This window comes from Photobacterium obscurum (assembly GCF_026191635.1).
Lineage (GTDB): Bacteria > Pseudomonadota > Gammaproteobacteria > Enterobacterales > Vibrionaceae > Photobacterium > Photobacterium obscurum.
Genome location: NZ_JAKRRW010000021.1, coordinates 1 through 57,671, shown reverse-complemented (window position 1 = coordinate 57,671; position 57,671 = coordinate 1). Strand labels below are relative to the sequence as shown.

The following is a 57,671-nucleotide window of genomic DNA, read 5'->3' as shown; positions in this document are numbered from 1 at the left end:
TTGGCAGCAATTAACAGTAGGAACAGGCCGATACCAATACCGGTACCATGGGCAATCCCCGTTGGCAGGTTGGTTAAAATCCACTGACGAACCCCGGTGACGGTAATCGCCGTGAAAAGTACACCCATTAAAAATACAGCACCCAAGGCAACAGGAATACTAATCCCCTGCCCCAGTACTAAACTAAATGCGGTGAAGGCGGTTAGCGAGATGGCACACCCTATCGCCATCGGTAACTTAGCCCACAACCCCATCACTAACGAACCAAACGCCGCAACCAAACAGGTCGCGATAAAAACGGCGCCCTGATTAAAGCCCGCAGCACCCAGCATACTCGGTACCACGATAACCGAGTACACCATGGCGAGGAAGGTTGTTAAACCTGCAACCAATTCCTGCCGTACGGTACTGCCGCGCGCCGTGATGTGAAAATAACCGTCTAACCCACCTTGATGTTGTTCTGTCGCTATAGTGGCAGGATCACTTTGTATTGTACTATTTTCAGACATGATGGTAGTTCCTTGTTTGAATTGGGCGTGAAGCGGACGGAGGGTCTCTATCTTTGAGGCGCCCCTTCACTGCCCAGAAAATATGTTGAGCTTCCTCTCAACCTGTATACCCAGTCACTTGGGTAAATATATAAACCCCTGAAGAACGTCTTTGAATCTGTATTATCGTAATTAGTTAGATGATATTAACCGCGCTCATAAACCAGGCGGCCATCAACATACGTACGGTAGATACTGCGATCATCACCCAGCGTCATTAACATGAACAGCTTTTCTGCCAAGTCTTTCGAACTGTCAAAACGCAATTGCTGCAACGGTGTCGAACATGGGTCAATAACCACAAAGTCTGCTTCTTTTCCGGTTTCAAAGTTACCGATAAGATGATCCAGAGAGAGTGATTTAGCTCCGCCCAGTGTCGCCAGATAAAATGCCTCAAAAGCCGACAAACGATGCTGCTGAAGCTGCATTACCTTGTAAGCCTCATTCAGAGTTTGCATCATATTGAACGTGGTACCAGCACCAATATCTGTTCCCATTCCCACTTTCACGTTACGTTTCCACGCTTCTTGCAGCTTGAACAAACCACTGCCGAGGTAGAGGTTCGAGGTTGGGCAGAACGCAATAGACGAATCGGTTTCCTGCAGGCAATCCCATTCTTTGTCTTCTAAATGAATACAGTGAGCAAAGACACTTTTGTCACCGGTCAGGCCGTGGTGATGGTATACATCCAGGTAACCGTCTTGCTCAGGGTAAAGCTCCTTGACCCAAGCAATCTCATTTTTGTTTTCGCATAAATGGGTATGAACATAAGTATCAGGGTATTCCTCCTTCAACTTGCCAGCCATTGCTAGCTGTTCGGGCGTAGAAGTCGGTGCAAAGCGCGGGGTGATCGCATACAGCAAACGGCCGCGTTTATGCCATTTTTCAATCAACTCCTTGGTTTGGTTGTAGCCCACTTCCGGCGTATCAAGCAGATAATCAGGCGCGTTGCGGTCCATCATCACTTTGCCCGCAATCATCCGCATGTTGATCTTCTCGGCTTCTTCAAACAAGGCATCAACCGATTCCGGGTGCACGGTGCCAAATACCAATGCCGAGGTAGTACCGTTACGTAGCAATTGCTTGATAAAGAAGGCCGACATCTCGCGCGAGTAGTCTTTATCTTTGTAACGAGCTTCCGTTGGGAATGTGTAATTATTTAACCACTCTAGTAGCTGCTCACCGTAGGCACCGACCATCTCAGCCTGAGGGTAGTGAATATGGGTATCAACAAAACCCGGCATTACCATTTTGCCCGGATAGCTGCGGACACGAACCGAAGCTGGGACTCTATCTTTCCCTTCAGCCCATTCCCCGACCCACTCAATACGGCCGTTTTCAACCAACATCAAACCATCTTCGATATAGCGAATATTCTTTTCGATGTCTTCTGGTTTATCGACTACTTTAGCAATGTCCAGAATCGACGCTCGAATCGCCTTGATAGATTGGGAGTACTCCATACATACCTCTATTATTATGTCTTTGCGCGCTAACCCGCCGATGTCGATAACGACAGTTGTAGGGTGATATCACGACGAGTCCGCGCTGACCTTTTATTAAATCTGTTATGTAAAACGCGTTAAATCACGTCTTAACTAAATCTGTCTTACCTAAAGCCTAGCCTTCGCACCTGGGCAAAGGGAAGTTAGCTACGCTCGGCTTCTGCCTGCTGAGCCGTCAGTTTTTCTTCCTCTTCCAACGCACGGTTACAGGCTTCGCACTCTTTGATTTGCTCTTCCAGTGCTTCGCGTTTTTCCTGCGCACTTTCCGCCTCGTCAGCGCGGTTGATCCCCAAGAAAATATTCAGCGCCAATGCCACCAGCGATCCCGTTGTAATACCGGAGCCAAGGATCACGCGCATCGAATCTGGCAGATAAGTCAGCACTTCGGGACGCACTGTCACCGCCATGCCTGATGCCACACCGACAGCGATGATTAGCATATTACGTTTGGTAAAATTAATACGTGAAAGGATGCCAATACCGGCAGAAATGATCATTGCGAACATCACCAGCCCCGCACCACCAAGCACTGGAGATGGGATGGTGACAACAATACCGCCCAGTTTCGGGAACATGCCAGCAAGTAGCATAATGACACCAGTAACAGCCACCACATGACGACTGGCAACCCCAGTGATTGAAACAATACCGACGTTTTGGCTAAAAGATGAGAAGGGCGTTGCACCGAATACAGAGGCCAATGCACTACCGACACCGTCACAAAGGATCCCTTTGGAGAGTTTCTTTCCGGTTAGCTTGGTATGTGTCGCGTCACTCAGCGCCAGGAAGTCGCCGGTTGACTCCATGATTGTCACCAGGTACGCAATAGACATTCCGATAATGCCACTGACGGTAAAACTGAGACCAAACGGCACAATTTCTGGCAGGGCAAAAAGTTCGGCATCACGGACCGGCGAAAAGTCGACAATACCCATGAAAATAGCAACCAAGTACCCTACCGTCATACCAATCACAATTGCCGCGGCAGAGATAATACCTTTACCGACTTGTGACAGGACAATCACGACAACTAATACCAGCAGCCCCAACATCAGGTTGCTCACTTGACCGTAGCCTTCCTGCCCGACAAAACCACCGGCAAACCAGTCCACCGATACCGGCAGGATGGTTAAGCCAATGAGAACAACCACGGTACCCGATACCACTGGCGGGAATAGCTTTCGGATCTGCGGCATAAAGCGGCTGCCGATAATCATCACCAGTGAGCCCACTAGCGATGCACCAAAGATGCCCGAGACACCGGCATCCAGACCTATGGAGATGGAGATTGCGACAAAGGTAAAACTGGTACCCATCACCACAGGGAGGCGAATACCCACCGGGCCAACCCCCTTACACTGGATAATCGTCACCACACCCGAAACCATCAGGGCCGCATTCACCAGTATCACCATTTGATCGGTCGGTAAACCAATCGCACTGCCGACCACCAAAGGCACGGCAATAATCGCTCCCATCGCGGCAAGCATGTGTTGTAGCGCAAGTAAAATTGAAGCCCCGACGGGAGGCTTATCTTCGACGTTATAAAACAGTTTCATTTCAATACCATCCGTTCTTTGTTACTTCCCTGGACTTGCGCGTTGCTTGAAATGCTCCTTCTCAGCATGACTAAACCAGCATTTGTCCGTAGAAAGATTGGACGAGTATAGAATCGATAACCTAGCCAGAAATTCCCCAAGGGTCTCTCACTTAGCCCTTTAGCTAAGTGTTGCCTCACCCCATAACACCGCGACTGAAATCAGATCAGCCCATACCGGCCACGCTATGACAGCTCACTCGCAAGAAATACCAAACAAGCGTTTGATAAAGAAGCGGCCATTTTCCCATCCCCTGAAAAATGACCGCTTCATGTATTACTTAGAGCTTATTAAGACCGCGAAGTACCTTCTCTGGTGTGAAGTGCCAATCGCGAATCCAGACCCCGCAGGCATCATGGATTGCCGAGGCAATTGCCGGGGCGGCACCATTAACGCCAATTTCAGAAATCGACTTGGCACCATAAGGTCCGACAGGATCATCACTCGGAACCAGTACCGCTTTGAAGTCGCGAGGGATATCGCCAATCATCGGCGCACCGTAGCTCTTCAGGTCGCGGGTTAGCGGAATACCGTTTTCGTCATACATCAGCTCTTCAGTTAAGCTGTGACCGATAGCGCGCATGCTTGCACCGTAAATTTGCCCCAAAGCCAAATCCGGGTTCACTGGTGTACCACAGTCGAGCAAGGCATGGAACTTGTCCAGCTTGATTTCACCAGTACGGGTATTTACTGCAACTTCAGCGAAGTTTGCCCCATATGGGAATGCAAACTCAGGTGTTGTGAAGCATCCTGATGCCAACAGCTGCCCCCAACCGGTACCACTTTCAGCCTTGTGGGCAATATCAAAGTAGCTCACCTGGCCTTTCTTGCCTTTGACAAAGCCTGGTGCGACGATTTCGACATCTTCGACCGACTCTTCCAGCATCTCGGCACCGCACTTAAGGATTTTCTCACGCATGGCTTCTGCTGCACGCTTGGCTGCATTACCTGAGAAACATGTACCCGAGGAAGCATACGCCCCCTTATCAAATGGCGCATGATCCGTATCGCCGGAATGAACAGTGATTTCGTCCATTGGACAGCAAAGCACTTCCGCCGCTAGCTTGTTAATTACCGTATCTAAACCTGTACCGATATCAGCACCACCTGAGTGGATGATGAACGTACCGTCAGAAGCCATCTTGATGCTACAGTTGGCCTGGTCGATATCAGGGATACCTGATTTCTGCTGGATGATTGCCACACCGCGACCGACTTTCCAGTCTCCTTCAGCCGTCTTAGGCGAATCCCACTCAATCAACTTGCGTCCTTCGCGCAAGATAGGCTCCAAGGCACAACTATGTACTTTCGGTGCACAGGTTGGCATTTTACCTTCACCAATCGCCGCCAGAATCTTCAGCTCCTGACCTTCCACAACACGGTTCTTCTCAACCATATCAAGATGATCAATGCCTAACTCTTCTGCCAGCTCGGCCATTGCCATAGTGAGGGCGAAGTTACCTTTCGGCGCGCCGTATCCCTGATATGCCCCAGTAGGACAGATATTGGAATAGTATGTCGTTACTCGGAAATCAACGTTATCACATGGGTATAGCGGCAGAGATAGTGCAGGACCATTGCTCGGTACTGTCAGTGCGTGGTTACCGTAAGGGCCGGTATTGGCACGGAACTCCATGTCAATTGCCGTTAGCTTGCCGTCTTTAGTCGCGCCCAGCTTCACAGTAACTTTGGCAACGTGGCGAGTAGAGTTAGAAATGAACTCTTCTTCGCGGGTATGATGGAAATACACCGGACGACCGGTTGTCCATGTTGCCCAGGCACAGACATCTTCCAACAAGATATCCTGTTTAGAACCATAGCCACCGCCCACACGCTCTTTGACGATATGAACCTTGTTCTGTTTCACACCCAAGATTTTCGCCACCTGACGACGGACGTGCCATGGCACCTGAGTAGAATCGTGCATGACCAGACGCTCGCCATCCATATAGCTGTAACAGATATGGGTTTCGACCGGCAGCTGCTGAACCTGTTTAGATTCGTAAGTACGCTCGATGATCACATCGGCTTCTTCGAAGCCTTTGTTCAAGTCACCGATATGGCCACGAACGCTAGCGGCAATATTCTTGCGAGGGAAACAACCAATCGGGAAGTTAACTATCAGTTTACCTTCGCGAGGGTCAGCATCGCGGTTTTGCTCTTCCAGATCCTCTGGCGCGCCCACACCGTACTCAATTGGCTCGTTGTGAATGATTGGGGCTTCAGGGGCCATTGCCTCATCGATAGTCATCACCGGCTTGAGCACATCGAATTCAACCTCGATGAGCTTCAGTGCCTGCTCAGCAATTTCTGGACTTTCAGCAACAACCGCAGCAACACGATCGCCCACATGACGCATCTTCTGTCCGAACATACGACGATCTAGCGGTGAAGGCTCTGGCGCACTCTGACCACCAGGGGTATAAGGAACATCTGGGCAGTTTAGGTGCGTGATCACCGATACCACGCCCGGTAGTGCTTCAGCCTTGCTGACATCCAGATGCTTGATCCAAGCATGCGGATGCGGGCTACGCAGCATCTTGATCACGCAGGCATTGGCCGGAATTCTATCTTCAACATAGCAAGGTTTAGCCTGCACCATTTTTGCCGAATCGATCTTCGGGCAGTTTTTACCAACAATGGTCAGATCGTCGCGGAACTCGGGCGCAAACTGCTGCTGATATTCGGGATCGCCCAGACGCTTTGCCGCCAACTCAACCACTTCATAAAACTGCTGATAGCCGGCATCACGACTAAATAGCCCCGATAGCGCATCATCAATTTCTTCGCGGTTTGGCTGAGGATTCGTTTCAAGCAATTGAGTTAGGATCAAAGCCAACGCCGGATCGTTATAGCCTGACTGAACCACACCGACATCAATCATCGCCTGCTGTACCAAGCTTAACTGGTTCCACTCGCCGAGTGATTCAGCCGTTTTAACTTCAGCGCCTTCTAGCTGAGCAGCGACCAGCAACGAAGCATTCTTTAACGTACCATTGACTAAAATGACATCAGAGCCGGCAAAGCCGAAACCATCATCACTATTGCGCACCGAGTGCAAACCCAATCCGTGCAACAATGTTTGTACGTTTTCACCAAGACGGCATTCCAGCGCTTGAGGACGACCATTAAGAGTAAAGTTGATAGTCATGATTACGCCTCCTCAACCAAGTGCTGGCATTCTGCCAGTAGATCGGTAACGACTACTCCAGCGATATAGCGTTTGTATTCAACGCTACCGATGATATTGGCCACAGGATGTACTGCATCAGCAACCGCTTGTTCTAACAATTCACCTTTTAAGTCTTGCTTCTCGACATCTCGCAAGCGGATAGGTCTGGCCGCGCCATTATGAAGCGGTGATACTCCGTCGAGGGCAATAATTTTATTTCCAGCTTTGTCGATTGATACTGCAGCCGTCACAACTGCCAGACCTGCAGCAGAACGAGCAATGTTGTATCCAATACAGGTAAGGTTCACATCCGGAATAATCACTTTGGCAATCAGGTCACGGTCATCGTTACTGATATAGGCTTCGACGTCTACCTCACGGCCATCAGCCAGCACCACATAGGCATTCAATGCCATCAGGCTAGGCACCAACAGAGCCTCTGATTGTAAGGCCGCAATCTCGCCACCCAGCGTGGCCTGGTTACGAATATGACGTGAATAGATAAAAGCCGCTGCCTGTTTTAGTGCCACAGGTACCAACTCGCTATCGATCAAAGTTTGGATGTGGCACATCGCGCCAATATGCAGGGCCTCGCCTTGTTGCTCGATTTTATCGAAAGCAAGGTTATCAAGAGAGATTGCTACCGTTTTTTCCGTCTTGGTTGGTGCAGCATTTAATTTCGAACCGCCAGCAAACCAAGTAGCAGCGCCAGCATGTTGCTGCATCAATTCGAGCGCTTGGGCAGTGGAGTCGGGTCTCAAGTAGTGTTCAATCATTTTTCTTACCTTTTTAGAATTCTACTTATATTTCGGTTCATGCATCTCTTTAAGAAAACAGAGGTAATGAAGTTTTTTGAATTTCTTAAGCACTAAAAAGGCAACTATTAAGCCAAACTTCTTAATCCCTCGGATAAGAAATGAGTTTCGTGAGCGCGGTCAGAAATCAGACCAGAAATGAGAACTAAATCAATGTGATCACTTTGATTCAAGAAAGGAATATAACGAGAGCCCAATGCCTAAATAAGATCGCTTCTCACTCCGCGCCTGTTATCTATCAAATTAATACGTCCACTATCAAATTGATATTGATAGCGATGAGAGACAAGCGAACTTAAAGTACACACTACAGACTGCTAGACTTCTAACAAGCAATCGGTATCGCAACCGAACTTCTGATGGATATCGGGATGGTTAAACAAGCAGAACAGTTACAGCAGCATCTCCTTTCATCGGGAATACCATCCGATTTCTCGACCATTCCTATGCACCAGACCATACCCGGTGACGTTTTGCATGAGATAGACCAGTTTATTGAAATATTTGAGCAGGTAACAAGCCGCACGGCATGGCTTAGCACTGCACTTAGGGAAACACCGGAGGTTGCCCAGATACATCATTGCGAAACCTGTTTTTTTAGTGCCTGGGATATACATCTGCCGCCAGAACATCCCCACCAGTGGCAACTGATCGAATTCAATGACAACGGCTCAGGTTTCCTCTTCGCGGGTCTTATCAACCAGGTGTATTACGACCTATTTTTGTCTAAAACAACGGAAGCATCAGCAACAGAGGCAAATGATAGCGTCAAGCCTCCCCTTTGTTACGCGCAACTCTGCAGCCAGATACAAACAATGATAGCCGCCGAAAGCCATGCCTTTTTCGGCCAACAGCCCGATGGCTTGCTATTGATCCTCGATGATAGTGAGTCCTTGCAAACAGGGAGATTCCGTCACGAACACCAGCTATTAGCTAAGATAGCCCAAGGGCAAGGATGGCATACTGCCATTGATTCCCCTGAGTCACTCTACTGGGACGGCAGGCAACTGCTGTTGCTTGAAGGTTCAGGAGAACAGACGGCAGGAAAACCAGTGGCATTCATCATCAACCGCTCTACCGACTTTCTGTGGCAGGATGCCATTTTTACACCATTAAACCAGGCTTATAAAAGTGGCAGTGTGTATGTCGCCCCCAACCCTTTCAGCTACGCAACAAAAAGCGACAAGCGACTACTGGAATATCTGTCACGGCCAGATTGGGATAATGAACTCGGAATTAAGAAAAACGAACGGGCAATGCTAAGCAGCCATGTTCCTGCAACCTACCTGCTGACTGAAGCAAACCTGAGCCAACTCGCAGAACAAAAAGCCGATTTTGTTTTTAAGCCCACCCATGGTCATGCCAGCCTTGGGGTACTCAACAGCCATGAAATCGGAAAACATCGATTGCAACGACTACTGGCAAAAGGACATCCGTATATTGCTCAACAGATTGCCGAGAAATCGCAGCTATTGCCGGAGACTAACCACCCTCTGTGGAGCGATTTACGGGTTTGGGCCTATAAAGGGAGACGCTTCCTGATCTCCGGGCGCGCCTCTAGCCGCAAAGAACGCCTCGATTTGCACCCTCCGGGTGGATGGGTGCCGACTTTTGAAAGTTTATAAACAAGCTTCCTGAATGACTACAATCAAAAACAAAAAAAAGGGGCCATCGCCCCCTGAAACATGAAAGAAAATAAAAAAGAGGATGGAATATACCCAAGTAACTTCAAGCTACTTGGGTATAACACTATTGAACGCTGAGTTGAGACAACCAACGTTGTAATAGATTGAGGGATGCCTGATGACGATATTCGGCAGTTGATCGCTGGTCATCAATAGGACGAATGATCTCGCTGTACATACCCACTACTTCATTAACAAACCGTGGCTTTGCTAATTTTTCGGTCGGTTGCCCAATCAGAAGCGATTCCAGCTCACGACTACGGACAACCGTCGGTCCTACAGCCCCAAACGCAACCCGCCAATCTACTAGCTTACCTTTGCCGGTTCGGCCTTTTTTGACCTTTGCCAAACCAGCTACCGACAACTTTGTTAGTGCATTGGCTGCGCGGGTACCAACCTTATGATAAAAGGTGATCGGCAAATCCGACTGTGGTATCACAACATGAGTCAGCATCTCACCTTGTCTGAGCTGGGTTAGCCCCGGAGCCAGAACGAAATCTTCCAAGGCCATTTCGCGTTGCCCTTGCACTGATGACAACACCACACGGGCATCAAGCAGATACAACGCGGGCAATGAATCGGCAGCAGGAGAGGCATTACAGATATTGCCAGCCATTGTTGCTCGGTTTCGCAATGCCGGCGCAGCAATTTTCGCCACACTTTGACGCAAAACATCGGGGATTAACGGATGGCACTCAATCTCACTCAATGTGACTCCGGCACCTATGAATATCCCTGAATCAACGCCACCATCTCGATCTGGCTCAAGGCTGGCCTGGGTTATATGTTTCAGCTCATCAATCGCATCGACAAACACCACGTCACGGCAAAAGCTCGGGCTCATCCCCGGGCGAACACTGTGCCTGACCATCAGATCTGTGCCGCCGGAAAACAGGGTATGATCACCAACCGCCAGTTTATCGAGTGCTTGCTCCAAGGTCTCAGGACGATAGACAGTTACCATAACCCTTCTCCTTTGGTGGCAGCAATCTTGGCCGCATCGATGATCATGCCATAGCCGGTACAACGACACAGGTTGCCTGAAATAGCAGTACGAATTTCCTGTTCGCTCGGATTGGCATTTGCCTCAAGCAAGGCATAAAGCGCCAACACCATACCGGGAGTACAGAAACCGCACTGAACCCCTTTTGCCTCAAGCAAGGCATCAATCACACACTGACCCTTTTCGGTCTGACGCAAGCCTTCCAGAGTCATGAGCTCGGCGCCCTGAGCCTGAGCAATCGGCATCATACAGGCGTTGACCAGCTTGCCGTTGAACAAGATCGAGCAGGCTCCGCACTCTCCTTCGCCACATCCCTCTTTGGTAGCTGTCTGTTTTAGATTGCCGCGCAATGTATTCAATAATGACTGCATTGGGTCGACATCTACCGTGATAAGCTGGTTATTTAGATAGAACTCGATATTCATTGCGCCTTACCTCTAGCTACTTTTCCTGCCGACTGATCAGACGCATACAGTGCCTGACAGACTTTCTCCGGCGTAACCGGGATCGAGGACAATGGCTTGCCAATCGCCGCTTCTACTGCAGCGGCAAACGCGGCAGCCCCTCCATTGTGAGTCAGTTCACCGCCCCCCTTGGCACCGTTTGGCCCAAACGGGTATGGATTATCAACCAGCCCACTTTCAATGGTCGGAACATCAAGTGCCGTCGGGATCACGTAATCGGCCATGGTTTTCTGAGCAAATACCCCATCTTGGTTCAGCTCCATTTTCTCGCAACTCCCGTAGCCAAGAGCCTGCACCAAACCACCGTCGATCTGCCCCCTGAAGACTTTTTCATCAATCGCCCGGCCAATATCATACATCGCCCATGCACCGATGATATCTGTTTCACCGGTCGCCATATCGACTTCGACTTCCACCACGTTCATGCCGTAGCTAGTCGCCTGATAGGCGTTGCCCTGATAGGTATTCTGGTCCCAGACGTGATAATCAGGCTTGCGATACACTTCCTCGATTTCCTGCTTCTCACCTTCCAGCCAGTTCAGCTGCAGTTTTTGTGCTGCTTTCTCCAGCAAGTAGCCGACAATCAGGATAGAACGCGAGGCTACAGTCGGACCGGAATCCGGCACAATACCGGTATCCGGCACTGCCAAGTGGATCGTCTCTAATGGTTTATTGAGCGTTTCGGCGACAATTTTGCGGAATGTCAGGCTAAGCCCCTGGCCAATATCGGTGTTCGAGGCCAAGATTTGTACGTCATCATTTTCTAGTTTAATGAGTCGCACCTTCGCGCGTACCAGAGTATCTTCCAGATCGCCGGCAAAACCGCAGCCATGCTGGAAGACTGCTAGGCCAATGCCTTTTCGCTTGCCACTGCCGAGACAATTCTCGTGCTGTTCGGGCTGAAAGGCATAGAGCGCAGTTTTGGTGTGATAATCCGACATCTCCAGAATGCGTTCATACATCTGATCAAGCACCAGATCACCAAAGATCTTGGCACCGGTCATGGTAGTGGAATCCGCCTTCAGGAAGTGACGTTGTTTGAAAGCGGCTGGGTCTTGTCCTAACTGTTTTGCCACATGGTTGATGTGAGTTTCCATGCAGAAACAGGTTTGCGGGGAACCAAAGCCACGGAACGCGCCAGTCGGTACCGTATTGGTGGTCCAGGCATGACCTTCAACACGAACGTTTGGAATATCGTAGACGTTGGTGACCGTAGTGATCGACCGCTGCAATACTATGCCTGACAGACTCAGGTAGGCACCGGAATTTACGTCGAACTTCACGTCCATCGCGACAATATTGCCATCAGCATCGATCCCGGTTTTATAGTGGAACTCGACCGGATGGCGTTTCGAGGTAAAGGCAATATCTTCGCTGCGTTCCAGCACAATCCGAATAGGCTGCTGAAGTTTATTGACCGCAACCGCCAATGGGCCTGCCAGTACATCCGGATAGTCTTCCTTACCACCAAAACCACCACCGGTCGGGCATTGAATCGCGCGAACATGGTCATGACCGAGGACTACGGCCATACAGTGATGAACATAGAAAGGACATTGCATCGATCCTTCAATGACAACTTTGCCATCTTTGGGGTAGCCAACGCACCCCTGAGTTTCGAGATAGATATGCTCCTGATAACCCGTACTGCACGTTTCTTCAATAATCGTAACAGCTTGTGCAAAACCCTCGTCGATATCACCTTTAGTCAACGCATGGGTATCAAGTACATTGTCTGTTGAATGAATGGCGCCATCGATGAGTGCTTTCGATTGCTCAATCGTATAAGCGGGCGTCAGTGGTGAGTAGTCCACCTTAATTTGTTGCAGTAATTGTTCAATAACATCGGGATTGGGGCCGACCAGTAAATAGATCACCTGGCCTACGTAACGGACTTCTTTGTCAGCGAATGCTGGCCAATCAATCTCAACAATTGGCAGTACATTTTGTCCCGGAACATCATCGGCACCAAACAAATGGTAGCCTTCAGGCAATTCCGGGATCTCAACCGATTTTATTACGCCTCTGGGGCAAGAAGAGCGGTAGAACCGCCCTTCTAATAGTCCCTCGTAATGGCGGTCGGCAATATACTTAGCTTCACCAGTGGCTTCGGACCACTTGAATTTAGTATTAACCGTATCCATACAGGGTTCTCACATTAGTCTAATTGATCCATGGTTTTCCAAAGACGCTGGGCCACTTTGCTTGCTTCAGCATAAATAGGCGCAACATCAAATGGGAACGCACGATCCTCGTACACAAAACGCCCTTCAACGATCACGCTGTTGACGTTGCCCGCGTTAATACCAAACGCAATGTGACCCGGCAGGTTGTCTGCCACAAATGGCGTCGGGCTGGTGTAATCAAGAATGGTCAAGTCCGCCTTATTGCCAGCATCTAGACGACCGAACTTGGCGCCGAAGTTGCGGGCAAGGATTTCATTACCGTTCCAAAGGCTGCGGGTAAAGCTATCCGGCCACAGCGGACCACCAGCATCACGGTGCTTGAAGAAGGCAAACTTGAGCTCTTCGAACATGTCGGCACCAATGCCGTCGGTTCCCAATGCCAGGTTTTTGAAGCGGGTCAGCTTGTGGTTATAGCCAACATTGTTGTTCATGTTAGAGCGCGCGTTATGAACCAGGAAGCCATCTTTGGCATTCAGGATGTCGATATCACGATCGGATAGGAACAGACCATGTGCCAGCAGGGTCTTTTCATTGATCAGACCGAAACTGTCCAGGCGCTCAACAATATCCTGGCTGTAGTGATGATGACTGTGGGTCACATCGTAACGATCTTCCGCGACATGAACGTGAATACCACGCCCGGTCACCTGTACCGCCTCGGCCATCATTGACAGCCCTTCGTTGGTCACCGTAAATGGTGCGTGGGCACCGATATGAGCTTCCACCAGATATGGCTCGATACCTTCGGCTTTAGCCCGGTCAATCTGCTGGGCAAAGGCAATGTTTTCTTCAACACCCGCCATCATTTCTTTCATGCCACCATTACGATCAGTGGTTTCGTAGCAGGTCATACCGCGTAGGCCTGCTTTCAAAAAGCCTTTTCGCAGGGTATTAAGTGAGCCGGCAATGTAATTTGGCGAAGCATGATGGTCGATCACCGCCGAACAGCCGTTCTTAATCGCCTCCAGCGAGCAGATCAGGCCACTGTAGTAAAGCGCTTCTTCGTCAAGGGCGCGGTCCATCCGCCACCAAAGGTTCTTCAGAATCGAGATGAAATCCGGGCTCGGTTTGATATCGGCCATAATGCCGCGCGCCAAACCTGAGTAGAAGTGGTTGTGCGAGCAGACAATACCCGGCATGACCAACTTACCCTTCATCTCCTTGATGGTGGCATCAGGATATTTAGCCGCCAAATCTGAGCCAACTTCCTTGATCACACCGCCATCAATAACGATATCAACGCTTTCTTTGATCAGTGCAGGTTCAAACTGCACTGCCGTTGCATTTTTAAGTAATAACATTCCTGACTCCTCACCTATACATCCACTTTGCCAAGAAGATAACGATGATTTGCATGCACATAGCTGATCATGGTTGCTTCATCTGCCATCGACTCAGGCATATCCAGTTCGCTTTGCTCATTAATGCTGAAGGTATATGTTTCGCCCTGAGTGCGGACAAGTACTTCTTCGCCTTCGATGTAGAAACCAGAATTGGTGCTGTCGGCAAAGTCACCACGCAGGTTGAAGATGGTGAACTTGTCTTTGTACGGTTTGCTGTCCCATGGACAGAACTGGGCACAGTTGCCACATTCGTTACAGTAGGCGTCAATATGCAATGTCTGGTACTGATCTTTAAAACCAGGAATTGGCAATGAAATATTGGCGCGGTTCGGACACACATCCACACACTTGCTACAGATATACGAACATTCCAAACAACGTTTTGCTTCTTGCTCGATAAAGTCTTCTCGATCGGCTTCTTCAAGCTTGTTCGCGCTGATCATCTTGACCTGAATATCACCTTTACGGGCGTAAACGGCCTCAGCCTTCACGTCTGAAGAAACTTCTTGCGGCTGATCCAATTGAGCTTCGCGCTCCAGAATTGCAGTAGCCGCTTTACGGCCACCAGAAATGGCAGAAACAATCGAAGAAGGGCCAGTTTGGGCATCACCCATCAGGAAGACATTCTCAACTGCGGTCTCGCAAGTCTTCGCATCGACAGCCGGCCAGCCATCTTCACCCATCGGAATACCGATACGGCTCAGTACGTCACGGTTAGACTGTTCACCAACAGCGGTTACCAGTGCATCTACCTGAAGCTCAACGGTCTTGTCGGTAGCCACCGGACGGCGACGGCCTTTCTCGTCTGGCTCGCCCAGCTCCATCACACGGGCTGTCAGCTTGCCATCAGCATCGAACTGCTCAGGGTTGGTCAGGAACATGAACTGAACGCCATCTTCCACAGCTTCTTCGTACTCTTCCTTGTACGCAGGCATTTCAGCAATCGTACGGCGGTACAGGATTGTAACTTTCTCGACACCGTCAACCTTAAGGGCGGCACGGGCACTATCCATCGCTGTGTTACCGGCACCGACAACAGCTACATGCTTGCCAAGTTCCAGCTTCTCACCATCGTTAAAGCTGCGGAGGAATTCGAGCGACTTGAACACCTTGGTATTATCACCTGACAGTGAAATCGGATTGCCTTTATCAGCACCTATACCCAGACAGATATACTTAAAGCCGCTAGACTTCAGTGTTTCCACAGTCATATTCGGATTACAGCCGTACTCAATATGAACGCCGTGATCTTTAACGAAATCAATATCGTGCTGGATCACCTCGGCTGGAATACGGAACTGAGGGATGATGTTCTTCACTACACCACCGGCATTGTGCTCTTTCTCAAACACGGTGACAGGGTGACCGGCACGTGCCATAAAGTAAGCTGCAGACAAGCCTGCAGGACCGGCACCAATTACCGCAACAGGGTGCTTGGCTTTGTCCATATCCGGCTCATGCCACTTAGCCTTGTAGCCATCCCAGCCTTTCGCCAGTGCAATTTTCTTCATTTCACGGATGTTCAGCGCACCTTCGTAGTCACGACGGGTACAGTTGTACTGACACTGGTGATCACAGATGTGGCCGGTAATTGCAGGCAGAGCATTACGCGAGTAAATCACTTCCAGTGCTTCGGTGTATTTATGTTCACCCATCAGACGAATATACTCAGGAATATCCTGGCTGATAGGACAGGCTGTCACACATGGCGCAACATAGCAGTCGGTAAGCGGCACGGCTTTCTTAACACTGATCTCTTCCGGACCACGCCACTCTTTCTGGACGTAGTCCGCCACCAACGATTTCGCCGCCAATGCTTCTAGTTTAACCAGGTCAACTTTCTGCATGCCCCACTCTTCACTGGTTTCCAGCTCTTGAGCACAATCGGCCAAACGTAGGTAACCACCCGGCTTGAGCAGATCCGTTGCCATGGTAATTGGACGAATACCGGTTTCGAATATCTCTTTGATGTTGAACTTGCTCGCACCACCTGAATATGAGATCGGTAATGTGCCATCAAATTCACGAGACAGTTCTAGCGCAACATTAATTGATAACGGGAACAGGGCACGGCCAGACATGTACATTTCTTTATCAGGCAAGCGGCCCTTGCGGTTTAGCGTGCCAAGGGTATTGGTTAGCTTAACCCCGAAACCAATGCCTTTTTCTTTGCCGAGATCCACCAGGCGGTGCAACATCGCCTTGGCGTCATCAATCTGAAGGTCGTGGCTAAATGACTCTTCGCTCAACGCAACGTAGTCAAAACCAGCGTTATCGAGAATGCCGCGAACACGCTCAAAGCCCAATAACGTTGGGTTTAGTTTAACAAAGGTATTGATACCCTTCTCTTCGATCATGTAGCGGCAAATAGCTTCGATTTCGTTCGGTGGGCAACCATGCATGGTAGAAAGCGTCACACCACGGGTTAGCTGAGTAGGGATGGTTTCAGACAATTTATTGAGGCGCTCGATGCGATGCTCAAAACCGAACTCTTTTACAAACTCAGGATCGGCGATAAAAGCGTTAAGTTCGGCGATATAGGCATGGAAGTTTTCATGCTTGCTGGAATCGACCATGTCATCGATGTATTTCTGCATCGGTGCGGTCTGAATACCTGATAAGTCATAGCCAACACTCATATTGAAGATAAAGGACTTCTCTTCCCCCTCACCTCGCGGATCAAACACCTCTTCCAATAAGTGCAGAGCAATCCACGCTTTCAGGTATTCATCATAAGCTTTGATCAGTGTAAATTCCGTCGACCATTCAGTATTGAAACATTCATCTTCTGCATCGATACAAGGCTTAGCGATTTCCAACTGATCCAGTTTCTGAACCGTCTTCAGCTCCATGAAGCGACCACCAGCCAACCAGGAACTGATGATATTTTGTGCCAACTGAGTATGAGGGCCGGCAGCAGGTCCTACTGGTGTTTCGCAGTGCTCACCCCAAACAGATAGGTCTTTTGCATTATCCTTGCGATAGAACTGCTTCGATGGAATCCCAAAAATTGACTTGCTCTCTTTATACTCGCTAAAAATGCGATTGAGTAGCTCGCCAAACGGAACGGGACGCATGATGTCTCCCATGATAAATCTCCTTGATGCTGTTTTTTTCTTGTATTTTCACAGCCAGCACATTTCGTTGTGCAATGCGTAGGGCTCAGACTGTTAGGCCAAAGTAATTAGCCGGGTTACGTCTTGTTGAGCAACTACTGCGCCAAACTTTAAGATCAAGATTACAAAGGGGAAATTCTTGGGTAATTTCGTGACCGATGTCGAAACTAGACACATTTGTGTGAACACACGCAATAGTTTAAATAAGAATAAATAAAATCAGTAACAGTTCCCAAATGCGGATAATTCTTAATACAATGATATTTTCTATCAATTTAATAAATTGCTATCACTTTGATAATGAGAAATATGATAGCTATGATAAATATCACAATTTGAAAATCAAAAAGAAAAATCATGTAAAAAGAAAATGGCCAAAAAATTTAAAGGTCAATTTAAGAACAGTCATGCAGCAATTTTTATTATCGTAATAAAACAAATATCAAATTGATAAAATATAAGTATCAACTCTCACTTTGATACCCCGCATGTGCGCTATCGCACAATTTCCGATAAGCTTGCGGTGTATCTACATCTAGATATATTTCAGGCATGGTCAAACCAACATATTTAACCTCATGATTAAAAATAATCCGCTTCATCTTTCCGGATATACCTGATTGCTGTATTTCCGCAATCAATGTGGACGGTAACAACACCGGATGACCTGGCTTGTCAGGTATACCGGGGAAAACAGTCTGACTTCCTCTTTGCGCCCAGACCTGACGATAAATATCTGAAGTGATACAAGGCATATCACCATGACAAATAAAAAAATGATCCGTTTCTACCGCACTAACACCTTGCTGAATAGAGCTGAACATCCCGCTCTCGAAGTGAGCATTCACCACCATCTTAACACCTTGTTTTAGCTTATATCTCTCGACAAGCTCATTACTTCTGTAACCTGCAACCAAAATCACCCTTGAGCAAAACCGAAGTGCATTTTCGATACTCGCATCAAGGATTGTTTGGTGCCGGTAAGGTAGCATCATTTTCCAGTCCCCCATCCGGGATGACAGGCCTGCAGCTGGCATAACACAGTCAACATATTCGGGTTGATTCATTCTTTCACTCACTTCGTTAATCGGATTAAGCCGTACTCTCGTAATGACGATGAAATGACAACGACAGACAATAAATAGAGGTAATATGAAGCTAAATAGAGCTCACCATCCATTCTGTCAGGCTCAGTTCGAGCTCTCGATGGCCATGCCATTTGTCATTTCACTTGTTGGTGGAGGTGGTAAAACATCTACCGCTTTCTGGCTCGCCGAGCAGTTCAAACAGCAAGGTCATTGCGTATTAGTCACGACGACGACAAAAATGTACTTGCCTGAAGAAAATCAGGCTGATCATTTTATTTATGACAACCAACATAACACATCACTAATAGCACAACTTAAAAATAAGTTATCAGATCAAAGCATCACTTTTTGCTATAAAAACATTATCAACAGCAACAACAAAAACACAAAAAATAAAGTGTCTGGAGTCACAAGTGAGCTTATTGACGAATTAAAAAGTGATTGTCCTTTCACAGTTTTAATTATTGAAGCAGATGGCGCTAAATGTTTGCCAATAAAGGCCCCCAACGGGCATGAGCCTTGCATTCCAATTAGTTCGGATATGGTTATCGGTGTGACCGGTGCAGAAGTTATTCATACTCAGGCAGAGCCCGAGAGAATTCATCGATGGAACACTTTCTCTGCACTTACCCAATGCGTTGCTGGTGACAGCATTGATCACCGCGTACTGGGAAATTTGATTGAACATCCACAAGGAATGTTTAAGCAAGCACAAAAGCAGGCCATCAAGATTTGGTTAATAAATAAAATCGACCTTGCGCCCAACTACTCATCGTTACAACAGTTGGCCAAACAGGTGATGACTCAAACCAACCAACTTGATGCCATCTGGCTTGCCGCGATGAACAGTCAGACACCGATTAAAGAAGTACTGATAAGGCATGAGGAACCAATGGAGTCCTAGCCTTGTTGTGAGACATTGAGGTCACGATTAATGAACATTTTTGCCAAGGCAGCACAACTCGAAGAAGAAAACATCCCTTTTGCCCTCGCCAACATTATTGAAACCCGAGGCTCTGCGCCGCGTCACTCGGGACAGATGATCGTCAAGGGAGATGGCTCAATCATCGGTACCGTCGGGGGCGGGATGATTGAACGCTATGTCATCGAGCAATCGCTTGAAGCCCTGCAAGAAAGAAAGGCGCGGGTGGTAAAAGGTCGCATGACCCGTTCGGGCCCCGAAGCGATGGGGATGGACTGTGGCGGTGCCATGAGCGTTTTTATTGATGTCTACGGCCTGCGCCCTAGCCTGATTCTGATCGGTGCTGGCCATGTTAACCGCGCCGTTGCCCATGCCGCCCATGTTTTGGGGTTTGATATTACCGTTGCCGACGCCTACGCCGACAGTCTGGCAGAAGAGCATTTCCCGACCGGCACCAAACGGGTGCTAGGCAAGAATATGGAAGATGCCATTGATAAGCTGGATATCACCAAAGAAAGCTTTGTTGTTATTGCCACCAATCACCAAGATCAGGATGCTATTACCAAAGTCGTCGATTGCGATACCAAATACATTGGCCTGATGGCAAGTCGTCGCAAGGTACAAACCCTGTTTAACCACCTGCGTAAATGCAATGTCAGCGAGGCCCACATTCAGGCCATCCATTCGCCTATCGGTTTTAACATCGGTGCCGAAACACCGGACGAAATCGCTATCAGCATCATGGCCGAAGTACTTAAGGTCAAACATCAGACTGCAGGCGGGCTGATGAAAGATGATACCCGACTGAATCGCAACAAGTTGGTACTGATCCGCGGCGCTGGTGATATCGCAACCGGTGTTGCGGTCCGCCTGCACAATGCCGGATTTAAAGTGGTAATGACCGATATTGCTCAGCCAACCGTCATTCGCTGCAGCGTATCATTCGCACAGTGTCTCTACGGAGAGCCATCCGTCGTTGAAGGTATTACGGCCCAGAAAGCCAAGAGCTGCGAGGAAGTCTTCAAGCTGCTCGATAACAAGCAGATCCCGGTAATGGTGGATGAAGACTGCTGCTCGCTGGAACAACTCAAACCGACCTTCCTGGTCGATGCCATCCTAGCCAAACGTAACCTGGGCACAACTCGAGATATGGCGCCGATCACCATCGCCTTGGGTCCTGGCTTTACTGCCGGTGAAGATTGCGATGCCGTAATCGAAACCAACCGAGGCCATCACCTAGGCCGTGTGATCTACAATGGAGCGACACAGCCCAATACAGGTATTCCCGGCAATATTGCAGGTTATACCCATCAGCGAGTATTACGGGCATCATGCAGCGGTGTCATGCACAACCACGTCAAGCTCGGAGATATCGTAGAGGAAGGCGACGTGATCGCCCATGTCGGAGATACCCCGGTCGTCGCCCCGCTAGGCGGTATGGTGCGTGGCCTGCTCAATAACGGCTTATCCGTCACGGAAGGTTTTAAAATTGGCGATATCGATCCACGCGGTATCGAAGCCGATTTCACCACGGTCTCCGACAAGGCGAGAGCCATCGGCGGCAGTGTACTCGAAGCGATGCTTCATCTGGAGCATACCACCTTGAATTAATTCATTATCAACAGGCCAGTAGGCATCCCTGTCAGCCTGTGGCAACACAGCAGGTATGTCAGGACATCGATATCATGGCTGTAAGTCGATACTTTTTCGGTAAACAGCCATCAAAGGAAGTGAGTAGCGCTATGAAAACACGAGGATATGTTCATCATTTCATTACCAGTTTCGTGCTTATGTCAGCAGCAGCTGTCGCCTTGAAGGGCTTTTTCCTTCCCGAGCAAACTGGTCTGTTATTGCTTGATACCGGATTGGTTCCGGCCATGTACACCGATGTAATCGCCTTCGCCCTCCCCCTTGCCATCGCAGTTTGTGCCCTGCTGGCTTTTGTCGAATTAACCTCCATCGTGCCTGTTGTTGTTTGCTTCAGCCTATATACCCTGCTCTCAGGCATTGCTCTTTTTCAAGGACTGCACTTCGACTGCGGATGCTATCTTCCGGGATCACTGGAATCAGAAGTGTATAGTGAGCTGGAGCCGCAATTTATTGTACTGCTGTGCGTAACCCTCATCACTGCCGGGCTGCATTTCTTTAACACCCGCCACCCGCTTCATACCACCACGCACCTTGCATAGCTACCTCTTCACCTTTAATTCTTTTCGCCACTGTTTAGTGGCGAATAACCACATATAAGGATCATTTCATGCTGTTCAATAAATATCGCCTTCATCATCCGCGCCGCAGCTTCTGGCTAAATGCATTCATTCTTTGCGCAGGGCTGCTAATTTTACCGCTAACTGCCAACGCCGGCCTGTTTAGTAATAAGTTCAAGACCGAGGTGCAAACCGAGCAGGTTGCTATCAAATTGCATAACGATACATTGGCCGGAGGCTATCAGCTAATTGATACTCAAGGTGTGAAAGCGTTACTTGATAACAAAAGCGATGTCGTTATCGTTGATGCGATGCCCTACAGAGACAGCTATCAAAAAGAGCATATTCCGAGCGCGTTGCAATTCGAGTTTCCTATCGCTGACATGCCAGAGTGGGCTACCAGCCAAACGAGTGACAAGACCAAATTCAGTTTTACCCAGCTTCTGGGCCCAGACAAAGACAAAACGCTGGTATTTTACTGTGGTTTTGTAAAATGTGGTCGTAGCCACAATGCGGCGGCTTGGGCAGTTAAGCTAGGTTATAACAATGTTTTTCGCTACCCAGGCGGTATCTATGCTTGGAAAGGGGCTGGCTTCGAAACAGAAAGTGAATAACACCGTATCTCTAAACCGGACTGAAGTCCGGTTTTCTTTTTCAAACACTCATTGATACGACTGAATGGTATATCTATTCAACAAGTAGATTAAAATGAAATTTGTGAATCCAGTGTGATAACCATATTGTAGTTTTTTGTATCGACTAAACCGACAGGTACGATACCAACATTCAGGCTAAAACGGTTCATTGGCACCAATCTGAAGTAAGGCTGCACTAACGGCACAATATCCATACCAGTTTCTTCCTTGTACCCCGATGCACCACCAAGGCGTATGCCTAGACCCAAATATGAGGTAACGCCATACTCGAACGCCTTATATGCCGCGAAACTCTGCCGACTGTGACTGTTCTCGAAGCTAATCACGCCATAGCCATCATACTCGCCACCAACACCCAAATTCGTCTCATTTAATTGAATACACTGGTTATTTCCGCAAAAATAGTGCTTACTTACCAAAGGTAATGTCACGCGAAAGTCACTGCCGATAGCCGAAAGGGAAGCAAAAGCGAATAATATCGCGAATGCAAACTTCATTGTCATTTCCTGTTATTTTGTAAATATACGTTTTATACACATCCACTCGCCTTAATGGATAAACCATTAAGGAACAATTAATTAGGTATATACTTAGGTTTATATATTATTTTATATGTAGCTCTGCATACATTTAAGCCTAATAATATAGGCATTACATTCTACTGAGTTCGTATTTACATTCCTTTGTTCAGATGAGTTGTATTTCAATTTAGGCACAAACATTGGAACAACAATAACAGCCAGTCGTTAGATTAATGTTTTACAAGGAGTTATTGTCATTCCTTAACCATCCCCTTATATCAATTAGATGATAGTAAATAATTAGAACCATTTCCCCGAGTCGACATATAATGACAAAAAAACACCTGCAGTCAAATTACTCCTGATAAAAATGAGCAGTTTATTCTATCAAAAACATGAAGCTCTAATAAAAGCAGCTATAAGCATCTGAATAAAATACCTTTTATTTAAAGGTGTTTTCTTATTATTTTTCTTCATAATTTCAGCATCCAATCAATTATAAAACACGGAGCATAGCGTTGAACATTATGAACGTAATCGTAATATGAGTCGTCATAAAATAAAGGGGGAAACACCAGCAAGGCTGAAGCAGTAGGGGCTAACCGTTCAGCCCCTGGTAAGCCATTCTCAGCCATTTACAACGGGGAGAAATCTCAGCCGCCAAAAATCAATCTAAATATTGAGTGTTAAACAGCTTTCAAAAAACTTATCTTATGATTTAACAAGGAAACCTTCCTTAACCAGGAGAGAGGTTAAATGCTCGATTGCTTGATCAATTACACTCAATATCTCGTCACTTTCTTGTCCAACCTGAAAAATTAGATCCTTCATATTTTTCTCAAATAACACAGGTAATTTAATGCAATTTGAATTAGCCTGATCTATTAATTTCTTTTCTCCAGGATGAGGGCATTCATTAATTGCAAACAAGATATCAAAATAACTTGCCAAAAACTCAGCAACTCGGTGGTTAACGCTAATGAAATCATTTCGTTTAATCGCCTTACTAATTTGATTCCGATAAGCAGGCATATTTTTGCTAAGTAGTGGATAGTTCTTATTAACAATATTGCGTATTAACTCACTCGGGTATTTAATGGAATATTTTTCTTGTAATGTTCTTGCACTCCCTTTCGGATCATAAATAATTTTTGAATTTATCAAGTTAGACCAAAAACAAGTGCTATAACCAGTACTTGCCTGATGTTGGTAAAGCACACGCTCCAGTTGTTCATCCAACCAATTGAGGTCACGATATATTAGTTCAATCTCGGTTCCGTCATTCAAGATGCCATCATCCTCGGTTTCCCAAAATTGATTATTAATTTCCATGTAGGAACAATACTTCGCAGTGATTTCTTCACGTATTGATAATGGAATTTCGGCGTTCGCATAGATATAGACATCATAGTCAGACAAAGCATCATCGGTATTTACCGCCCGTGAGCCAGCCAGTAATATAGCCTCGACTTCAGGCTGTACTGACAAACTACGCATCAACTCATCAAAGCAAGAGCTGCCCATTTAATTCTCCTTTTCCTATTTATTGCTTATTACGGACACCAGTCACTATTTCAATAAGTTATGTATTGTTATCAAATTGATATAGGTTCATCCGTGCTCCAACGACGCACAGAATAACGGGAACAATATGCACAATATGTGCGCTCACTAACGTTAGTTACCATTTTGCGAACATCTGCGATCCATCGCATTACGATTTACAACTCTCCACTCAAAACAATTACATACCGTAAAAGACCAAAAACTTATCGAAAATCGATAAGTTTTTATTGAAAAGCTTAAGTTACCATGTCAAGCTAAGCACATATTTTCACAAAGGAAACTAACCATGCCTGTCCAACACAACATTCAAAAACTTAGCCGACGACTACTGGTCGTTCTTTGGGTAATCCTGATATCGACACCAGTTTCGATCTCTTTTCTTTGGTTCTATGGCACTCTCGCCGAGTCTGCCTCTTGGGTAACCATGGAGTTTTCATATGAGATGGACCTGCCTTTCTCTGTAACTCAGACATTAATTGGCTATCCGTTTGTTTTAATTCCGTCTTTGGTTTACACAGCAATCATTTGGCAACTTATTCGCCTGTTTGGCCTATACCGGGCAGGTGACATCTTCACCTTTAGTAATGTTTCCTGCTTCAGAAAAATGGCGAACTTGATGATTGCATCTCCTTTTGTCAGTGCGATATCTGACATCTTGCTAGGGCTTGCACTGTCGATTGGTCAGGAAGACTTTACGACTGGAATTACTATTGATGACAGTGATATGACTCTTTTGGTTGTAGGGCTTATCGTGCGGGCAATCTCGCATGTTATGATGCTGGCAAAAGACATCAAAGAAGAAAATGAGCTAACTGTATAAAGGTAATATCGTGCCAATTATCATTAATTTAGATGTGATGCTTGCGAAGAGGAAAATGCGCTCTAATGAACTTGCTGCCAAAATCGGCATTACAGAGCAAAACCTTTCAGTGTTCAAGAACGGCAGGGCCAAAGCACTGCGTATTACAACCCTTGAAGCCATATGCAAGCATCTTGATTGCCAACCTGGCGACATCCTCGAGTATGTCGAAAGCAGTAGTGGCGAGCAATAACCTATTATTCGGACAATCACGATTTTCTGTAACGCTTACTAGGCTACTAGCCTAGGGTGTGTCCCTTAATTATTTGCACCATCGTTATTGGTTCAAAATTCGTGGTAGCAATCGAAATGGCGATGAACATAGTGGGCCTATCTTCAAGCCATTTTGGGCAGCTAGCGCGGATTTTGACCAACCACAGCACGTAACTATCAAAAAGAGTTGATGAATATCATTTTGATACACACCGATATTAAACCGCTTTCATTTTAATACTGCCCATACTTTCGCTTTGTCGCACGATCACAAATCACTTTATTTGCTCGGGCTCTGATCGTATTTCATCCTGCGATTAGCCGTGAACAATCACTCAATATCTCACCAAGATCACGTTTAACGATATAACCCTCTGATTTTCAGACAAGATGGTCTAAATCCTGCCTAGTGCTCTCTATCGAAGTCGCCACTGGCCTCGAAAAAACACAGCACCGAAGTTTAGCTATTGCTGGTTTACTGAGAGACCAGTGTTTAATCCTCCTCGATGCAGCAATTCAAACCATCAAGTTGTTTGTCATTGGCGTGAGTGAGCAGCCAATGTAAGAGGGAGCAATAAATGACGCGTTTCAACCAAGTAGGTAAGGACCTACCCCGTGTAGACGGCCAGGCCAAGGTTACCGGTCAGGCAATATATGGAGATGATATTAAACTACCCGGTATGCTGTATGGTGTGTGTCGCTATACGGATATTCCCGCGGGTAAAATTTTAAGCATTGACACATCTGAAGCTGACGCCATCGAGGGCGTAGTACGGATTGCAACTTTCAACGACATTCCCGGTGACCCTACCGCCGGGGTAATCATTCGCGACTATCAACCGATCTGCCATGATCTGGTGCGCTATAGCGGTGATGTCATTGCCGTGGTCGCAGCTGAAACCTATGAGGCTGCCTGTCTGGCGGCCGATAAAATAAAGATTGAGTACGAGCCCTTCACGCCGATTAATAATGTGCACGAAGCACTGGAGAGTGACGCAAGGCTGATCCACCCGGCTTCAGGCTCCAACATAGTCGCCGAGCACCACACCAACAAAGGTGATGCCGAGCAGGCTATCGAACAGGCCGATATCGTGATTGAGCGTAACTATCAGGTTGGCTTCCAGGAGCATGGTTACATCGAACCCGAGTCGGTGACTGCCTATCTGGATCCAACAACTCACGATCTTATCGTTACCGGCTCGATACAGAACCCCCACCGCGTTCGCGGCTTCGTCTCCAGCTTCATGGGCATGAATCAAGCCAACGTCAACGTCTGTCGTGCTGTCATGGGCGGCTCATTCGGCGGCAAAGATGATGGTATCGACCACCTAGCCTGCCGGACTGCATTAATGGCAACTCTTACCGGGCGCCCGGTGAAAATCACCTATACCCGTGAGCAGTCAATCATCGAAAGTACGAAGCGCCACCCTTACCACATGCATTACAAAGTTGGCTTTAACCATGACGGCCGTATTCTGGGTATCAAAATCAATATTCTTGCCGATGCTGGTGCTTATGCCGCCTGTACACCCTTTGTCACCTGGCGCTCTGTGGTGCAAGCTGCAGGCCCCTACGATATAGATCATGTCCACGTTGATATTAAAGGGGTTTACACCAACAACAGTATGTCGGGTGCTATGCGGGGATTTGGCTCGCCGCAGATCATTTTTGCCAATGAATCTCTGATGGATGAGATTGCTGATGCCTGTCAGCTTGATCCCATCGCTGTACGGGCTATCAATGCCTTAAAACAAGGCAGCCAGAGTATTACTGGCCAGCACTTCGATAACCACACAGTATCTGCCATTGAAGTACTCAACAAGGCAGCTGTGCAGGCAGAGTTCCAAACCAAGCAAGAACATTACAACCGCTTAAATGCAGGTGCTGAACCGGTTAAGTATGGTGTTGGACTGGCATTGAGCTACCGAGGCTGTTCGATGGGTGCCGAGGGCGTCGATACCTCAAGCGCACTGATCACCGTCAATGCCGACGGCAGTGTTAACGTGTCGACCGGTGTATGCGAAAACGGACAAGGGCTACAGACTACCATGTCGACGATCGCAGCCGAGGTACTGGGGCTGGATTTGGCATCGATCAATTTTGTCGAGCCGCCGACATCACTCATTGCCGATGGTGGCCCAACCGTTGCCTCGCGGGCAACCATGACCGGAGGCAATGCCGTCAAAGATGGCGCAGAAAAAATTAAATCCCGGATCTTTGAGGTAATCAAAACCGATCTGGGGGTGAGCACAATAGAAGAAACATTGTGGGCCAACAACGCAATCCACAACAAACAAGATCCGGCACGCAAGATAAGCTTTGCCGATGCCGCCAACAAAACTAAGTGGGCGGGTGTCAATCTGGCTGCCTATGGCTGGTTCGATCAGCCGGAAATCCATTGGGACGAGGAAAAAGGCTTCGGTTCACCCTACTTTACCTGGGTCTATGGCTGCCAAATCGTCGATCTAAAGGTTGATACCAGCACTGGCAAAGTCGAGCTACTCGACATTACTGCCGTGCATGATGTCGGTCAGGTGATCAACCAGATCGGCTTCGAGGGCCAAGTAGCGGGAGGTATTGCCCAGGGCATCGGCCTCGGTGTACTGGAAGACTACAATATAGAGTACGGCAAGGTGAAGTCTGAGAACCTCGATAGCTACCTGCTGCCGACTATCAAAGATATTCCACCACTAACCATACAAGCCGTAGAAAATGCCGATGCCGGCGGGCCATTTGGTGCCAAGAGCATTGGTGAACCCGCAGCCGAGCTCGCGGCAGCAGCGATCACTAATGCCGTTGCATTTGCCACCGGGACTCGCCATCGCCAGCTACCGCTCACGCTTGAGCAGATATATCTGGGCTACAACCTGAAAAAACCGGCCCGGCAGAGTGAACTAGTTCATGCTTCTGAAGAAAAGAAACAAACCCTGCGACTCAATGGCTTCAGTGTAGTCAACCCTACGTCACTGGATGAGGCTCTTGCTATACTAGCCGATGGCACTGCCACCGCATTGGCGGGCGGTACAGATATTCTGGTACAAGGGCGCCTGCAAAGCACACCTCGCCAACTTATCAATATTGCCGGGCTGGAAGAGCTGTGCCAAATTGAAGAGTCCGAGCACTGTGTCACTATCGGTGGCGGCGTCAACTTCAACCGCCTGACCGAACACCCTGCTGTGAAAGACAACTTCCCGCTCTTGGCCAAGGCATGCCATACCATTGGCTCCAACCAGATCCGCAACCGCGCAACCGTCGGCGGCAATATCGTCAATGCCGCACCGTGTGCCGACTCGGTACCTCCACTGGTGGTTTACGAGGCAGAAGTGGAACTCCGCACCAGCAATACCATCCGCCGGCTGCCTTTGTCGCAGTTTATTACTGGCGGCTACCGGACCGAGCTGCAGCAAGGTGAACTCCTTACCCGTGTGTTCATTCCGAAGCTAGCCCATCCGACCTTCATTCAGAAGTACAGCCAGCTTGGCCGTCGCAATGCCTTGAATATTACCCGCCTGAGCCTGACCTGCCTGATGGATATCAGCGACGATGGCATCGTCCAGCAGTGCCGCTTGGTCGACGGAGCACTATTTAGTAAACCTCAGCGCCTTACTGCGGTAGAAGAGTTGCTTGTCGGCAGCCCTCTGTCGGAACAAAACATCAAACAAGCCAGCCATGTGTTAATGGACATGATTGACAGTGCAATTGGCGGGCGTTGGTCGGCTGTTTATAAGCAACCTGTCTATCTCAATATGTTCCGTGATTTGATGAACGATATTCGAGCTCAAGGAGAAGCACTATGAGTCTGTTGGCAACCAACCTAACCCCGCTGGCGTTAACCGTTAACGGCAAGACTTACCAGCTTCAGGTAGACGGCAATACCCGCCTGTTGGATCTACTGCGCAATGATCTCGGGCTAACCGGAACCAAAGAAGGCTGCGCCGTTGGCGAATGCGGCGCGTGTACCGTAGTGATGAACGGCGATGCCGTCTGCTCCTGTATGGTACTGGCAGCTCAGTGCCAAGAAGCAGAAGTGATCACAATTGAAGGGCTGAAGGAGGATCCCCTTGCCCAGCAACTGCAGCAGTCGTTTATCGAAAAAGGTGGCGTTCAGTGTGGGTTCTGTACCCCAGGGGTACTGATGAGTACCTGGGCTCTGATGAAGAAACACCCCAAACCCGACAATGACGCAATCCTTGATGCCCTCGAGGGAAATCTGTGTCGCTGCACCGGCTACCAGCCCATCCTCAATGCCATCAACGCCGTCATTGAAGATATTGCTCTGTAATTGTCGTTCCCCTGCCTCGGCAGGGGAGCTTGCTAAGTTCCAAATCAAATGCGCATTAGCGTAAGGACAGGATAATGCAATTACTCTATACCCTTAATCAAAAGCCCCCCCAAGGGGTAACGTTCTTTCTCGCACTCCAGCATATGCTGGCCTCCATCGGCGGTATTGTTGCCGTCCCGTTAATCGTCGGTGGTGCAATCGGCCTGCCCGAAGGTGAAGTCGTCACTCTCATCAGTGCCTCGTTGTTTGTTTCCGGTATCGCCACCATCGTTCAGTGTATCGGGGCTGGCCCAGTCGGGATCCGGCTCCCCGTAGTCATGGGATCCAGCTTTGCTTTTCTCGGCACCCTAATAGCCATAGGCCAAACCTCCGGTATGTCGACCATCCTTGGCGCAGCCTTTGTCGGATCCTTCATGGTGATCATTGCCAGCTTCTACATGGAACAGATCCGCAAGCTGTTCCCAAACCTAGTAAGCGGTGTAGTGGTAACCCTCATCGGTCTGACAATTTTGCCTGTCGCTATGAACTGGATTGGTGATGCCCCGGCAGGCGACCCGGATTTTGCCTCATTACCGAAAATCTTTCTTGCCGCCGCATCCTTAGCAGTCGTTATTGGGGTGTCGGTCTTTTGTAAAGGCGCTGTCGCAGCCTCGGCGATTGTGATCGGCCTGGCGGCGGGTTACTTACTCGCTATTCCTATGGGGATGGTAGATTTAACCCAGCTCTATGAAGCACAGTGGGTCGCCTCGCCGGAGCCTTTCAAATACGGCATGACTTTCTCATTACCAGCGATCATCAGTATGACCTTGGTCTATCTGGTGGTGGTAGCAGAAGCAACCGGTGACTTCATGGCACTCGGCAGCAACTGTCATGTCGAGGTATCCGGCAAGGATCTAAAACGTGGTCTGCTCGGTGATGGACTGGGCAGCACCTTCGGAGCCATGCTCTCGGCAATGCCGGTAGCCAGTTTCAGCCAAAATGTCGGGATCGTCGGGATCAGTGGTGTAGCCAGCCGCTTCGTCGTTGCCGTTACCGGCGGATTACTGGTACTTGGCGGCCTGTTCCCGAAACTTGCGGCTCTTGCCGTTACGGTGCCCAAACCAGTACTAGGTGGCGTAGGCTTTGTTATGTTTGGCATGATTGCCTATGCCGGGATCAGGATGCTGCTCAAGGCTGCTGATTCAAGACGTAACGCTCTGGTTGTCTGTGTTGGCCTCGCCTCAGGCTTGGCCGTCACCCTTGAGCCAAGGTTACTACAACATTTCCCTGAAGATTTAAAAATGGTTTTCCACTCAGGGATCACAACCGGTACCCTCGCGACCGTGGTACTGAACCAGTTGTTGCCAAAATCGAAGAAAAAAGAGACATCTGATGAGAACATGACGGCAAAAGGGATTCTTATCAAACCCGACAAACGTGCTGCCCGCCTGCTGCAAGCCAAAGCAAGACGCGCCGAGCAGTTGGCGGCAGGGAAATAACCTGAATATAGGAACTCGCTTAGTAAAAACCGGGCTTTGCCCGGTTTTTTATCATCACCGCAATAGACGGGATATCAGAAGCGGTATCTAGGCCAGTTCGCAACCGGGAAATAGAAGTTGAGCGGCATATGTTTAAGCGGCATTAATCAATCAACATTATTTCAAAATAAAAAAAGCTGGATACCTGATTTTTTTGATAACGACGAACAACCGAACCACTACGATAAACGTCATCGAAATAATTGAAGCAATATAGTCCAGCACCCCCAAGTTACTTATTACGATATATAAACTACTGCCCAAAATAACGGGAGTCGCATAGAGTTCGGTATTGTTAAACATATTTGAACGATGAGCGAGAATATCACGTAGCACACCACCAAATACGGCTGTCACCATACCCATCACAATAGCGACATAGGCGGCATAGCCCTCGGAATATAGTTTTGCTGTCACCAGTACAGAAAACAACGAGACACCGATCGTATCGAACAGGATCACCATCTTTTCAATTTTTGACTTGCGGATTTCAGTGATCAGAAAGAAGCCAACGCAGGCACTTATCAGGGCAACCCAGAAATAAGTAGGATCCCGAATCCAAAATACTTGTTCGGTATTGATAATAATATCGCGTAGTGTTCCGCCGCCTAAGGCTGTCACCCAACCCAGCAGCAAAATACTGACAATATCTTTACCTCTGTTCGACTCAACCAGTACCCCACTGAACGCAAAGGCGACTATACACACCATCTCTAAGACATACGTAAACACAACCACTTCCCTGTTAGTCTCTATTTCCCCAATTTACGCCTCAGCCATAGGCTTGGCAAACCGTCGTTGTGATCACTGGCCAGATTTGAGAATACATAATCCGTTGACGCAAGTCAGAATAGCTAGCCACGCAGATTTACCAATAAAAAAAGACTCCCTACGGAGCCTCAGTCAAATGACTAACTAGGTTAATAAGCAACAAGGTGATAAAGACAAGTTCTAACCATACTTCAGGGTATGTTGAATTAATTTAGCCGCCAGGCGCGCTGTTTGTTTTTGATAATCGTACTCGGTATTGAGTTCGGCAATATCCATAATCCTGACTTTGCCACTTGAAAGAATCTGCTTTAATACCATTTCGACAACAGGAACACTTACCCCAAAAATCCGTGACATATTCACGCCTTCCGCAACAGCAGAGGGAAATACTGCCAGGTCCAAGCTTAAATGAACATGATCCACGCCAGCCAGGAACTCTTCAATTGTCTCTTGTATATGCTTACGGTTTTTAATTTTCATTTGGCTGTCAAGCAACCACTTTGCTTTCAGCTCACACGCATAAGCAAACGTCGCCTGACTATTAATATGATCACAAATTCCCAACCCTAAATATCGGAATTCACGGTTATATTCTTGGCAAAAAGTCGCTATCGAATGAAAAGCAGAACCCGGTTTCACAGACAAGCTACGTTTTAACTCGAAGCTCGCATCAAAGTTAATGATCCCTACCCTGTCCGCACTCGCATTGGGGAGCTGCGCCAAGCCCTCTTTCGTTCTGTCATTTGTCGCCTGATGAACCGTGTCGGACAGAGCCTTATAGCTTCCGATCGCAACTTCATGACCGCCTCCCAACATAATTGGAAAATGCCCAAGCTGAAGGATGGCGCGCAATTTCTGATACTGTGTCGAAAGCATAGTCGTAAAGCTCTCGCCAACAACCTCTTCAACAATACCTGCATCATAGAGAGGTAGATTCGATGAAAACGGCATTGATGCCAGCATATCCAGGATACTATGTGGCCCCTCTTTTGCACCTGTCAGACCACCACTATTTTTCACATTGAGATCACAGGCCAAACCAAGCAACACCGCTCCCCGCTTACGCTGGTTGGCATAAGGCTCAATCACGGCCGCTGGCTTTGAGGTCATCATTCGCTGTGAAGAGAATGAAAACCAACGTCTAATATCCACCATGTTTAAGCCTCCTGCCTGGTCTTACTGTCTGTCTTTATTGTTCGGGTGGCAACACCCTAGCCGCTTGTAATACGGCAAAAATTATTGTGTTTTTTCTTTTAATTACACGGTCTTCCGGCGCCATAATACTGACTGCACCAGCAAGCTTATTGCCGGAAAAAACGGGCGCGCTAACTCCCGACACTCCACGATCAAATTCCGACGTACTGATGGCATAGCCATCGCGTTTAATCTGAGCTAATTCTGCCTGCCAGCTTTCCAATCTCTCGCCTGCTGTTATCCCGAAATGATGCAGCGTCGCCATCACTCTCTGTTCCGGCAAATGCGCCAAGATCACTTTTGACGACGCGCCGCAGATCAATGGCTGACTCTGCCCTTCCTCATAGGCACAGCGTAAAGCATGCGGGCTATCTACTCTCGCTGTACACAGAGCCCTGAAACCAACAGGAACCAGATACGCAGCCATCTCACCAGTTTGTTGCTGCAGTCGCTTCAGTACATGGTGAACTCCACTCGACAATGGCGAAAACATCTGGAAATTTCTAAGAAGCTGCAGTGCCGCCGGTCCAATACTGTAACAACTGTGCCTTGGGCTCTCTTCTATCAAATTCCAGTTTTTCAAAATCACCAAATACCGATACACACTGCTTGTCGGCATACCCGTCTGTTCACTAAGCAACTGAGCAGCCATCGGCTCGGGTGACGAGGCGATGTGCATCAGTACTTGCAACATCTTTTCATTAGAATTTAATTTGTATTTGCATGTCATTGATATCTTCTCCGGACAACGCTATTAACGCCCAGCGACTCTTCACCTTCAATAGTAATTTTCACAATGTAATAATTTATGCATTTAAACTTATATTGATTCTTACATTATAAGAATCAATATCACTATCAATGCCGAGAGTTAATGCATAGCTCAAATCGAGACAAAACATTAGTCCCAAAAAAAGAGCACCGAAGTGCTCTCTTTGTGTGTTCCCAGCCTTGGCTAACATCGCTATGTACAACAGTGCGACAGAATCACAATCAATGAAGACAACGCAGTCAGCTCGTCTGTGCTTCGATTACCAGTACTCGACTTCGATAATATCCGCTTCGATAAAATACCCCTTGGCTTTAGGCAGGGACACCTTTACAGGTTTGCCTCTCTGCTGAGTATTGGGGCGGAAATAGGTTTCAGGCATTCGTTTGACAGAGGTCCAGATTTTATCTTCCTGTCTGGCTAATTCTCGGCCCTGCTCGTTACGGATCGTCACTTGCAAGCTAACTAAAACTACAGATTCTAAGCTCTGGTTAGTGAGTGATGTCGGGATCACCAGCTCGCCATTACTATAACTGGCAGAATGTAAAACAACATCTATACCAGAACGGTTTAGCTGTTGGATGTCTTGGCTTGCTCCCGGGATGAAATGCACTCCCTCGACCTTGGCAGGAACAGCCACTTTAACGGCAGGTGAAACCGCAGCCGCCGTTGCTGCAGCAGCGGCAGGGGTGCTTGCATCAATGGGGGCCTGAACCGCTGTTTGATGCTTACGTTGTTCAACAGGGACAACATACTGCCAGGTAAAGTCATCATGTAATATCACCTGACGGCCATCTTCTAATTGAGCCACCTGAGGCGCAGCCCAAGCATTCGTTGCGATGGCGAATGCCATCAAAGTACCACCTAAACAGGCCAATGGTTTCATCGTTATACCTTTCACTGTCCATATGTAACTAAGATTAAGCATATCAGTATAGTGTTAATGCGCTGGAACATGAATACCTGTTAACTGCTATGCTACAAACGAAAAAGGGCCTTTCAGCCCTTTTAATTTCTCAATCATCTTGATCAGTTTTAACGAAGCTCAAAGAAACGAACCTGCTCCTGAACTTGCTGACTGACTTGATTCATTTCGTTACTGCTGGCGACTGTGTCAGAGGAAATTTGCGCAGCCTTGGTGGATAGTTCCTGAACCACATGCATATTCGTACTGATTTCAGCCGCAACGGAACTTTGCTCTTCTGCTGCGGTGGCTATTTGCTGAGTCTGAACATTAACCTGCTGGATCATTGCCAAAATCTCTTCGATCATCTGATTGCTGGCCACTACACGGTCCTCCGCAGAAGTCGCAATTTCGGTACTAGCCGCCATCATTTGCACCGCGTGCTCACATGCTGAACTCAATTGCGTCAACATTGTTTCAATTTCATTCACCGACGACTGCGAGCGTTGCGCCAAACTTCTTACCTCGTCAGCGACAACCGCAAATCCACGTCCTTGCTCGCCGGCCCTTGCAGCTTCAATGGCTGCATTGAGTGCCAATAAATTCGTCTGTTCAGAAATACCGCGAATAACATCGAGAATACTTTCAATCTTGGTCGACTCATCACGTAACTGCCCAACCACACCCGAGGTTTGATCCAGGTTCTGCACTAATTCGATAACAGCATCTTTAGTTTCAGTCGATGACTCTATACCCTTGTGGGCAAGCGCAGTCATGGTATCTGAAGTATGAGCGGTATCAGATATATTATTGGCAATATCTTTACTGGTAATGGTTAGTTCTTCAATTGCCGTTACAGCCTGAACCGTATTATCAGAAACCTCTACCGACGCATTTTGAATATTACTATTGGCTTCAAGCAGAGATTGGCTATTGTGAGTAACAACCCTTGTTGACTGGCTAATTGCCATCAAGGTGTTGTTCAAATTCTGAATGGTTGTATTCAACGCATCACTAAGCAAGGCAATTTCATCGCCACCCTCAACATCGCAGTGCGTTGTTAATTTTCCCTTCGACAGGTCAACCGCTGCATCTTTTACTCGGTTGATATTGTGGATCATTTTGTTTGAAAACAGCACCGCAATCAACGCGGCAACCAGCAATGCAACCACGATGGAAACATAGAACATTAAATCTGCGTTGCTGATCGATTCGCTAGCTTCTAGATAAGAATCATCAGCATTTTTATTATTCAGCTGTGTAAGTAGTTCAAATTGTTTTTCAAGTTCTACATAAGAATCCCGAAAAGCGGCAAATACCGGGTAAGGGGCTTTGTTATTTTCACTAATCTGCATAGCCTTAATAAAAGCTTGCGACTTTTCTTGAAACGTATTGATTTGGCTCTCAAGTTTATGAATCTGCGCTATCTCACCGGTAAATTCATTCTTTAGATTTTCCATCAATGCTGGCGTTGTTCTGATTGATGAATTGACTTCCTCAATGTAGCCATCGATCTGCTGAGTTAGACCAAGGAGATAGGAGATTTGTAACCCTCTGATATTTAACATTATATCAGTTTGAGTGCTTTTAATATTTTCAAACGATATTGTTACAGAGAAAGTATGGTTATAAAACTGGTTAAAATTATTCGCAACTTTGTTGTTAGCTGATTTTATATAAAACGATGAGAAAATAAAAATTGTTGAAATCAAAAAAATCAAAAACAACAACTTCGCTTTTATAGACAGTTTATTTACATTCATATATTCACACATATTTTTATAATTATGTATTCACTGGCATATGCGCAACAAATATCATTAATGGACACAAATCATAAACATTCAAACAATTACCTGCTGATATACCTATGTCGGTTAATATTGATATCAATAATACTCCCGAGGAAACTATATCGCAATTGCACATTGTGCCCAGTCACTCACAAGTTAAAGAGCCTGATCTAAAAAAGGGCCTTTCGGCCCTTTGAGTTTTTCTCACTTGATATTCCACTATTCGTGAGTATCAAGCTCTACATGCGGTGCCACTGAGCCTTGCTTGCGGCTTGCCAACTCCTCATACAACTGCCATTTACGCTGGGCGACCTGCTGGGCATGAGCAGTAATTTCTGCCGCCGCCTCAGGGTCACTGCGACGCAATATCTGATAGCGCGCTTCGTTATAGCGATATTCCTCAAGCGGTATCGTTGGTCGCAAAGTATCAAGCGAGAACGGATTCTCACCAACATCACGCAACATCGGGTTGTAGCGGAACAGCGGCCAGTGACCGGATTTCACTGCCAATTGCTGCTGATGCAGGCCATCTTCCATATTAATGCCGTGAGCAATACAGTGGCTGTAGGCAATAATAATTGATGGCCCTTTATAAGCTTCCGCCTCTCGCATTGCCAACAATACCTGCTGGGGATCAGCCCCCAAGGCAACCCGGGCAACGTAAACATTGTTGTAAGAGATAGCCTGCATGGCGACGTCTTTCTTGGTAGCCTGTTTACCGGCAGCGGCAAACTTGGCAACCGCGCCCAGCGGAGTAGATTTCGACATCTGGCCGCCAGTGTTGGAGTACACCTCGGTATCCATCACCAGTACATTAACGTCGGCACCGCTTGCCAAAACATGGTCAAGACCGCTTGAACCAATATCATAAGCCCAGCCATCACCCCCGACGATCCAGATTGAACGGCGGATCAGCTGATCGGCTACCGACATCAGATTCAACGCCGACTCGGAACCAATCATTGCCAACTGTGCCTTTAGGGTATCTACGCGCTTAATCTGCGCCTGAATATCCGTTTCGGTTAGCTGTTCGGCATGAAGCAGCTGATCAACCAGCAATGGATCGAGCTGTTCACGGTTTTCCACCAGCAACTGCTCAGCCATCTCGTGTTGCTTCACAGCAGCCAGACGGAATCCAAAACCAAACTCGGCGTTATCTTCAAACAACGAGTTAGCCCATGCAGGACCACGACCTTCGGCATTTTTCGCCCAAGGCGTTGTCGGCAGGTTACCACCGTAAATAGAAGAACAACCTGTCGCGTTCGCGATCATCAGGCGATCACCAAACAACTGTGACATCAACTTGAGGTACGGGGTTTCACCACAGCCGGAACAGGCCCCGGAGAACTCAAACAATGGCTGTAGGAACTGGGCACCGCGTACGTTGGAGAAATCGACGCGAGCCCGCTCGTTGTATGGAATAGTTTCAAAGAAGTCTAGATTGCGCTTCTCTTGCTCCATATACGGCGCTTTCAGCTCCATATTAATCGCTTTGCGCTCTGGCTGATCATCACTAGCTTCTTGGGTTACCATCGGACAGGTATCAACACACAAGCCACATCCGGTGCAATCTTCGGCGTACACCTGCAAGGTATAGCGGGTATCAGGGAAACCACGGGCGGTAATTCCCGCTGACTTGAAGCCTTCCGGTGCCTCTTCCAGCTTCGATTTATCATAGAACTTGGCACGGATCGCTGCATGAGGGCACACAATGCTACAGTTACCACACTGAATACACTCTTCCTGCTCCCAGACCGGAATTTTCTGGGCGATATTTCGCTTCTCCCACTGGGTAGTTCCAGACGGATATGTACCATCGACCGGCAGCATCGAAACCGGAATCAAATCACCCTTGCCGGCCATCATCTGTGCCGTCACTTTCTGGACAAACTCAGGCGCTTTCTTCGACACAACAGGCTTAGTTTGCTCACTGGCCGTGACCGTATCTGGCACCGTAACTTCGTATAAGTGAGCCAGGGTGTGGTCAACCGCAGCGAAGTTTTTCGCCACAATTTCCGGCCCTTTTCGAGCGTAGGTCTTCTCGATCGCCTTTTTGATTTTGGCAATCGCAATATCTTTTTCCAATACCCCAGACAACGCGAAGAAACAGGTCTGCATTATGGTATTGATCCGATTACCCATGCCGGTATCACGCCCTACCTTATAGGCATCAATGACGTGAAGCCGCATGTTTCGGTCAATTAGCTGCTGCTGCATGCGGGCTGGCAAGCTATCCCACACAGTGTCTACCGTTTCCGTAGTATTGAGCAGGAAGGTCGCATTATCCGCCGCTTTCGCCAGCATATCGGTACTTTCGACAAACGTAGACTGGTGACAGGCTACAAAATTAGCCGACTGGATCAGATACGGGCTATTAATCGGATGATGACCAAAACGCAGGTGGGATTCGGTTTGCGAGCCGGACTTCTTCGAATCATAGACAAAGTAGCCCTGAGCAAAGTAATCCGGATCGTCACCAATGATCTTGATAGTGTTCTTATTCGCACCCACCGTACCATCGGCACCCAGGCCATAGAACATTGCCCGCACAACATCGTTGGACTCAATATCAAAACTGGTATCAACCTCAAGGTGCGAATGGCTGACATCATCGATGATCCCGACGGTGAAATGATGCTTCGGCTTGTCTTGATCGAGATTATCGAACACCGCCTTAACCATTGCCGGTGTAAACTCTTTGCTCGACAGACCATAGCGTCCGGCAATCAAGCGTGGCATCTGAGCGAAGTGTTCCTGCCCGCCATCACTATAGGAGTCCATCAGTGCAGTCATTACATCTTGATACAAAGGATCAGCATTGGCGCCCGGCTCTTTGGTTCGGTCGAGAATAGTGATTTTCTTGGTAGTACGTGGCAATGCCTCTAGCAAGTGCTTGGTAGACAGCGGACGATACAGACGAACTTGTAGTACACCGACTTTCTTGCCCTGGGCAACCAGATAATCAACCGTTTCTTTGACCGTCTCGACACCTGAGCCCATGGCGATCACTACATGCTCAGCATCCGGCGCCCCAAAGAACTCCATCAATTTATAATGGCGGCCTGTCAGTTCACCCAGCTTGTCCATACAGCCCTGAACAATCTCAGGCGTTTTGGCATAGTAAGGATTAACCGTTTCTCGCCCCTGGAAATATACATCAGGATTCTGTGCCGTACCGCGGATGAACGGCGAATCAGGGCTCAGGCCACGCTCGCGGTGGGCGCGTACCAGCTCATCAGAAATCATCGCCCGAATGTCAGCATCCGGGATCAAACTCACTTTGTTGACTTCGTGCGAGGTTCTGAAACCATCAAAAAAGTGAATAAACGGAATACGGGCATCCAATGTGGCAGCATGAGCCACCAGCGCCATATCATGGGCCTCCTGTACCGATGACGAAGCCAGCAAGGCAAAACCAGTACCGCGCGCTGCCATAATATCTTGATGATCGCCAAAGATAGACAGGCCCTGTGCAGCCAGTGAACGTGCGGCAACATGGAACACCGCCGAGGTCAGCTCGCCGGCAATTTTGTACATGTTCGGCAACATCAGCATCAGGCCCTGCGAGGCCGTAAAGGTAGTGGTCAGGGCGCCGCTTTGCAGTGAACCATGAACCGTACCGGCAGCCCCGCCCTCACTCTGCATTTCTGCTATAAGCGGGATGTTGCCCCAGATGTTACGCTTGTCTTCTGCAGCCCACTGATCAGCAAATTCCGCCATGGTCGAAGAAGGGGTTATTGGGTAAATCGCACATACTTCACTGACGCGATAGGCAATGTGTGCCGCGGCTTCGTTACCGTCACAAGTATGCATGACTTGCTCGGACGAAAGAATCGTTTTCTCAGTCATGATCAGCTCCTAATCCATTTCCGCCGCGACCATTTCGATCGCATGACAAGGACATTGCGAATAACAAGCTTCGCACCCGGTACACTTGTCGTAATCCACTTTATATCCCTTGCCTTTTCCAAGGCGAGTGATCGCTCCCTGAGGACAAGCACCGAAACAACCATTACATTCGAAACAGTTACCACAGGAGTAACAACGCTGGGCTTCGAACAAAGCCTCTTCTTCGGTGAGGCCACCGACCACTTCATCGAATGAAGTCGCACGCTTGATCACCGGGATCGCTGGCTGTTCACTCTGATCCGCATCAGTCTTATACCAAAGGTGCAGCTTATCGAATCGGATCAGCGGTTGTTTTGACACTTTGCTGAAAATACGCTGATTGAGGAAGGCATCGATATGGGCAGCCGCTTTCTTACCGTGGCCTACCGCAATGGTCACAGTACGATCACATGGCACCATGTCACCACCAGCAAATAAACCGCGATAACCGGTCATCATCTGCTCGTTGACCGTGACGGTACCATCCCACTTGTACTCGACGCCTGGAATGTCTTGAGTCAGCTTGGTATCGATGTTCTGGCCGAGAGCCAGGATAAGCGAATCCGCTTCAACCGTTTCAAACTCACCAGTCGGCTGCGGACGGCCGTCAGCATCAATGGCCATTTTCTCAAGAGTAAACGTTGAACCATCAATTTGATTAATCGTGCGCTGCCAGTGGAAAGTAACACCCTCTTCCATCGCTTCGACGCACTCAAAATCATGGGCGGGCATATGGGCTCGGTCACGACGGTAAATCACCATCACATCCGCCCCCATCCGGCGGGCAGTGCGCGCCGCATCCATCGCGGTATTACCACCACCGTAAACGGCAACTCGCTGTCCCAGCTTCGGCGCGGCGTTCATTTCGATGGCCCGCAAGTAGGAAACAGCATCAATGACTTTACCGGGATCATCATTAGGGATGTCGACACCACGGCCGACGTGGGCACCGATTGCAAGGAAGACCGCATCAAACTGGCCTTTCACTTTTTCAGCCAACAGATCTTCAACCTTATGGTTAAGGACAATCTTGATACCCATCGCTTCGATACGGGCGATTTCACTTTCCAAAATATCACGAGGTAAACGGTAAGCCGGAATGCCAAAGTGCATCATACCGCCAGCCATCGGAGCCGCATCACGAATTTCGACATCGTGGCCTTTGCGTTTTAGATGATACGCCGTCGCCAGGCCACTTGGACCCGCACCAACAATCAATACCCGCTTGCCCGTCGGTTCTGCCTCAAAACGAACCGGCCACTTTTTCTCTAGTGCCTGATCCCCAAGAAAGCGTTCTACGGCATGAATACTTACCGCCTGATCAACATTGGCACGGTTACATGCCGATTCGCAGGGGTGGTAACAGACTCGGCCATGAATGGCTGGCATCGGGTTATTTTTAATCAAGGCCTGGAAGGCTTGTTCGTATTGTTCTGATTGGGCGAGTGACAACCATTCCTGAATATTGCTGCCTGTCGGGCAGGCATGGTTGCATGGTGGTAGGGAGTTGGAATAAATAGGGAACTTAGTGCGTATAGCTCCTGAGCCTTTCTTCAATGTCAGATCAGGAGGCAGTGTCATATCCTTAGGACAATTGCTCATAATGTTCTACCTTTATCTCGGTAAAATGACGAAACATACCCTTATTGGTGTGAGGGCCTGTTCATCTTTCAACATAATTCCTGTTGGAAGATGAATAGGCCCTCTTTTTTGCGCGTATGTTTCACTGTTCGAGTCCAGTTATGGCTCGAAATACCAAAACGATTCAGCTTTACGCTGCTTAATCCAGTTACCAGCAGAAAGTACACAGTTGTAACTACAAACCGACACTTTCGATAAAGACTCTGGCTTAAACAGCACAAAGAGAGCCGTTAAGCTGAAACACAAGTACCGGCACGCTCTGCCAATACCTCAAGGCCTTCCTCCAGTGCACCGATGTAGGCACGACCACCAAACTCGGCAAAGTCTGCTGCGGCCTCGACCTTCGGTCCCATAGAACCAGCCGGGAATTGATATTCACTAAGCTGAAGTGGTGTCGCTGCACGCAGCGCCCGTTGCTGGTCTGTACCCCAATCTAAGTACACTGCATCAGCATCGGTCAGGATCAGCAGCTTGTCGGCCTTCAGCTGTTTTGCCAGCAAGGTGGCAGCGAGATCTTTATCAATGACCCCTTCAACGCCCTTATAGCCAAATTCACTGCGGCATACCGGAATACCACCACCGCCGCAACAAATCACAATCTGTCCGGCTTCAAGCAGGGTATCGATAGACTTTTTATCAATGATATTGACCGGCTTGGGAGACGGCACAACACGACGAACAAACTCACCATCACGCTTCATGATCCAGTTATTGGCTTCGGCCAAAATACCGGCTTCTTCTTCGTTATAAACCGGGCCGACGAACTTGGTTGGATCCAGCATGCTCGGGTCGTTGGCATCGACTTCTATACGGGTCAGCAAACTGGTGACTTCTGACTCAGGCATCAGATTCTGAAGTTCTTGCGCCAGCATATAACCAATCATGCCTTCGCTTTCTGCACCCAATACATCCAATGGGTAAGGTGAGACTTTGTCGTAAGCCAAGTTCTGCAAGGCCAGCAAGCCTACCTGCGGCCCATTTCCGTGCACAATGGCAACACGGTACTCTTTGGCTATCTCGGCAATAGCCTTGGCTGCAATCTTGATATTCGCAAGTTGATTCTCAAAACTTGGGGCGTCGCCTCGACGCAATAATGCATTGCCGCCAAGGGCAACCACAGCTGTGGGTTTCATGTTAACTCCTTGAATTATTCTTCTGTGTTGATGACCGTTTCACCGTTTTTAACGGCATGAAACGGTTTGCGGCGAACAAAGCGGCCATTCCCGGCTTTCCCCATAAATTCGCCATTACATGCGACAACGTGTCCACGGCTAATGGTCATTAGCGGCCAGCCATGACACTGCATTGCTTCATACGGGGTGTAATCGATGTTGTCGTGTAATAAATCGTGGGTGATGGTGACCTGCTGTTTGGGATCAAACAGCACCAAGTCAGCATCAGAACCTTTAGCCAGACTGCCTTTTTGTGGGTATAGCCCAAACAACCTGGCTGGCATATAACTGGTCAGTTCGACAAAACGGCTCGGGCTGATCCGCCCAGCCATCACGCCTTCTGAAAACAGCAGCGGCATCCGGTTTTCAACCCCTGGCATCCCGTTCGGGCAGGCGCTGAAATTATCCTTGCCCCGCTGTTTTTGATCATGGTAGGTAAACGAGCAGTGATCGGTAGCAACCGTGTCGATACTGCCATCCATCAGCCCCTGCCATAATTTCTCGCGCTCCTCGACGGGGCGCAGCGGCGGGCTGAGAATAAACTTCAACGCATCATCACGCTCATAGCAGCTTTCATCGAGCAATAGATACTGCGGGCAGGTTTCGGCCCATACCGGCTGCTTGTTCTGGCGCGCCAGGCGAACATAATCAAGCCCTAGCCCATTCGAAAGGTGGACGATATACAACGGGGCATTATTGGCGAGCTTAGCCAGGTTGATCATCCGGGCAATCGCTTCTGCCTCGCATTCCAGCGGCCGACTCTGGGCATGGTATTTAGGTGCGGTTTTTCCCTGCTCAAGCAACTGGCTACGGCGCAAGGCAATAGCGGCATCATTCTCAGGGTGAACGGTGGTGAGAGCATTTACCTTATTAAGCTCAATTAAAGCTCGCAGAACCGATTCGTCATCAAGCTTATAGCCATAAGTGAGGTAGAGCTTGAAGCTGGAAATCCCCTCATCGTCGACCATCGAGGCCATTTCCGACAGGATCTCATCGTTAATATGCTGGATCACACCATGGAAACTGTAATCGATAACGGCGGTATCTTGGGCATACTCCTTATAGACGGCCAGCTGGTGATGCAGGTTGCAGCCTTTAGGACCGAAGCCCATATGATCGACCACCATGGTCGTACCGCCGCAGGCCGCCGCCCTGGTACCGGTGAAAAAATCATCGCTGCTGCGAGCGATCCCAACATCGATATTGAAATGGGTATGGACATCGATTCCGCCTGGCATCACATACAGACCAGAGGCGTCTATGATTTGTGTATCGGCTGGATAATCGGAAATGTCGGGGGCAACATCGGCAATTTTGCCGTCAACAATCAAGATGTCGGCTTTTTTCTCGTCTTGATGGTCAACCACAACGCCTTGACGAATTAACATTGCTGACGGTATATCAGACGTACTCTTGTTCGGAGCCAAGGAGAAAGAACGGTGTGAAATCATAACGTTACCCTTAGTCTTTATCATTGCACGGAAGATGCCACTCAATTAACGAAAACCATCTCGAAGTATCAGTCAAACAACTGATACTTCGAGATGACAAACTCGTTATGAAAATCCATCCCGAGGGGGATATGAGGTCAGTATTAAGGCAGAGCGTACTGACACCCTCGGGACGGAAAATGGTATTAATATTGGCTAACCAACATTAACTCTTATTTATCAAGCTCTTTCAGGTACATCTGTGGGATGACCGCGTACATTGCTGCACAAGTTACTAGGTGATCTTTCCAAGTCTTCTCGTTTGGCGCGTGAGCTTCTGGCTCTTTACCTGGGCCGAAGCCGATAACAGGAATACCGTAGCGACCCATGATAGATACGCCGTTAGTTGAGAACGTCCACTTATCAACAGTTGGTTTCTTGTCGAACAATAGCTCGTAAGACGCTTCCAGTGTCTTAGTTGCTACATGCTCTTCATCAATCAACCATGTTGGGAAGTAGCACTCTGTTGGGTAAACCAGACCGGTGTAGGCAGGGCGGTTGTATTCGTACATTGAAACCACTGCGTTAGCTTCCTGTACTGCTGGTAGTGCACGAATTTCATCTAGTGCGCCTTCCCATGTTTCGCCCCAAGTCAGACGGCGGTCGATTGATACCGCACAGCTATCGGCAACCGCACAACGGCTTGGTGAAGTGAAGAAGATTTCAGAAACAGTCAGAGTTCCTTTGCCTAGGAAAGGATCATCTTTCAGGTTATGAGACAGATCTTCTAGTTGGTTTAGGATTGGACCCATTTTGAAGATGGCGTTATCACCACGCTCAGGTGCTGAGCCATGGCAGCTTACACCAGCAACATCGATACGGATTTCCATACGGCCACGCTGGCCACGGTAGATCTGGCAATCTGTTGGCTCAGTAGAAACCACGAACTCAGGGCGGATCTTGCTTTCTTCGATGATGTACTGCCAGCAAAGACCGTCACAGTCTTCTTCCTGGACCGTACCTGTCACCAATAGCGTGTACTCATCTTCAAGGCCTAGATCTTTAATGATCTTACCGGCATATACCATTGATGCCATGCCGCCTTCCTGATCAGAAGCACCACGGCCACCGATCACTTCATCGTCTTCCATACCCTGGTACGGGTCGAATTCCCAGTTGTCCATGTTACCGACACCTACGGTATCGATATGAGCATCCATTGCGATTAGGTGCGGACCATGACCAATCCAGCCCAGAACGTTACCCATTGGGTCGATTTCAACTTTGTCAAAGCCAACCTTTTCCATTTCTTCCTTGATACGCAATACCACTTTTTCTTCGTCGCAGCTTTCACTTGGAATTGCAATCATGTCACGAAGGAATTGGCTCATGTCGGCTTTGTATTCTTGGGCTTTTTCCAACACTTTGTTGAATGGGATGTTCATTGTCATTGTAATTCTCCTTGGGCCGGATGGCGGTCATCACACCGGCATGATGTTTTTAATTTGAAGTTGAGGCGCCCTGCTCTTCGATGACATCAACAGCGCGCTAAATAATTCTTTTTATCTACTTTGATTTAAGTAAAACCATCGAAGCATTTTGGGGGTTTAGTGCAGCTCGTTAGCGCAAGGGCAAAGAGAAAGCGCGGAGTTGATACCTATCAATGAGCACTTTCGATGCCGACATTGTGCTAACGAGCAAAAATAAATCCTCAAAGCGTTGGGTGTTTGCCTTGCCACACCACTTCACGGTAATGGACCGGATCGGTATCACCCTCGGTATTGATCAACAGCACAACCGAGTCTTTGTTCAGCCCCAGTTTTTCCATGAGCTGTTCGCGCTCTGGATGGTAGTAGACTGCTGCCAGCAGGCCTGCACCTACTGCACCTGACTCACCAGACACGACGCGGGGGTCATTGCCCAGCGGGTTACCGAGAACACGCATACCCAGTGCAGCAACGCTGTCTTGGCAGGAAACAAACTGAGTTGAACAATCACGCAGTACCGGCCAGCCAATTGGATTCGGCTCACCGCAGGCAAGGCCAACCATGATGGTCGCCAAATCGCCGTCTACGTTAATCATCTCGCCCTGCTCGCTGATACCTGAGCGGTAGATACAGTCTGCCTGATCAGGTTCGACAACAACCGAATGTAGTTTGTCGGCACCGAACTGGTCACATAGGTAACCCAATACGCCACCAGCCATCGCACCAACACCTGCCTGTAGGAATACATGTGTCGGACGCTCAATCTGCTGATCTTTCATTTGATCAACAGCTTCGGCTGCCATGGTGGTATAACCCTGCATGATCCAGGTCGGGATTTCGGTGTAACCTTCCCAAGCGGTATCCTGCACCACTTTCCAATTGTTTTCTTCGGCCGTTTTGATTGCCAGACGCACAGTATCGTCATAGTTCATGTCGGTAACGATGCACTCAGCACCCAAGGCGCGGATGTTGTTAACGCGCTCGTCTGCCGCGCCTTTTGGCATATAAACTACGGCGTTTTGCCCCAGCTTATTGGCAGCCCATGCCACACCACGTCCGTGGTTGCCATCGGTAGCCGTCGCAAAGGTCATTTTTTCCGGGATATCATTTTTCAGCTTGTCGAAATCAAACGCGTTGATATCGAGCTTAAATTCGTCGCATAGCAGGCGGGCGATAGCATAGGCGCCACCCAGCATTTTGAATGCACATAGATCGAAACGATGTGCTTCGTCTTTAACCAGAATTTTGCCAACGCCGATTTCTTTGGCTAAGCAGTCGAGAGAGTGCAAAGGCGTTGGTTGGTAGCCTTCAACTTTCTGATGGAAGGCGCGGGCTTTTTCCGCTTCATCAATGGTGAATAGAGGAGATTGCTGACCGTTATAATGGCGGTTATCGGCTATCTCCATTTTTAGAGAGAATGTAGACACGACCAGACCTCATTGAATGAATTGAGAGAAAATGCGGGGGTTACCGGAGTCGGCGCCCCCGCGAAAGGGCTAGCATTTACCCAAGTTAGTAGCTGTTTTGCGTAAAACCAGTACGTTACTTAACGCGCTTCTCAGCAGCATCAAGCAGTTCCTGAAGCACCAGACCAGGTTCTTGGTACTTACGGTTCATGATCATTGCAGCAATGATGTATGGCTTCCAGCTGGCTTCTTTGTAAGTGGCAATGCGGTATTTCTCGAATACTGACTCTTCCACTTCACCTTCTTCACAAGACACGCCTGTAATATCCGCTGGTAGGCAGTGCATGTATAGCGCCTCGCCTTCTTTGGTCAGCTTCATCATTTCTTCGGTGCAGTGCCAGTCTTTGTGGTTGGCATTCTGCGCTAAACATTCCTGCTCAAGCGCTTTCAAGCCATCATGGTCGTTGGCGCGAAGCAGCTCGGTACGGCGACCCATAACCTGGTAAGGAGCCCATGATTTTGGATAAACGATATCGGCATCTTTAAATGCTTCTTCCATTGAGGCGACCTGAGTAAAGCTACCGCCTGATGCTTCTGCGTTCTTGCGTGCTTCTTCTACCACTTCAGGAATTAGGTCGTAGCCTTCAGGGTGAGCCAGAGTGACATCCATACCGAAACGAGTCATCAGGCCAATGATGCCCTGAGGCACAGAAAGCGGCTTGCCGTAACTTGGCGAGTAAGCCCAGGTCATTGCAATCTTCTTGCCTTTTAGCTGGTCAAGGCTACCGAAATGCTCTTCTAGCCAAGCCAAGTCAGCCATCGACTGAGTTGGGTGGTCGACGTCACACTGTAGGTTGACCAACGCAGGACGGTGTGGCAATACGCCTTCTTTCACGCCATCATCCAATGCTTCACCTACTTCACGCATGTAAGCATTACCGGCACCTAGGTACATATCATCACGGATACCGATGGCATCGGCACAGAAGGAGATCATATTGGCAGTTTCACGAACAGTCTCACCGTGGGCAATTTGTGATTTGCCTTCATCTAGATCCTGCTGCGCAAGGCCCAGCATGTTGATAGCTGACGCGTAAGAGAAACGGGTACGAGTAGAGTTGTCACGGAACAGTGAGATACCAAGACCATTTTTAAATACGTTTGTCGCTATATTTTCCTGACGCATCGCTTTTAGGGCTTGTGCGGTTTTTAGAACACGCTCTAGTTCTTCTGGACTCTGTTCCCAAGTTAAAAGGAAATCTTTATTATGAAGTTCAGATTTTAGTTCATTGATTTCCTTGATCAGTTCATTAATGCTTTTCATTTTATTCTTCCCAGTAAATTAAATTGTTATATCGTGTGCGGCTGGAAAAAGTCTGTAGGGTCATAACAGACAACTGGTTTTACTTATTCCAATATCTATGCCAACAACAATAAAAACTCGAAAAAATAATCAAAATAAAGCGTCAGGCCTTGATATATAAGGGAAGGCGAAATTATACGCACAATACTGCTTTACCTATCATCAATGGCGGGCTATCAATAACTATCAGTGATAGCGACCAAAATGATAGTAAGTAAAAAGAGCTTTATCATATTGATATACAGATGTGACCTCGCTAGCAATTCCTATTTCGCAGCGCGAATCCACTATAAAACACTGATGTATATCAAGCTGATTGCTCATAACATTGATTAAGTTTGTTAAGTCTTTCCCAAAATAGACCTGAATTATGTTGAAAAACCCCCAGCAATCCGAACTCATGCAGCTGCAGCCAACCATACTGCGCTTTACACAAATGCTATCTGCCGTACTTCAGCTAGATGCCGAAGTCGTCGATGCAGATCTCGTCCGTATCGCTGGCACAGGGCCCTATAGCAAATTCTTTGGAAAAAAACTCAACACCAGCTCAAGAATTTTTCGCTACATCCTTGAAACACATCAGGAAAAGGTTGTCGTCAAGTCACGTACCGATCCATTATGCGATGGCTGTACCAATAAAGGAACCTGTCGTGAAACCGCCTTCCTCGGCGTACCGATAATGATCGATGACCGCTGTATCGGGGTGATCAGCCTGGTGGCATTTACCCCCGAGTCTCGAGAAAGAATTAAAGAAAATGTTCAGCTATTTTCTGACTATATACAGCACATTTCTCAGATTGTTGTTTCCAAGGTACAGTCAAGCTCTGAGCAAGGTGACGGGCTTGACGAGGTATTCACAAGCCTCATCGAAAATATGGATCAGGGCGTATTAGTGCTCGACGGAAATAGTCGAGTAAAATATGGTAACCAGCCAGCTCTGAACAACCTCAATATAAATCATGATGAGCTGTCCCGTGTTGAAGTAAATATTCAGCCACTATCACTGCATAACAACGAATTAAAAGGTCACCAGCAGCACATTATTTCACTCGGAGAAAGACAAGAACTCGTTGTCGGCCAATTTCATGACGCACGAGGCCACCAGCTCTTTTTAATGGCTTTCCATCAGCCTAATAAGTCATTTGCTATTAATGAACCGCAGCCGCAATTTACCAGCGTAATTGGCGAATGCAAAAAAATGCTACAGCTAAAAACATTAATATCTCGAATTGCCAGCAGTCCATCCAGCGTATTAATTAATGGAGAGAGCGGAACAGGTAAAGAAGTCATTGCCCATGCAGTCCACAATTTAAGTACCCGCAGTGACCAGCCCTTTATTGCAATTAACTGTGCCGCTATTCCCGACCAACTGCTGGAAAGTGAACTGTTTGGTTATGTTAAAGGAGCATTTACCGGCGCTTCGAACAAAGGGAAAACAGGCCTGATCCAAGCGGCCAACAAAGGTACCCTGTTCCTTGATGAAATTGGCGATATGTCGATGACCCTGCAAGCCAAGCTATTGCGGGTATTGGAAGAACGCGAAGTCATGCCAATTGGCTCGAGTACGGCAATCCCGGTTGATATCCGTATTGTCTCTGCGACCAACCGCAACTTTGCCGAAATGATTGCCACCAACAAATTCCGCGAAGATTTATATTATCGCTTGAATGTGATCCCGATAAACCTACCACCGCTTAAAGAGCGAGAAGGAGACGTAGAATTACTGGTGCAATTCTTCCTCGAAATGCATACCCGTAAAATCGGTGTCTGCTATCCCGGCATTACGACAGAAGCCATGGCACGGCTCAATGCCTACCATTGGCCGGGGAATGTACGGGAGCTGAGTAACCTGATTGAGTATTTGGTCAACGTCGTGCCGGAAGGTGATTTGATCGATGTCGACTTACTCCCTCCTTATTTCGAGCAGGCTAAATCGGAGCACAGCCCCGAAACCATCCATAGCGATGATTGCTCGATGAGTCTGGAGGAAATGGAAAAGATACGGATCGAGGAGGCGATTAATCGCCTGAGTAACCGCAAACTGGTGGCGGAAGAGCTCGGTATCGGGATTGCCACTTTATACCGCAAGATCAAAAAATACGGTTTGAGTGTTCACAATCACTAACACCCATCACCGCAACTAACGAAATACAAAACGGCCAAGGATAATCATCCTTGGCCGTTCTGACATAAGTAGCAGCCTAAATAGCTCGTCGACTTAAAAGCTAATTGGCTTACGGCCAGTTGCCTGGTCGGCAGGGCCGGAATTTTGATCTTTTTTCTTCGCTTTGCCTGCAGACTTCTTGTTCGCCGGTTTTGACTTTTTCTCAGTTTTCTTTGCAGGCTTAGGTTCAATGACCTCTGGGGTTTCATCAACAGGCTTATCGCAAAGAACGACATAATACTCGCTATTGAATTCAATCACATCGCCATCGTACATCTTGCGGCGCTTACGCTGTTCCAGTTCACCGTTGACGGCAACGTAACCTTCCGAAATAACAAATTTAGCTTCGCCACCACCACCGACTGCGTTGGCAATTTTCAACACCTTATAGAGCTCAATCGGTTGACTTGATACCTCAACGCCAATCGCTTCTACTTCATATTCTTCTTCAGACATGTTCTTAACCAGATACAGACAATTTCTCGTATCTTACCCTATTCTACAACTTGGTATAACTGGCAATCCCAAACGGGCTAGGATATCCTCGTTGCCGAGATCCCTCGTGACAGAAAACCCGTTAATCCATCGCCGAGTAAACCAACCATCATGTATTGTCCGTCTTGTGGCCAGCAAACCTTCAGCGCCTCAACAGAAAAATCGTTCCAATGCCGCCAGTGCGATTTTACCTATTTTCACAATAGTGCCTCAGCCGTCCTAGCCATCATAAAATACCAGGACGACATACTGGTTGCGATCCGGGGCCGCGAGCCCGGCAAAGGTATGTGGGACTTTCCCGGCGGTTTTGTTGACCACGATGAATCACTCGAGCAAGCGCTCTTTCGTGAATTAGAAGAAGAATTGAAGTTTCAGACAAATAAGGCTCTGTATTTCGGCTCTTACCCAAATACCTATCAATATAAAAATATAACCTATAAAACCTGTGATGCCTTTTTTGTTATCGAACTGGAACAAAAACCGGTTTTCAGCGCAGGTGACGATGTTGAAGCCGTGCAATGGGTTAACATTGCTGAGCTAGAGCCAGAAAAACTTGCCTTCACTTCCGCCAGGCAAGCACTCGCACTTTATCTTGCAAAGTAATACCATCTACGCCTACTTTGCCGGTACTTATGTGATCTACGCCTTTTTTACTCATCCCTAACAAATAAAAACAAGGATGATGCTTTTTTAAGCAGCAAACGACAGGATGTTGTTATTCAATCAATTGTATTTAGATCGAGGGTATAACTTCATGCTTACATTCAATAAGGTCCATGCATATTCAAACCTACCTGAAAGCGAAACCGCCTACGAGGTACCAGCGCCTTCAGAGGAAGCATTAGCACAAGAAGCAAAACGACAGGCTATGCTAGCTGCAATCCAGCAGTCAGGCGGTTTGGATATCGTGGGATGTTGCCAGCATTAGCTCTCCTTTCCCTCACTCTTGCCAAATTGCCACCGGTTGTACCATCCAACGGTGGCAATTCTTAGCTAATATTCAAACAACTATCGTCAAATCACTCTACCACACCACTTTATCTGCTGAGCTTATTAGGTATAGTTAACTATTGCTCTACTCAATATTGAAAGGCTTAGATATGTACCAATGGCTGTTATCTGTTCTCGTCGTGGCTTCACTATCGCTCCCTGCATGGGGGCAGGAAAAGTACTCTGAAGAAAGTATTTACGACAAGCCACTGATGGAGCGCTATGTCCTTGATGAACTCAAATCGATACGTAAAGACCAACAAGATCTTGAGCGTAAACTCACTATCGAGATCACCGACCGTGAACTAAGCGTCGCTGATAAGTCGATGAACTATGCCAATGTCACCGTGACCTACTTTTTCTACCTCATTGCCGGTGCTGCCTCCCTTTTCGCTTTGGTTGGCTGGCAGTCATTAAAAGAGATCAAAGAAAATACCAAGAAAATGGCAGACCAGCAGCTACGGGATATCGCCCAGCAATATGAAAAGAAGTTCCAGCTGCTTGAGCGTGACCTAAAGCGTAAGACGCGGATCATTGCCCAAAACAACAAAGAGATTGAGATCATCAATGAGGTCCACAACCTCTGGTTAAGATCGCAAAGCTCGCAAACACCTGAACAAAAAATTGAAGTCTATGACGAGATTTTGAAAATTCGTCCCGGTGATCTTGAGGCGCTAACCCATAAAGCCGATGCCGCGATGGAAATCCGTGAGTTCCACTGGGCACTGAGTATCTGTAACCGAGTACTGGAAGTTGATAACACCAATGCCCATGCGCTTTATCAACGTGCCTGTGCCTACGCCTGCCTTGGCGCCGAAGAGCAGGCAATTTCAGATTTGGAGCAAGCGATTCTCGGTAGTGCCTCTTTACGTGAGCTGGCCAGCGAGGAACAAGACTTCGAGTCACTACAAGGCAATGAGCGTTTTGAAAACCTGATTACGATAACTGATTCATAAAATTGCCCTAGAATATGCCCCTAGGCAAGATGATTTATCACTTTCTCAGGGGCTCAACAGTCCAAATTATTAGCACTTTACCCTAAGCTGCTGTAAGCTAGCCGGCTTCCTGCCTCTGTGAGGCAGCTCACGTTATACCAATTGCGATGAGTCTCCGAGTCCCCCCGGTTACATTTGGGGTTAACAAAATTCGGCTCCCTATTGGTACTTATATAATTTTGACTGAGACTATCATATGAGTTTTGCCTCTCTGGGCTTATGTACCCCAATCCTTGAAGCTGTCGCTAATCAAGGCTATGAAACACCTTCGCCAATTCAAGCCCAAGCAATTCCTGCTGTGCTAGAAGGCAAGGATGTAATGGCTGCAGCACAAACAGGTACAGGCAAAACCGCAGGTTTCACTCTGCCAATCCTAGAGCGTTTGTCTAAAGGGTCAAAAGTACGCTCCAATCAGGTTCGTGCGCTGGTCCTTACCCCAACCCGTGAATTGGCGGCTCAAGTTGGCGAAAATGTCGCTACCTACTCCAAAAAATTACCGCTGAGCTCAGCAGTCGTATTTGGCGGTGTAAAAATTAACCCTCAGATGATGCGCATGCGTCAGGGCGCCGATGTACTGGTTGCAACCCCGGGTCGTCTGTTAGACCTATACAACCAGAAGGCGATTCGCTTTAACCAGCTTGAAGTGCTGGTGCTTGATGAAGCCGACCGCATGCTGGATATGGGCTTTATCCGCGATATTCGTAAGATTTTGGCAGTATTACCGAAAAACCGCCAAAACCTGTTATTCTCAGCGACCTTCTCTGATGAAATTCGCGAGCTGGCAAAAGGTCTGGTGAATGACCCGGTTGAAATTTCTGTAAGCCCGCGTAATACCACGGCAAAAACAGTCAAGCAGTGGGTCCACCCGGTTGATAAGAAGAAAAAACCGGCTGTGCTGACCAAGCTAATCCAGGACAATAAATGGAAGCAGGCATTGGTCTTCACCAAAACTAAGCATGGCGCGAATAAGCTGACGGCTTATCTTGAAGATCGCAACATTAAAGCCGCAGCCATTCACGGTAACAAGAGCCAAGGTGCGCGAACCAAAGCACTGGCTAACTTCAAGAGCGGCGAAGTGCGTATTCTGGTTGCAACCGACATCGCTGCCCGCGGTATCGATATCGACCAGTTACCGCAGGTGGTCAACTTCGACCTACCCAATGTTGCTGAAGATTATGTTCACCGTATTGGCCGTACCGGCCGTGCAGGTGCAGAAGGCCAGGCTATTTCACTGGTCAGCGGCGATGAATTCAAAGAGTTGACTGCGATTGAACGCTTAACACAGCAAATCTTGCCTCGTGAAGACGTATTTGGCTTCGTGCCGGTAAACAAGCTACCGGAATCACTACCACTGAAACCGCTAAAGGCCAAAAAACCTAAGAAGCCGAAGAAGCCAAAGGTTGAGCACAAAGACGGGCAGCGTTCGGGCGACAGTGCCAGCGGCCACCGCACAACGGCGAAAAAGCCAAGCGGTAATAAATCAGGCGCCAACAAGTCTGGTTCCAATAAGAGCTCTGATAACAAGAAACCTCAGTCTCGCCGAGCGAATAGCGACGCCAAGCCACAAGGCAGAAAACCACAAGCTAAGAAGCCGCAAAATGCCAAACCATCTGGCTCTGCAAGCAGGAACAGAAAACCGCGAACAACCGCCTAAGTTGTGATCGTATATCAATAACTTAGCAGGCTGACATTATATAATGTCAGCCTCTTTTTTTATCGGGTTACTAATATGTTCACTGCCAGACAGCTACTGTTCCCTTGCATTACCCTTTTCAGCTCTCAGCTTATGGCAACCACTTTTGATGACCTCGCCAAACTCCCCGATTCGGATATTCAGGTTATCGATTGTCGTTCCAGCAACTACTACAACGGTTGGCCAGAAGCTTCGCAAGCCCGAGGCGGCCACTTCCCTGATGCAATCAATTTTGATTCTGATTGGCTCAGCACCCTGCGCCCACCGCACCTAGAACAACTGTTGCAACAAAGTGGCGTCGAGTTCACCAAGCCGACTTATCTCTATTGCGACTCAGACAAAGCCACAGCCCTGAGTGAGCAGCTCAATAAGCTGGGCGTAGCTAACCTCTCAATTATAACCCAGCCTATCAGCGAATATTCTGGCCAGCTTGAGCGGTTAGAAAACTTTCAGCATTTGGTTTCACCACAATGGCTAAAACAAGCCATCTCCGGCGAACAGGCGCTCTATGCGCCAGAGAAAGGATTTAAAATCGTCGAAGTTGCATGGGGGCCACCAACCAAATACCTGGCTTCACATATTCCGACGGCCCTTTACCTCAACACCAACAATATCGAGTCGGAGCCTTGGTGGAACCGAGTCGATGACAAGAAGCTAGCCGAAACCATCAAAGATTTAGGGATCCGCTTCGATACCACGGTCGTTCTCTATGGCCGTGACAACACTGCCGCCGCTCGTGCCGCCAGTATCTTGATGTACGCCGGCGTCGATGATGTTCGCCTGCTAAACGGCGGCTGGAAGTCTTGGGTTAATGCCGGCTATGCCTCCGAACCCATGCTGAACAAAGCCAACAGTGTCGATTTCGGCCGCCCTATCCCATCACGGCCTGAACTGATCATTGATGTACCGGAAGCCAGGGAAATACTCGACGATCCCGAGCACCAGTCACTGGTCAGTATCCGCAGCTGGGAAGAATATATCGGTAACACCAGCGGCTATAAATACATCAAGCCCAAAGGGCGTATTACCGGCTCCAAGTGGGGACATGCCGGTTCTGATGCCTATCATCTTGAGGACTTCCGTAACCCGGATGACACCATGATCAGCGCCGATATTATCGAATCCTTCTGGCAAGACTGGGGGATCAACCAAACCCAGAATGTTTCGTTCTACTGCGGAACAGGCTGGCGTGCTTCAGAGACCTTTTTCTATGCCTATGTGATGGGCTGGAAGAATATCAGCGTCTTTGACGGCGGCTGGTTTGAATGGAGCGGCGATCCCGCTAACCCGAGTTCGACTGGTGAACCTACACAGTAATAACCCTTTCTATGAAAAAGAGCCTCCTTGAACAGGAGGCTCTTTTTTTGCTTTCCGATGCATACAAACGGCGAATGACTATTAGGCTAAAGCTATTTGGGACATAAACGAGTCAGGTTTTTTGCTAATTTAGCAAAACATGAATTAATCGAAGTATGGCAAACTCGCTTAGATGAGTGTCTAGTATTGCACGAGCCGATCACATTGGCTAAGTCACTTAACCTGTGCAATGAGTACCGTGGTAATTTGACTAATTGAATGCACAAGAAATAGGATACAAAGGCACGTAACAATAATGTTCAGTTATACGCTGTCAACTAAACGAATACACCTTGATTAGTAAGAGTTATCCAAATGTCTAATGTAGTTCAGTTCTCTATGTTCAGTGGTAGTAAGAAGACCAACACTGCCCCACCTAACAAATCACTTAGCCCTAAAGCTTCAAGGGAACAGGCAGCATTGAAACAAGACAACCGCTGTTACTTCTGTGGTAAGCGTAAAGAACCGAAAGAACTTAACTGGCTTAATAAGACTGGTTTTAAGGCAAAGGCTCATGTTGTCTGCGGTACTTGCAGTTCTGCTGCTAAGTCACGTTCAATGGATGAACTACGGATAATCCTTGCGCTGAAAGCTATGGATTTCAGAACGGTTAAGATTCAGCAGTACCTGGAGTTGAGAGAAAAAGGTGTCCAGATAGATGGTGTACGTGAATACAGGTTCTACTTTGAAACTGTTGAGTGATTAAGGCTGTGAGTTAAAGGTAAGCCGAGAAGTAAAACTGAATAGTTATCGAGTTCATAGACACTAAATAGGTATTAGAAAAAATAGCCCAAATGACGCTTAGTTCAGCTAATACTTTAATAATTCGTAAAAAACTTTGAGGCAGATTCGTGTCAGCCGATACAGAGCTGACACGTCATTGGACAGAAGTTT

General features: G+C 48.0%; 43 protein-coding genes (1 of these 43 running past the window's edge). 17 read left to right on the top strand and 26 right to left on the bottom strand.

Translation table 11 applies throughout. The features are described from left to right. The 5 genes from MD588_RS20580 to ygfM form a co-directional block, all read right to left on the bottom strand. Positions 1-509: the 5' portion of an NCS2 family permease gene (locus MD588_RS20580; protein WP_265699570.1), read on the bottom strand. The gene continues 871 nt to the left of window position 1, outside the view; only the first 509 of its 1,380 coding nucleotides appear in the window; it begins with the start codon at positions 507-509; its stop codon lies beyond the left edge, outside the window. Positions 510-694: 185 nt separating this feature from the next. Beyond that, complete coding sequence (guaD, locus tag MD588_RS20575) at positions 695-2,011, bottom strand: guanine deaminase (protein WP_265699569.1); 1,317 nt, start codon at positions 2,009-2,011, stop codon at positions 695-697. 185 nt (positions 2,012-2,196) lie between these two features. Next, positions 2,197-3,612 carry a solute carrier family 23 protein gene (locus MD588_RS20570; RefSeq protein WP_265699567.1) on the bottom strand — a complete coding sequence of 472 codons (1,416 nt, stop codon included), beginning with the start codon at positions 3,610-3,612 and terminating at the stop codon, positions 2,197-2,199. Positions 3,613-3,931: 319 nt separating this feature from the next. Further along, positions 3,932-6,802 (bottom strand): molybdopterin-dependent oxidoreductase Mo/Fe-S-binding subunit, encoded by a 2,871-nt coding sequence (locus MD588_RS20565; protein WP_265699566.1) that lies wholly within the window; start codon positions 6,800-6,802, stop codon positions 3,932-3,934. A 2-nt stretch (positions 6,803-6,804) separates the two neighbouring features. After that, positions 6,805-7,599, bottom strand: coding sequence for a molybdopterin-dependent oxidoreductase FAD-binding subunit (gene ygfM, locus MD588_RS20560; RefSeq protein WP_265699565.1), 795 nt, complete (start codon positions 7,597-7,599; stop codon positions 6,805-6,807). Positions 7,600-8,009: 410 nt separating this feature from the next. Between ygfM and MD588_RS20555 the strand changes: the two genes are divergently transcribed. Next, complete coding sequence (locus MD588_RS20555; protein WP_265699564.1) at positions 8,010-9,263, top strand: ATP-grasp domain-containing protein; 1,254 nt, start codon at positions 8,010-8,012, stop codon at positions 9,261-9,263. A gap of 124 nt (positions 9,264-9,387) precedes the next feature. On the opposite strand, the gene MD588_RS20550 is transcribed toward MD588_RS20555, so the two are convergent. From MD588_RS20550 to mocA, 6 genes are all read right to left on the bottom strand, one after another. Next, positions 9,388-10,287 (bottom strand): FAD binding domain-containing protein, encoded by a 900-nt coding sequence (locus MD588_RS20550; RefSeq protein ID WP_265699563.1) that lies wholly within the window; start codon positions 10,285-10,287, stop codon positions 9,388-9,390. Next, the gene (locus MD588_RS20545; RefSeq protein ID WP_265699561.1) at positions 10,281-10,751 is read right to left on the bottom strand and encodes a (2Fe-2S)-binding protein; all 471 of its coding nucleotides are present in this window, start codon (positions 10,749-10,751) and stop codon (positions 10,281-10,283) included. Before MD588_RS20545 ends, MD588_RS20550 begins: the two co-directional genes overlap by 7 nt. Further along, entirely contained in the window at positions 10,748-12,934 is a 2,187-nt protein-coding gene (locus MD588_RS20540; protein ID WP_265699560.1) for a xanthine dehydrogenase family protein molybdopterin-binding subunit, read from the bottom strand. The genes MD588_RS20545 and MD588_RS20540 overlap by 4 nt, the downstream gene beginning before the upstream one ends. A 14-nt stretch (positions 12,935-12,948) precedes the next feature. Then, positions 12,949-14,277: a putative aminohydrolase SsnA gene (gene ssnA, locus MD588_RS20535; protein WP_265699559.1), complete on the bottom strand. Its 1,329-nt coding sequence runs from the start codon at positions 14,275-14,277 to the stop codon at positions 12,949-12,951. 14 nt (positions 14,278-14,291) lie between these two features. Beyond that, positions 14,292-17,408, bottom strand: a complete 3,117-nt coding sequence (ygfK, locus tag MD588_RS20530; RefSeq protein WP_265699558.1) for a putative selenate reductase subunit YgfK — start codon at positions 17,406-17,408, stop codon at positions 14,292-14,294. Positions 17,409-17,899: 491 nt separating this feature from the next. Further along, complete coding sequence (mocA, locus tag MD588_RS20525; RefSeq protein WP_265699557.1) at positions 17,900-18,502, bottom strand: molybdenum cofactor cytidylyltransferase; 603 nt, start codon at positions 18,500-18,502, stop codon at positions 17,900-17,902. Positions 18,503-18,587: 85 nt separating this feature from the next. On the opposite strand from mocA, the gene yqeC reads away from it, so the two are divergent. The 4 genes from yqeC to MD588_RS20505 all read left to right on the top strand — a co-directional run bounded on the left by yqeC (position 18,588) and on the right by MD588_RS20505 (position 22,266). After that, on the top strand, positions 18,588-19,427 hold the full coding sequence (gene yqeC / locus MD588_RS20520; protein ID WP_265699556.1) for a selenium cofactor biosynthesis protein YqeC: 840 nt from the start codon (positions 18,588-18,590) through the stop codon (positions 19,425-19,427). 30 nt (positions 19,428-19,457) lie between these two features. Continuing rightward, positions 19,458-21,056: a selenium-dependent molybdenum cofactor biosynthesis protein YqeB gene (yqeB, locus tag MD588_RS20515; protein ID WP_265699555.1), complete on the top strand. Its 1,599-nt coding sequence runs from the start codon at positions 19,458-19,460 to the stop codon at positions 21,054-21,056. A 131-nt stretch (positions 21,057-21,187) separates the two neighbouring features. Then, positions 21,188-21,634, top strand: coding sequence for a MauE/DoxX family redox-associated membrane protein (locus MD588_RS20510; protein ID WP_265699554.1), 447 nt, complete (start codon positions 21,188-21,190; stop codon positions 21,632-21,634). Between the two features lie 68 nt (positions 21,635-21,702). After that, a complete protein-coding gene (locus MD588_RS20505) occupies positions 21,703-22,266 on the top strand; it encodes a rhodanese-like domain-containing protein (RefSeq protein ID WP_265699552.1) in 564 nt (187 codons plus the stop codon). Positions 22,267-22,355: 89 nt separating this feature from the next. Here MD588_RS20505 and MD588_RS20500 read toward each other — a convergent pair whose 3' ends face one another. Together MD588_RS20500 and MD588_RS20495 are read right to left on the bottom strand one after the other, a co-directional pair. Further along, complete coding sequence (locus MD588_RS20500; RefSeq protein WP_265699551.1) at positions 22,356-22,805, bottom strand: hypothetical protein; 450 nt, start codon at positions 22,803-22,805, stop codon at positions 22,356-22,358. Positions 22,806-23,540: 735 nt separating this feature from the next. Then, positions 23,541-24,353 carry a DUF4037 domain-containing protein gene (locus MD588_RS20495; protein WP_265699550.1) on the bottom strand — a complete coding sequence of 271 codons (813 nt, stop codon included), beginning with the start codon at positions 24,351-24,353 and terminating at the stop codon, positions 23,541-23,543. Between the two features lie 328 nt (positions 24,354-24,681). Between MD588_RS20495 and MD588_RS20490 the strand changes: the two genes are divergently transcribed. The 5 genes from MD588_RS20490 to MD588_RS20470 all read left to right on the top strand — a co-directional run bounded on the left by MD588_RS20490 (position 24,682) and on the right by MD588_RS20470 (position 31,227). Continuing rightward, entirely contained in the window at positions 24,682-25,215 is a 534-nt protein-coding gene (locus MD588_RS20490) for a DUF2975 domain-containing protein (protein WP_265699549.1), read from the top strand. A gap of 10 nt (positions 25,216-25,225) precedes the next feature. Beyond that, positions 25,226-25,447, top strand: coding sequence for a helix-turn-helix domain-containing protein (locus tag MD588_RS20485; RefSeq protein WP_265699548.1), 222 nt, complete (start codon positions 25,226-25,228; stop codon positions 25,445-25,447). Between the two features lie 598 nt (positions 25,448-26,045). Beyond that, a complete protein-coding gene (locus tag MD588_RS20480; protein WP_265699547.1) occupies positions 26,046-29,264 on the top strand; it encodes a molybdopterin cofactor-binding domain-containing protein in 3,219 nt (1,072 codons plus the stop codon). Beyond that, the gene (locus tag MD588_RS20475; protein WP_265699546.1) at positions 29,261-29,749 is read left to right on the top strand and encodes a (2Fe-2S)-binding protein; all 489 of its coding nucleotides are present in this window, start codon (positions 29,261-29,263) and stop codon (positions 29,747-29,749) included. The genes MD588_RS20480 and MD588_RS20475 overlap by 4 nt, the downstream gene beginning before the upstream one ends. A gap of 74 nt (positions 29,750-29,823) precedes the next feature. Beyond that, complete coding sequence (locus MD588_RS20470; RefSeq protein ID WP_265699545.1) at positions 29,824-31,227, top strand: nucleobase:cation symporter-2 family protein; 1,404 nt, start codon at positions 29,824-29,826, stop codon at positions 31,225-31,227. A 156-nt stretch (positions 31,228-31,383) separates the two neighbouring features. Here the strand turns inward: MD588_RS20470 and MD588_RS20465 are convergent, their stop codons facing one another. The 12 genes from MD588_RS20465 to ygeW form a co-directional block, all read right to left on the bottom strand. After that, complete coding sequence (locus MD588_RS20465; protein WP_265699544.1) at positions 31,384-31,998, bottom strand: trimeric intracellular cation channel family protein; 615 nt, start codon at positions 31,996-31,998, stop codon at positions 31,384-31,386. A 219-nt stretch (positions 31,999-32,217) separates the two neighbouring features. Then, entirely contained in the window at positions 32,218-33,192 is a 975-nt protein-coding gene (locus MD588_RS20460) for a formimidoylglutamase (RefSeq protein WP_265699542.1), read from the bottom strand. Between the two features lie 34 nt (positions 33,193-33,226). Next, a complete protein-coding gene (locus MD588_RS20455; RefSeq protein WP_265699540.1) occupies positions 33,227-33,961 on the bottom strand; it encodes an IclR family transcriptional regulator in 735 nt (244 codons plus the stop codon). 301 nt (positions 33,962-34,262) lie between these two features. Beyond that, the gene (locus MD588_RS20450) at positions 34,263-34,886 is read right to left on the bottom strand and encodes a DUF3157 family protein (protein ID WP_265699539.1); all 624 of its coding nucleotides are present in this window, start codon (positions 34,884-34,886) and stop codon (positions 34,263-34,265) included. A 149-nt stretch (positions 34,887-35,035) separates the two neighbouring features. Continuing rightward, positions 35,036-36,667, bottom strand: coding sequence for a methyl-accepting chemotaxis protein (locus MD588_RS20445; RefSeq protein WP_265699538.1), 1,632 nt, complete (start codon positions 36,665-36,667; stop codon positions 35,036-35,038). A gap of 249 nt (positions 36,668-36,916) precedes the next feature. Beyond that, entirely contained in the window at positions 36,917-40,546 is a 3,630-nt protein-coding gene (gene nifJ / locus MD588_RS20440; protein WP_265699537.1) for a pyruvate:ferredoxin (flavodoxin) oxidoreductase, read from the bottom strand. A gap of 9 nt (positions 40,547-40,555) precedes the next feature. After that, positions 40,556-42,187, bottom strand: a complete 1,632-nt coding sequence (locus MD588_RS20435) for an NAD(P)-binding protein (protein ID WP_265699536.1) — start codon at positions 42,185-42,187, stop codon at positions 40,556-40,558. 269 nt (positions 42,188-42,456) lie between these two features. Continuing rightward, positions 42,457-43,359 (bottom strand): carbamate kinase, encoded by a 903-nt coding sequence (arcC, locus tag MD588_RS20430; protein WP_265699534.1) that lies wholly within the window; start codon positions 43,357-43,359, stop codon positions 42,457-42,459. Between the two features lie 14 nt (positions 43,360-43,373). Beyond that, the gene (gene hydA / locus MD588_RS20425) at positions 43,374-44,849 is read right to left on the bottom strand and encodes a dihydropyrimidinase (RefSeq protein WP_322784263.1); all 1,476 of its coding nucleotides are present in this window, start codon (positions 44,847-44,849) and stop codon (positions 43,374-43,376) included. Positions 44,850-45,061: 212 nt separating this feature from the next. Then, on the bottom strand, positions 45,062-46,279 hold the full coding sequence (locus MD588_RS20420; protein ID WP_265699533.1) for a YgeY family selenium metabolism-linked hydrolase: 1,218 nt from the start codon (positions 46,277-46,279) through the stop codon (positions 45,062-45,064). 260 nt (positions 46,280-46,539) lie between these two features. Continuing rightward, a complete protein-coding gene (dpaL, locus tag MD588_RS20415) occupies positions 46,540-47,742 on the bottom strand; it encodes a diaminopropionate ammonia-lyase (RefSeq protein WP_265699532.1) in 1,203 nt (400 codons plus the stop codon). A gap of 115 nt (positions 47,743-47,857) precedes the next feature. After that, the gene (gene ygeW / locus MD588_RS20410; protein WP_265699531.1) at positions 47,858-49,045 is read right to left on the bottom strand and encodes a knotted carbamoyltransferase YgeW; all 1,188 of its coding nucleotides are present in this window, start codon (positions 49,043-49,045) and stop codon (positions 47,858-47,860) included. Between the two features lie 409 nt (positions 49,046-49,454). On the opposite strand from ygeW, the gene MD588_RS20405 reads away from it, so the two are divergent. Further along, a complete protein-coding gene (locus MD588_RS20405; RefSeq protein WP_265699530.1) occupies positions 49,455-51,209 on the top strand; it encodes a sigma 54-interacting transcriptional regulator in 1,755 nt (584 codons plus the stop codon). 93 nt (positions 51,210-51,302) lie between these two features. On the opposite strand, the gene MD588_RS20400 is transcribed toward MD588_RS20405, so the two are convergent. Beyond that, positions 51,303-51,704 (bottom strand): RNA-binding S4 domain-containing protein, encoded by a 402-nt coding sequence (locus tag MD588_RS20400; RefSeq protein WP_265699528.1) that lies wholly within the window; start codon positions 51,702-51,704, stop codon positions 51,303-51,305. Positions 51,705-51,854: 150 nt separating this feature from the next. On the opposite strand from MD588_RS20400, the gene MD588_RS20395 reads away from it, so the two are divergent. The 6 genes from MD588_RS20395 to MD588_RS20370 all read left to right on the top strand — a co-directional run bounded on the left by MD588_RS20395 (position 51,855) and on the right by MD588_RS20370 (position 57,479). Further along, positions 51,855-52,346 (top strand): NUDIX hydrolase, encoded by a 492-nt coding sequence (locus tag MD588_RS20395; RefSeq protein ID WP_265699527.1) that lies wholly within the window; start codon positions 51,855-51,857, stop codon positions 52,344-52,346. Between the two features lie 151 nt (positions 52,347-52,497). Next, the gene (locus tag MD588_RS20390) at positions 52,498-52,671 is read left to right on the top strand and encodes a hypothetical protein (protein WP_265699526.1); all 174 of its coding nucleotides are present in this window, start codon (positions 52,498-52,500) and stop codon (positions 52,669-52,671) included. A 184-nt stretch (positions 52,672-52,855) separates the two neighbouring features. Next, a complete protein-coding gene (locus MD588_RS20385; protein WP_407676601.1) occupies positions 52,856-53,689 on the top strand; it encodes a tetratricopeptide repeat protein in 834 nt (277 codons plus the stop codon). A 235-nt stretch (positions 53,690-53,924) separates the two neighbouring features. After that, entirely contained in the window at positions 53,925-55,382 is a 1,458-nt protein-coding gene (locus MD588_RS20380) for a DEAD/DEAH box helicase (RefSeq protein WP_265699524.1), read from the top strand. 75 nt (positions 55,383-55,457) lie between these two features. Continuing rightward, positions 55,458-56,738: a rhodanese-like domain-containing protein gene (locus MD588_RS20375; RefSeq protein WP_265699522.1), complete on the top strand. Its 1,281-nt coding sequence runs from the start codon at positions 55,458-55,460 to the stop codon at positions 56,736-56,738. A gap of 354 nt (positions 56,739-57,092) precedes the next feature. Continuing rightward, positions 57,093-57,479, top strand: coding sequence for a hypothetical protein (locus tag MD588_RS20370; RefSeq protein ID WP_265699520.1), 387 nt, complete (start codon positions 57,093-57,095; stop codon positions 57,477-57,479). Positions 57,480-57,671 lie beyond the last annotated feature (192 nt).

Bases quoted from the DNA above. Each gene is read 5' to 3' on its own strand.
- MD588_RS20540 (WP_265699560.1), bottom strand. From the start codon at position 12,934: ATGGATACGGTTAATACTAAATTCAAGTGGTCCGAAGCCACTGGTGAA.
- MD588_RS20495 (WP_265699550.1), bottom strand. From the start codon at position 24,353: ATGGGCAGCTCTTGCTTTGATGAGTTGATGCGTAGTTTGTCAGTACAG.
- MD588_RS20380 (WP_265699524.1), top strand. From the start codon at position 53,925: ATGAGTTTTGCCTCTCTGGGCTTATGTACCCCAATCCTTGAAGCTGTC.
- MD588_RS20375 (WP_265699522.1), top strand. From the start codon at position 55,458: ATGTTCACTGCCAGACAGCTACTGTTCCCTTGCATTACCCTTTTCAGC.
- MD588_RS20550 (WP_265699563.1), bottom strand. From the start codon at position 10,287: ATGGTAACTGTCTATCGTCCTGAGACCTTGGAGCAAGCACTCGATAAA.
- MD588_RS20450 (WP_265699539.1), bottom strand. From the start codon at position 34,886: ATGAAACCATTGGCCTGTTTAGGTGGTACTTTGATGGCATTCGCCATC.
- ygfK (WP_265699558.1), bottom strand. From the start codon at position 17,408: ATGGGAGACATCATGCGTCCCGTTCCGTTTGGCGAGCTACTCAATCGC.
- MD588_RS20390 (WP_265699526.1), top strand. From the start codon at position 52,498: ATGCTTACATTCAATAAGGTCCATGCATATTCAAACCTACCTGAAAGC.
- MD588_RS20570 (WP_265699567.1), bottom strand. From the start codon at position 3,612: ATGAAACTGTTTTATAACGTCGAAGATAAGCCTCCCGTCGGGGCTTCA.
- MD588_RS20445 (WP_265699538.1), bottom strand. From the start codon at position 36,667: ATGAATGTAAATAAACTGTCTATAAAAGCGAAGTTGTTGTTTTTGATT.
- arcC (WP_265699534.1), bottom strand. From the start codon at position 43,359: ATGAAACCCACAGCTGTGGTTGCCCTTGGCGGCAATGCATTATTGCGT.
- yqeB (WP_265699555.1), top strand. From the start codon at position 19,458: ATGAACATTTTTGCCAAGGCAGCACAACTCGAAGAAGAAAACATCCCT.
- MD588_RS20505 (WP_265699552.1), top strand. From the start codon at position 21,703: ATGCTGTTCAATAAATATCGCCTTCATCATCCGCGCCGCAGCTTCTGG.
- ygeW (WP_265699531.1), bottom strand. From the start codon at position 49,045: ATGAAAAGCATTAATGAACTGATCAAGGAAATCAATGAACTAAAATCT.
- MD588_RS20460 (WP_265699542.1), bottom strand. From the start codon at position 33,192: ATGGTGGATATTAGACGTTGGTTTTCATTCTCTTCACAGCGAATGATG.
- MD588_RS20510 (WP_265699554.1), top strand. From the start codon at position 21,188: ATGAAAACACGAGGATATGTTCATCATTTCATTACCAGTTTCGTGCTT.
- MD588_RS20455 (WP_265699540.1), bottom strand. From the start codon at position 33,961: ATGACATGCAAATACAAATTAAATTCTAATGAAAAGATGTTGCAAGTA.
- MD588_RS20420 (WP_265699533.1), bottom strand. From the start codon at position 46,279: ATGACAATGAACATCCCATTCAACAAAGTGTTGGAAAAAGCCCAAGAA.
- nifJ (WP_265699537.1), bottom strand. From the start codon at position 40,546: ATGACTGAGAAAACGATTCTTTCGTCCGAGCAAGTCATGCATACTTGT.
- hydA (WP_322784263.1), bottom strand. From the start codon at position 44,849: ATGATTTCACACCGTTCTTTCTCCTTGGCTCCGAACAAGAGTACGTCT.
- MD588_RS20405 (WP_265699530.1), top strand. From the start codon at position 49,455: ATGTTGAAAAACCCCCAGCAATCCGAACTCATGCAGCTGCAGCCAACC.
- MD588_RS20470 (WP_265699545.1), top strand. From the start codon at position 29,824: ATGCAATTACTCTATACCCTTAATCAAAAGCCCCCCCAAGGGGTAACG.
- ssnA (WP_265699559.1), bottom strand. From the start codon at position 14,277: ATGTTATTACTTAAAAATGCAACGGCAGTGCAGTTTGAACCTGCACTG.
- MD588_RS20395 (WP_265699527.1), top strand. From the start codon at position 51,855: ATGTATTGTCCGTCTTGTGGCCAGCAAACCTTCAGCGCCTCAACAGAA.
- guaD (WP_265699569.1), bottom strand. From the start codon at position 2,011: ATGGAGTACTCCCAATCTATCAAGGCGATTCGAGCGTCGATTCTGGAC.
- yqeC (WP_265699556.1), top strand. From the start codon at position 18,588: ATGAAGCTAAATAGAGCTCACCATCCATTCTGTCAGGCTCAGTTCGAG.
- MD588_RS20555 (WP_265699564.1), top strand. From the start codon at position 8,010: ATGGTTAAACAAGCAGAACAGTTACAGCAGCATCTCCTTTCATCGGGA.
- MD588_RS20475 (WP_265699546.1), top strand. From the start codon at position 29,261: ATGAGTCTGTTGGCAACCAACCTAACCCCGCTGGCGTTAACCGTTAAC.
- MD588_RS20370 (WP_265699520.1), top strand. From the start codon at position 57,093: ATGTCTAATGTAGTTCAGTTCTCTATGTTCAGTGGTAGTAAGAAGACC.
- MD588_RS20435 (WP_265699536.1), bottom strand. From the start codon at position 42,187: ATGAGCAATTGTCCTAAGGATATGACACTGCCTCCTGATCTGACATTG.
- ygfM (WP_265699565.1), bottom strand. From the start codon at position 7,599: ATGATTGAACACTACTTGAGACCCGACTCCACTGCCCAAGCGCTCGAA.
- MD588_RS20400 (WP_265699528.1), bottom strand. From the start codon at position 51,704: ATGTCTGAAGAAGAATATGAAGTAGAAGCGATTGGCGTTGAGGTATCA.
- MD588_RS20500 (WP_265699551.1), bottom strand. From the start codon at position 22,805: ATGAAGTTTGCATTCGCGATATTATTCGCTTTTGCTTCCCTTTCGGCT.
- mocA (WP_265699557.1), bottom strand. From the start codon at position 18,502: ATGAATCAACCCGAATATGTTGACTGTGTTATGCCAGCTGCAGGCCTG.
- MD588_RS20490 (WP_265699549.1), top strand. From the start codon at position 24,682: ATGCCTGTCCAACACAACATTCAAAAACTTAGCCGACGACTACTGGTC.
- MD588_RS20545 (WP_265699561.1), bottom strand. From the start codon at position 10,751: ATGAATATCGAGTTCTATCTAAATAACCAGCTTATCACGGTAGATGTC.
- MD588_RS20480 (WP_265699547.1), top strand. From the start codon at position 26,046: ATGACGCGTTTCAACCAAGTAGGTAAGGACCTACCCCGTGTAGACGGC.
- MD588_RS20565 (WP_265699566.1), bottom strand. From the start codon at position 6,802: ATGACTATCAACTTTACTCTTAATGGTCGTCCTCAAGCGCTGGAATGC.